This window comes from Streptomyces sp. SID13031 (genome assembly GCF_010548305.1).
In the GTDB taxonomy this organism is placed as follows: domain Bacteria; phylum Actinomycetota; class Actinomycetes; order Propionibacteriales; family Kribbellaceae; genus Kribbella.
The window spans coordinates 1-43,421 of sequence record NZ_JAAGLV010000032.1 but is presented as its reverse complement, the minus strand read 5'-3'; the positions used below and the strand labels follow the sequence as shown (position 1 = coordinate 43,421).

Here is a 43,421-nt window from a genome sequence, read left to right as displayed (position 1 = left end):
AGCGGAGCCTCTTCTGGTAGCTGGTTGTCTCGCGAGGACAAACCTGTCTACCTAAGGAGCTCCGCTGCTCCACGTTCAACACGCCCTTGACACCACACCAACTCCCCTAACTAACCGGCCTTGGGGTTAACCCCTGAAACGGCGGGTTGCCCCCTCAGAATCTGGACGGGCAACCCACCGTCTCAGGGGTTATCCCCTGAGACGGCGCCGAGCCGAGGCTGGGTCAGCGGAGCTTCTCGACGGTGTAGTCGATGGCCTGGGTGAGCTTCTCGACGTCGTCGGGGTCGACGGCCGGGAACATCGCGACCCGGAGCTGGTTGCGGCCGAGCTTGCGGTAGGGCTCGGTGTCGACGATGCCGTTGGCGCGCAGCACCTTGGCGACGGCCGCGGCGTCGATCGAGTCGTCCAGGTCGATGGTGCCGATCACCAGGGACCGGGCGTCGGCGTCCTCGACGTACGGCGTCGCGTAGTCGGACTTCTCGGCCCAGGTGTAGAGCCGGTTGCTGGAGTCGGTGGTGCGGCCGACGCTCCACTCCAGGCCGCCCTGGCTGTTGATCCAGTCGGTCTGCTCGGCCATCAGGAACAGCGTCGCCAGCGACGGGGTGTTGTACGTCTGGTTCTTGCTCGAGTTGTCCACCGCCGTGGCCAGATCCAGGAACGCGGGGATCCAGCGCCCGGAGGCGGTGATCTCCTCGACCCGGGCCAGCGCGGCCGGCGACATCAGCGCGATCCACAGGCCGCCGTCGGAGGCGAAGCATTTCTGCGGTGCGAAGTAGTAGACGTCGACCTCGTTGATGTCGACAGGCAGGCCGCCGGCGCCCGAGGTGGCGTCGATCGCGACCAGCGCGCCCTCGTCGGCGCCTGCGACGCGCTTGATCGGCGCCATCACACCGGTGGAGGTCTCGTTGTGCGGCCAGGCGTACAGATCCACGCCGGCCTCGGCGACCGCGGCCGGGCGGCTGCCCGGGTCGGCCTTGATCACGGTCGGGTCGCCCAGGTGCGGGGCGAGCTGGGCGGCCTTGGCGAACTTGGACGAGAACTCGCCGAAGCTCAGGTGCTGGCTCTTCTCCCGGATCAGGCCGAAGGTCGCGATGTCCCAGAACGCGGTCGAGCCGCCGTTGCCGAGCACGACCTGGTAGCCGTCGGGCAGCTGGAAGAGATCGGAGACACCCTGCTGCACGCGGGCCACCAGGTTCTTCACCGGGGCCTGACGGTGCGAGGTGCCGAGCAGCTTGATGCCCTCGGTCGCCAGGGCCTGGACGGCCTCCGGGCGCACCTTGGACGGACCGGCGCCGAAGCGGCCGTCAACAGGCTTGAGCTCTGCGGGGATAGTGATGTCGCTGGTCACCAGCGGTTCCCTTCGTCGTCTGCTAGAAGATCCCGCCGACGACGCTGTCAGCACTCAACAGTCTTCCACATCCCCCCACGCCGTCCGCCGCGGGTCTCAGCCCGCCTACTCGTGCTTGCGGGTGGTGACTTCCTGGCCGGTCATCACGGCGACCGGCCCGTCCTCGCCGGGCACCCACTCGCCACAGGCACCGCCGCCTTCAGAGGTCCCCAACGACAGCGGCGTGCCGTCCATCCGCAGCGCCGGGTGGTAATACTCGGCCACCAGTTCAGCCTCGCCCTGGATGTAATGGCCGATCAGCGCCCGCCGGAACCGGTCGGAGCTGACGTTTGGCGCACTGCCATGCACCAGCGCTCCGTGGAAGAACAACACGTCACCAGGCGCCATCTCAACCGGTACTGCCGCGCCCGGCTCCGGCAGCGGCACTGTCACGTCGGTGAAGCTCACCTTGGTATCGGCCTTCTCGGTACACAGGATCGGCCAGCGGTGACTGCCCGGCACCACCTCGAGGCAGCCGTTCTCCACATCCACAGTGTCGAGCGCCATCCAGGCCGCCACACACGTCCCCGGCTCGGCCTTCAGATAGAAGTTGTCCTGGTGCAGCGCCTGCCCCCGCGACCCCGGCGGCTTGAAATAGATCATCGTCTGTACTGCGTACGGCGACCGCCCGAGCAACCCCGTCATCACCTCGTCGAGCCGGCCGTCGACCATCCACTGCAGCGACAACTCGTCCCACCGGTGCATCTGCGCCATCCGCGGATACCGCCGCAGCGGATCACGGCTCCCAGCCTGTACGCCGACCACGTCGCCCGAGTACGAGCCCCGGCCGCGCAACTCCATGTAGTGGTCCCGCAGCCGCTCGACCTCGTCCGCCCCGAACAGCCCACGGACCAACGTGTACCCCGCGGTGTCGAACTCCTGCTTGAACGAAACGCTCACGGCTAGCTCCCAACTGGATAGGCTGACCCTCAGATTCTCCGCTTGGATGGCCATCCACAGCGACGGGTGATCCACTCAAGGAGTTGACCTTTTGACGCATCACCCGGTTCTCGCCGGCCCGGTCGAGCTCGAGTTGCACTCGCCACCCACCTTCTGGCGATGCGAGCCGGCCTGGTCCTGGGTGTCTCCGCCGCAACAGGATCACCTGCTCTGGTGCGTGCTCGACGGCATCGGCCGCCTGGAACTCAACGGCAGCACCCGCGAGCTGGGTCCCGGCGTCTGCGCCGTCTTCGCGCCGGGGGACGCCCCCACGGCCAGCCACGATCCACGCCGGCGGTTGCTGGTCTTCGGGATGCACTTCGCCGTCAGCCCGGAGGGCGTAGTACCGGGGGAGCGTTGGGCAGAAGTCCAAGACCGGGTACTGCTCGGAGCGCTCGCCCGTAGCTCGGACACGGCGTACCGGCGGGGTGACGCGCTAGGGCGTAGGCAGGCCGAGCTGTGTCTGGAGCAGTTGCTCGGGCTCATCTGGGACGCAGCGCACAGCCCGCAGCCGAGTGCCACCGACACTGCGATCCAGGAGGTCGCCCAAGCCATCAGGCAGGACCCCAGTCGCGACTGGAGCGTCACCGAGATGGCTGCGCAGGCAGTGCTCTCCAGGGCGCAGTTCACCCGGAGGTTCGTCGCACAGCACGGTACTTCGCCCGCGCAGTACGTGATCCAGGCGAGGGTGGAGCGAGCGCATCAGCTCCTGACGGAGACCGGGATGACGGTCACCCAGGTCGCCGCTGCGCTCGGCTACACCGACATCGCGTACTTCAGCCGCCAGTACAAATACCGCACTGGCATATCCCCGGGCCAAGTCCGCAAATGAATCTCAGGCCCCCCGCTCCTTGGCCCACAGTTCGTTCCAGCCCTCGATCGAGGTGGCGGGGCGGGTTGCTGGGCCTGAGTAGATGGCGGACGGGCGGATCAGGCGGCCGGTGCGCTTCTGCTCCAGGACGTGGGCGCTCCAGCCCGCAGTACGGGCGCAGGTGAACATCGACGTGAACATGGGCGGCGGCACCTCGGCGAAGTCGAGCACGATCGCGGCCCAGAACTCGACGTTGGTCTCCAGCACCCGGTCCGGCCGGCGCTCGCGCAGCTCGGCCAGCGCGGCCTGCTCCAGCGCCTGGGCGACCTCGTAGCGCGGCGCGTCCAGCTCCTGCGCCGTACGCCGAAGTACGCGCGCGCGGGGGTCCTCGGCCCGGTACACGCGGTGGCCGAAGCCCATCAGGCGTTCGCCGGCGTCCAGCAGACCCCGCACGTACGAGCGGGCGTCGCCACTCTTCTCGACGCCCTCGATCATCGTCAGCACCCGGGCCGGCGCGCCACCGTGCAGCGGGCCGGACATCGCGCCCACAGCACCCGAGAGGGCTGCAGCGACGTCCGCGCCGGTGGAGGCGATCACTCGGGCGGTGAAGGTGGAGGCGTTCATGCCGTGCTCGGCGGCGGAGGTCCAGTACGCGTCGACCGCCTTGACGTGCTTGGGATCGGGCTCGCCACGCCAGCGGATCATGAACCGCTCGGTGATCGTGCTCGCCCTGTCCACCTCGCGCTGCGGCACCATCGGTTGCCCGATGCCACGAGCGGCCTGAGCGACGTAGGACAGCGCCATCACGGCCGCGCGGGACAGGTCGTCGCGAGCCTGTACGTCGTCGATGTCGTAGAGCTGGCGCAGGCCCCAGGCCGGGGCGAGCATCGCCAGCGCGGATTGGACGTCGACCCGGACATCACCAGTGTGCACGGGCAGCGGGAAGGGCTCCGCGGGCGGCAGCCCGGGCGTGAAGGCGCCGTCGACGAGCAGGCCCCAGACGTTCTCGAACGGCACCCGGCCGACCAGATCCTCGATGTCCACCCCGCGATAGCGAAGCGCCGAACCTTCTTTGTCCGGCTCAGCGATCTGGGTGTCGAAAGCGACCACACCCTCGAGACCGTGCTGGACGTCGACCTTTGGATCTGACATTCCGTGAGACTCCTTTGTCCGATCTTGTCCGATTTAGGCGCTCAGGCAGCATAGTTCTCCGCCTGACCGCACGGACAGATCTGTGACCGGTTCGGCGGGATCCTGCTGTTGTGCGAGACGGGCCGGGGGACAACTAGGCTCGGCCACGTGGATCTTGGAGAGATGCGGGAGACGTACGGCCTGGGTGAGCTGCTCGAGGAGCAGGTGGATGCCGACCCGGTGAAGCAGTTCGGGGTGTGGCTGGCGCAGGCGGCCGAGGCGGGGGTGCACGAGCCGAACGCGATGGTGCTCGCCACGGCCGACCAGGACGGGAAGCCGTCGGCGCGGACCGTACTGCTGAAGGGGCTCGACGAGCGCGGGCTGGTCTTCTACACCAACCAGCAGTCGCGCAAGGCCGACGACCTCGCCGCCAACCCGGCCTGCGCGCTCGTCTTCCCCTGGCTCGCGATGGAACGCCAGGTCCGGGTCGAGGGCACCGCGAGCAAGCTTCCGGCAGACGAGGTCGACGCGTACTTCGCCAGCAGGCCGCGCGGCTCCCAACTGGGTGCCTGGTCGTCCCAGCAGAGCCAGCCGGTGGACTCGCGTGAAGAGCTCGACCTGCAGTACGAGTCGTACGAGCGGCAGTGGCCCGAGGGCACCGAGATCTCCACCCCGTACTTCTGGGGTGGCTACCGAATCGAGCCCGTGGTGTTCGAGTTCTGGCAGGGCCGCACCGGCCGCCTCCACGACCGCCTGCAGTACCAGCGCACCGGCGACTCCTGGCAACTGCGACGACTCCAGCCCTAAGCCCTGGACAGCTCGCGTTCCTCAGCAGGCTCTTCCAAGGCAGGCCCCGTCTCCCGGAACCCGTACCGCTTCCACCACCGCGCCAGCGGCGCCGGCGCCCACCAGTTGGCGCGACCGAGCAGCCGCATCGTCGCCGGTACCAGCAGCGCGCGGACCACGGTCGCGTCGATGGCGATCGCGATCACCAGCCCGATGCCGATCATCTTGACGAAGACGATGCCCGAGGTGGCGAACGCGCCCACCACGATGATCAGCAGCAACGCAGCGCTGGTGATGATGCCGCCGGTGCGTTGCAGGCCGAGCGCGACGGCCTGGCTGTTGTCGCCGGTCCGGTCGTACTCCTCCCGGATCCGGCTGAGCAGGAACACCTCGTAGTCCATCGACAGCCCGAACAGGACGGCGAACAGCAGCACCGGGTTGGTCGCGTCGAGGAAGCCGGCCGGAGTGAAGTCGAGGAACCCGGACAGGTTGCCGTCCTGGAAGATCCACACCATCGCGCCGAACGACGCCGACAGCGACAACACGTTCATCAGCAACGCCTTGGCCGGCAACACGATGGAGCCGAAGGCAACGAACAGCAGGATGAACGTCACCAGCACGATGAACCCGGCCATCCACGGCAACCGCTCCCGCAGCACGTGCAGCAGGTCGACGAGGGCAGCGGTATCGCCACCGGCCTCGACCGTGACTCCCGCCGGCGGCTGGACCGCCCGAACCCCGGCGACCACGTCACGAGCCGGAAGCTCTTGCGACGTGTAGTGCGTGTGCACGACAACAGAAGCCACGCCATCCTTGAAGCCGCCCAGCTGTACCCCGGCGACGTCCTTCACGCGCCGAAGCTCAGCAATATAAGGCGCCAAGGAGTCGGGCGACGACGTTCGGGCAGACACCAGAACGTCGGACCCGCCCGCGCCGGCGAAGTCGCTCTGCAGCACCTCGGTCACCGTGCGACTGTCAGACCCAGCGGGCAGCGCGCGATGATCCACCCCACCCAATTGCGCTTGCAGGAAAGGGATCCCGAGGACGAGGAGCAGCGGGACGAGCACGACGACGTACCGGACCGGGCGGCGCATCACGCTGTGGGCCAGCCGGTACCAGGCGCCGTGCTCGCTCGAGCCGAGGCCGCCACCCCGTCGCAAGAACGGAAGTCGGAGGCTGTTCACCCGATGACCGAGCACGGCCAACAGTGCCGGCAAGGCGGTCAGGGCCGCGACCATGGCGACCAGGACCGCGGCAGCACCGCCGTACGCCATCGAGCGCAGGAACATCACCGGGAACAGCGCCAGGCTGGAGATCGCCACCCCGACGGTGACGCCGGAGAAGGCGACCGTCCGGCCGGCCGTGCGCATCGTCACCGACAGGGCCGTTTCGACATCGTTGCCGAGCGCAAGTTGTTCGCGGAACCTGGTGACGATGAACAACGCGTAGTCGATCGCGAGGCCGAGGCCGATCATCGTGACGATGTTGATCGAGAAGACCGAGACGTCGGTGAAGGTAGTCAGCGCGCGCAACACCACGAAGGCGCCGAGGATCGCCAGTCCGCCGACGAACAGCGGCAGGCTGGCCGCGACCAGGCCACCGAAGACCACCACGAGCAGGATCAGCACGATCGGCAGCGAGATCGACTCGGCCTGGACGATGTCGTGCTCGGCCTGGCTGTTCACCTCGTCGAACACGGCGACCTCGCCGCCCACCTTGACGTCCAGCCCCGCAGGCGCCGTCCTGACCTGCGACGCGATCTTGCGGAAGGTGGCCAGCCGCTCCTCGGGATCGGCGCCGGCCAGCGTCAGCACGGCGTACGTCGAGTGCTGGTCCTTCGACACGAAGGCGGGCGACTTGCTGCCCCAGAAGGTCGTCGTGCGGAGCACCTCGGCGGCAGGGAGCTGGGCGAGGTGGCTCTCGACGGTCTGCCGGAAAGCAGGGTCGGCGACGGTCTGCGAGTCGCTGCGGTAGAGCACGATCACGTCGGTACCGGTCCGGCCGACGGTCTGCTCGATCGTCCGGACGGCCCGGTACGCCTCGGTGTCGGGCGCCTCGAAACCACCGTTCGCGAGCGAGCCGAAGACGCCGGTGCCCCAGGCGATCGCGGCGACCACGAAGGCGCCGGTCAGCGCCAGCACCAGGCGGCGGCGCCGGTAGGTGAACCTGCCGAGTGTCTCGAACACGAAAGCCCTCCCGGGGCGTAAATTGAACAGTGATCGCCTAGGTGAACACCGTTAACAGTTAACGGTGTAAACTGTAAGCGGCACTAGGGTCTGCCTGTCAAGGGAGAGGACGGACGTGGACCTCAGCACACCGACGACCAGGCGCGACCGGCAACGGGCCGCGACGGTCGCCGAGATCAAGGCCGCGGCGCGCAAGCTGCTCGTCGAGGGCGGCGCGTCGGCCGTCGGCCTGCGCGCGGTCGCCCGCGAGCTCGGCCTCAGCGCCCCCGCCCTCTACCGGTACTTCGGCAGCCACGAGGACCTGATCTCCGCGCTGATCGCCGACCTGTACGACGAACTCACCGACGCGCTGATCGAGTTGCGCGACGGCGACCCGGAGGCCGATCTCGGCGGCAAGCTGTTCCTGGTCGCCGGGGGACTGCGCGACTGGGCGCTGGCGCATCCGGCCGAGTTCGGGCTGCTCTTCGGAGCCCCGGTGCCGAATCCGCACGCCGACGACCACGATCTGACCGCCGGTCATCTCGCGGCGATGCGGTTCGGCGCGGTCTTCAAGGACCTGGTCGCGCAGATCTACCGCCAGAAGCCGTTCCCGCACCCGGCGGAGGAACAGTTCGGAGCGGAGCTGGTCGCGCAGCTAAAGCAGAATTCGGAGTTCTTCGACGGGATGCCGGCCGGCGCGGTCTACCTGTCACTGACCTACTGGACCAGGCTCTACGGCCTGATCTGCATGGAGGTCTTCGGTCAGCTGCACTGGGCGCTCGAGGACGCCGGCGCCTACTTCGAGGCCCAGCTCTTCGAGATCGGCGAGGCCCTCGGCCTGGACTGCCCGCCCCCGGAGTCCGGAGTCCCCGCGGGCGGGCAGTGAGATCAGAACGGGCAGGTCGAGCGGTACTCCTCAACCGTCGTGCCGGCCCCCGGCCCCGGGCAGATGAACTGCTCGTAGCGGGTGTCGTCGTCGATGAAGCGCTTCAGCCAGGAAATGCTGTACTTCGCGACTGTCGTGTTCGGCGACGTGGGCGCTGAGTGGCTGGCGTTGTTCAGCTCCAGATAGGCCTTGTCGAGTGTGCCGGGCAGGCTGGTGTAGAACGGCTCGGAGTGGCTGCTGACCGGGGCGACGGTATCGCTCTCGGCGCCGACCACCAGGGTCGGCACGGATACTTGGGACCAGTTCTTGGTGGTGTTGTAGCCCGCCAACGGGATGGCTGCCTGCAGTGCCGGCCGGTCTTTGGCGGCCTCGAGCGAACCGCCACCGCCCATTGAGTGCCCCATCACGCCGAGTCGGGTGGCGTCGATTCGGCTGCGGACCGAGCTGGTGGAGGTCAGGTAGTCGAGTGCGGCCAGTAGCTGGTCACCGCGGCTGGCCGGCGAGTCGTAGCGGGACAGTGTGTCGATGGTGATGATGACGAAGCCCTGCGAGGCCAGCCGTGGTCCCAGCCAGGCGACGCTCGACTGGGTCGCCGTGAAACCGGGGGAGATGGCCACCGCGCCGAAAGTGCCTTCGCTGGTGCTGGTCGGGTAGTAGATGGTGCCGCCGCCGAAGCCCCGCACGCTGGAGGACGCGACTCCTACTTGGGCGGTGGCGAAAGGCCCCTGGGCGGCTTCGATGCTGGCGGTGGTCGGGGCAGGGCCACGCTCGTACGGGTTGTCGGCGGCTTGGGCGGCCTGACCGGTTGCCGGGGCCAGGAGGGTGGCGGCCAGCAGTGTTGCCACGAAGATCTGCGTCGGACGACGGCGGAGTTTGCTCACGGATACTCCTTCAGAAACGGAGGGGGCGGGCCGTCAAAGTAATCGCCTCGCTACCGTGCGTCAACGCCGAAAGAGTGAACCGGGCATGAAGAAGCCCGCGGGCGCTTCCTGGGACACGACCGGGTGGTCGAACCAAGGGTCAGGCGGACTTTCCTGACTACCCGCGGGCCCGGTGACTGGCGTAGTACTGGCTAGCCACATGCCCACCAAACAGAGTGGTTGACGGGGTTAGCCCGCCATCACCTCACGAGTCCGATTGCAATTCATGCGGTGGACCACCTCCCTTCGCGTGTACTCAGAACCTACGTCGCGGCCCGAGCGCGTTCAACCGGTTTTCGCCGACAGCGTGAGTGGGGCAAAATCCAGGGCATGGCCCTCCCCTCCCACCTCGAACTGGTGCAGGGCATCGTGCTGCCCAGGCCGGTCGGCGCCGACCCGGTGCTGGACTTCCTCAACACGCGCTCCGACTTCGCCGGCCGCGGTCCGGCGGCGAGCGAGTGGCTCACGTCGTACGAGGCCTTCGTGATCTGGAACGGGTACGTCGGGCTGCTGTCCGACGCGAGTGTTTTCCGGCTGATCGAGCAGTCCTCGCTCAAACCGACGGACGCGACGCGGCGACTGGACGCGGTTCGCGAGTTCAGGGCCGACCTGTACGACGTACTGACGGAAGAGGCGGCAGCCGGATCGTTCGAGGCAGTGGCGCGCGCGGTCGACCGGGCCACCGCGCGCCGTCACCTGAGCGCGGTACCGGCGGACGGGCTTGGTGTGCGGGCGTCCTGGGAGCTACCGGAAGACCTGGGGCTCCCGCTGGATCAGCTGGCCCTGCTTGCGTCCGAGCTGCTCACTGGCGCATCCAGGGACCACATCCACCTGTGCCCTGGCGACAACTGCGGCTGGCTGTTCCTGGACCCCAACGGCCGCCGCCGCTGGTGCTCCATGGCAACCTGCGGCAACCGCGCCAAGGTCCGCGCCCACGCAGCCAGAACCCGTTGAGTTGCGTCGTTCCTGACATTTGCAAGTAGTTGCAAATGGCGAGACCGAGGCATCAGAACCAGGTGCCCACGGTGTGTCATAGGTATGGAGAACTGGGGCGGGGTATCTCGGCGGGTCTTGCTCACGGGGGCAGTCGCGGTGGTTGCGGTGGGGGTCACGCCCACGACTTCCCCCAGAACGACCACTGCCTCCAAGCCGACCGCGCCCATGACAACCACACCGGCGCCGGCGCCGGCGCCGGGGAAGTTCGGTTCCGGGGTGCTGATGCCTTGGCAGAAGATGAGCCGGTTGATCTCCGATCCGCAGGACATCGAGTGTGCGGTCCGCACCGATGGCGTGTTCATGTTCGCGGACAGCATCGGGGTGGCAGGTGGCGCGGCGCTGGCGCAGCGGCTCGCTGGCCGCACGCAAGATGCGCTCGCCCTGCACAACTGGTCGGGCCGGCCGACAGGACCCGCGGCCGACGCCCTCGCGGCCTGGGCGCGGACCTACGGGCTGCCGGGCCGGATCCTGATGGCGACCGGCAGCAACGACATCTTCAACCCGCCGGTGGTCGCCGGGCAGATCGACCGGGTGATGAGCTTGGTCGGCAAGACGCGGACCGTCGTCTGGGTGAATGTGCTGGTCTCACGGCGCCAGTCGCGCGCCGCGGACCGGTCCAACAGTGCCTGGGTCAATCGGCAACTAACCGCGGCCACCCGCCGGCACCCGAATCTGCGGATCGTCCACTGGGCGGAGTTCATCGACGCCGAACCCAAGCGCCAGAACCGGTACCTCCGCGACGGCGTGCACACAACCCGGCTCGGCCAGGACGCCCGCAACGAGCTGATCGTCCGAGCCCTCGAAGCCGCCAAGGCCGTCTAGGCGAAGGGCCTGGCGCCAGGCTCAGTTGAAAAGCGCCGGGTCGACCAGGATCCAGGTGTGGCGGGCGCGGGCGAGGACGCGGCCGTCGGAGTCGTACAGGGTGCTTGCGGTGTGGGTCTTGCGGCCGTCTTCGCCGAGGATCCGGCCCATCAGGACGCAGGGCTCGTCTGCTTGCGGCCGGGCGTCGATACAGGCGGTCATCTGACCGAGCACCGACGGGCGCCCCTCCAGATCGATCGCCCAGCCGCCCGGACAGTCGAGTGCCGACCAGAGGAAGACCGGGTCGACCAGCCCGTCCGAGCCGGCCAGGTCAGCGGCGGGGTGCCAGGTGCACGCCGTCCGGCCGTCACCCAGCGGCCCAGGCTTCAACTGCAACCCCTCGCGATTCTCGGGACCGCAGACGAAGCACCCGGGGAAAGGATGGTCGACCAGCCCCTTGTACTGCGCTTCCGCCGCCAGCGCCTCGTCCGGATCGACCGGATCGACCGTCGCGTCGGCCAGAGTGTCCGCATCCACCGCAACAGCCTCGGCAACGGCGACAGCCCCGGTCAGCTGGGCCCGGGCCGGTTCGACCGTGAGCTCCAGGTCGGTCTCCATCGGCGGGGGTACCAGCAGGCGCACCCGGGGTGCCGTGTCCGCGGCGGCGACGGCCGCCAGCGCAGTACCGACCAGACCTGCGACATAGCCCCCGTTGCCCGACTGAGCAGGGCCTCTGAAGCGCGGCGCGATCCGCATCGTGGTCATGCCTGGAGACCTTACGGCCCGCCCGCGCAGCGCCGGAGCGCGGGGATTCCCGTGTTTTCTGAGCTTCTTTCCAGATTTACGGGTCTGACCACTCTCATTCAAACGTCCGTTTGAACTATGCTGTGGCCAGGCTACGGCGCGTGAGCAGGTGGGGTGCCTGAGCGAGCGGTGGCCGGGGGGAAGGAGAACTCTGTGGAAACACCCGTGGAATCAACCCGGGAGAGACTGCTCAACATCGCCGAGCAGAGGTTCGGCGAGGGGGGTTATGAGGGGACCTCGCTGCGCGCCATCACGGTCGCGGCGGCCGCCAACATCGCGGCGGTGAACTACCACTTCGGCTCGAAGGAAGCGCTGCTGCGCGCGGCGGTGGCGCGGGCAATGGCGCCGGTCAACACCGAGCGGCGGCGCCGGCTGGATCAACTGGAGGCGAAGGGGGAACCGAGCGCCGAGCAACTGATCCGCGCCTTCATCGAGCCGGGACTGGATCTCGTACTACGCCGCGGCGAGCGCGGGCCGGTGGTGGCCCGGTTCATCGGGCGGGTCGCGTTCGACCCGAGTCAGCGGATTCGCGAGTTGTATGCGGCCGAGTCGGATCCGGTCGAGGCGCGCTACCTGACCGCCTTGCAGGTGGCGCTGCCGACAGCGGCGCCGGAGTCGGTCGCCTTCGGATACCTGAACATGCTCGGCCTACTGGCTCTGCATCAGTCGCAAGCCTTGACCAGACCGCCGGGCGCCGAGCCCGGTCTCGACGGACAGGAGGATCCCGGCAGGCTCGCGGACAACCTGATCGCTTTCCTGGTGGCAGCTTTCGACCGCGGCCTGCGGCCCTGAACCCACCTGGTGCCCTGACGCCAGGGCACCAGGTGGTCTGCTCCAGGTTGTCCAGAAAATGCTCACGGATGTTCGAACCGGCAGGTAACGCTGCATAATGGCGCTCCGTGGATCCCTGTGAAGTCGTGGTTGCCGTCGATCTCGGTGGAACCCGGATGAAATGCGGCCTGGTCGCCGCCGACGGCGCCGTGCTGCACCGGGAGACCAGGCCGACGCCGCGCGAGGCCGGGGGCCGCGCCGTGCTCGACGCCCTGCTCGAAACCGTCGTCGAGCTGGGCCAGAAGGCCGCCGCCGACGGCCACCGCGTGCGCGCGGTCGGCGTCGTCGTACCGGGCATCATCAACGCCGAGAACGGGACGGTCAGCGCGGAGAACCTGGCTTGGTCCAACCTGCCGGTGCTCGCCGCGCTGAAGGCAGCGATCGGATCCGACCAGCAGGTCCTGCTTGCACACGACGTACGCGCCGGCGGTTACGCAGAGCTCCGCCAAGGAGCACTCACCGGTACGACGAACTCGCTGTTCCTCCCACTCGGTACCGGGATCGCCGCCGCGATGGTGGTCGACGGATCGCTGGTCAGCGGCGACGGGTACGCCGGGGAGCTCGGCCACACCCGCTTCGTCCACGGCCCGTCCGCCGAGCAGTGCGCGTGCGGCCAGTGGGGCTGCCTGGAGACGATCGCCTCCGCGGCCGCACTCGCCCGCCGGTACGCCGTCCGGACCGGCCGGGTGGTCGACGGAGCGCGTGAGGTGCTCGAGTTGCTGGCGCAGGGCGACGCCGACGCCGCGGTGGTGTGGCGTGAGGCGCTGGCCGCGTTGACCGACGCGCTGGTGCTCTACACGACCCTGGTCGCGCCGACGCGGATCGCTCTCGGCGGTGGCCTGGTCGGAGCCGGTGAGACCTTGCTGGCCCCGCTGCGCGAAGGTGTTCACGCGCGACTGACGTTCCAGCGCGAGCCGGAGATCGTGGCCGCGGTACTGGGTGAAGAGGCCGGCTGCCTGGGCGCCGCTTGGATGGCCTGGGACCGGGTGGCTGCCGACGAGAGCGGAGAAGAGACGCAATGACGACGTATCGGGTGGGGCGACTCGTCACCCCGGACGATGTCCTCGAGAACGCCTGGCTGCAGGTGTCGGACGGCGACATCCACTCCTTCGGGCGACGCTCCGAGGGGATGCCGGCCGATGGTCAGCGGCCGGAGGACCTCGGCGATGTGACCGTGGTACCGGGCTTCGTCGACATCCACACGCACGGCGGTGGCGGGTCGACGTACTCGACCACCGATCCCGAGGAGGCACGCAAGGTCGCGGCCTTCCATGCCAAGCACGGCACCACGACGACGATGGCCAGCCTGGTCACCGGGCCGCTCGACGAGCTCGTCTCCCAGACCGCCTGCCTGGCCGATCTGGTCACCGACGGTGTGATCGCCGGCGTGCACCTGGAAGGGCCGTTCCTGTCGGCCGCCCGGTGTGGGGCGCACGAGCCCACGCTGCTGCGCGACCCGGTCGAGGGTGACGTGGCCAAGGTGCTCAGCGACGCGGTGAAGATGGTGACGATCGCGCCGGAGCTGCCGAGCGGGCTGAACGCGATCCGGCAGGTCGTCGACGCCGGCGTGGTCGCGGCGCTCGGGCACACGGATGCGACGTACGAGCAGATGATCGCGGGCGCCGACGCGGGCGCGACGGTGGCGACCCACTTGTTCAACGGGATGCGGCCGTTCCATCACCGCGATCCCGGCCCGGTCGGTGCCGCGCTGAACGATCCCCGGCTGCTGCTCGAGGTGATCAACGACGGGATGCACCTCGACCCGCAGGTCGTTCGCGTCGCGCTCGCCGCGGCCGGTGTGGATCGCATCGCGCTGATCACCGACGCGATGGTCGCCACCGGGATGCCCAATGGACGCTACATGTTGGGCAGTCTCGAAGTGGACGTCAAGGACGGCCTCGCAACGCTTGCCCACGGCTCCCATTCGATTGCCGGCAGCACCTTGACGATGGACGTTGCCTACCGCAACGCGGTCCTGGCCGGAGTGTCCCTGGTCGATGCGTCGCGGATGGCGTCGACGACGCCGGCTGGGGCGTTCGGCTGGTACAACGTCGGCGGGATCGAGACCGGTAAGCGGGCCGATCTGGTCGTGCTGGACGAGGACTACCAAGTCCAGAAGGTGATGCGGGCCGGTTCGTGGCTGGACTGATCGGGACCGTCACCCTCAACCTGGCGCTCGACGTCACGTACCGCGTCGACGAGCTCGTGGTCGGCGGCAGCCATCGCGTCGCCTCGCCGCAGCAGCGGGCCGGTGGCAAGGGCGTGAACGTCGCCCGGGTGGCCGCGACGCTGGGGCACCAGGTGCTCGCGCTCGGGCTCGTCGGCGGGCTGACCGGCGAGATCGTCGCCGAGGAGCTGTTCGACGCCGGGCTGACCGCGTTGCTGACGCCGATCCTGGCGGAGACGCGCCGGACTGTTGCCATCGTCAACGGTGTCGACGGGGACGCGACCATCTTCAACGAGGCCGGGCCTTCGGTGACGGAGGACGAGTGGCGCGCCTTCTACGAACGGATGCCATGGGCGAGGCTGGACGTGCTCGCGTGCTCGGGGAGTCTGCCGCCGGGTCTGCCCGCTGATGCCTACGCGGAGCTCGCCGTCCGTGCCCGGCACCACGACGTACTGACGGTGATCGACGTCGGCGGCGCTGCCTTGGTGGCGGCCGCGAAGGCCGGTGCCGTGGTTCGCTCGAATGCCGCCGAGCTTCGCGAAGCGCTGGGTGACCTCAGCGTCGAGGAGGGTGCACGGCAACTGGTGAGCGCCGGCGCGACCGCCGCGGTGATCACGGACGGCGCCCGCGGAATGGTTGCTGCTAGCAAGCAAGGCGCCTGGCGCGCCCTGCCCGTCGAGCGGGTCGCGGGCAACCCGACCGGCGCAGGAGATGCCTGTACTGCGGTGGTCGCGGCCGCCGTTGCGAGTTCCCCTGAGCCCGACTGGCCTTTGGTGCTCAAGTCGGCCGTGGCCGCCTCGGCCGCCGCCGTGCTGACCCCCGTCGCCGGGGACATCGATCTCGAGGCCTACCGGCGGTGGCAGCCGCTGGTGGCCGTCCAAAGTCTTTAAAGGCTTTTAAAAAAAGGGAGTAAGTCATGCCGCTGGTTTCCGGGGCCGAGGTTGTGCTGGGTGCCGCCAAGGACGGACGCGGGGTCGGCGCGTTCAACGTGATCCAGCTGGAGCACGCGACCGCGCTGATCGCCGGCGCCGAGCAGCTCGGCGCGCCCGTCATCCTGCAGATCAGCGAGAACGCGGTGAAGTACCACGGCTCGCTGAAGCCGATCGCCGTCGCCACGCTGGCCGCCGCGGCCGCCGCCGAGGTCCCGGTCGTCGTGCACCTGGACCACGCGATGGACCGCGACCTCGTCACCGAGGCGGTCTCGCTCGGCTTCACGTCGGTGATGTACGACGCATCGAAGCTCGACTACGCCGACAATGTCGCGGCCACCACCGAGGTGACCAACTTCTGCCACGACCACGGCGTCTTCGTCGAGGCGGAGATCGGCGAGGTCGGCGGCAAGGACGGAGTACACGCGCCCGGAGCACGCACCAAGCCGGCCGAGGCGCTCGCCTTCGCCGAGGCGACCGGCGTCGACGCGCTGGCCGTGGCCGTCGGCTCGTCCCACGCGATGACGGAGCGGAACGCCGAGCTCGACTTCGAGTTGATCGCCGCGCTGCGCGCCGCAGTACCGGTTCCTCTTGTTCTGCACGGTTCTTCCGGTGTCGCGGACGCCGATCTGACCCGCGCGGTCGAGGCCGGGATGACGAAGGTCAACATCGCGACCCACCTCAACAACGTCTTCACGGCAACGGTCCGCCAGGTCCTGGCCGACCAGCCGAACCTGGTCGACACCCGCAAGTACCTCGGCCCCGCCCGTACTGCGGTCGCGGCCGAGGTAGCTCGCCTGCTGGGCCTGCTGAAAGCCGTTTGATCAGGTCAGGTCGCGCTTGACCCGCCAGAAGGAGAAGCCGGTCAGAAGTGCTGCCAGTAAGAGGAACAGGCTGGTCTCACGCCACTGCAGATCCCAGAACCTGTTGGCCGGCTGGTACTTGATCACTTGCCGATAGCCATCGTCCGCGAGCCGCTGGAAGCAGGAACTCAGCGGCGGGCGGGTGCCCCGCTCCTCGCCAGGTGGTGGCGGGCCGCACTCCGCGACGTAGCTCGGCAGGGTCTTCTGGGCCTGGCCGGCCGAGTTCACGGTCTGCTCGGACAGCTTCCAGTTGCCTTCGCCCTCGAGTTTCGCCTCGATCCGCATCACCGTCGGATTCTCGTCCGGCCCGGACAGCTGCAAGCCCCGCATGTTCTCGATTGTCACGATCACGTTCGCCTCGACCGGCGTCATCAGGTGCGGCCGGAGCAACAGCGGCGACAGCACCTGGACGGCGATCACGGCCGCGAGGGTGACGGCGATCGAGACCACACTGCGCCGGATGACCAGACCCACGGCGACCCCCAGTGCGAACGCGAAGGCCGCGTAGCCGATCGGCACCACACCGCGAGCGCCGAAGACCGGGGGCAACAGCCGCGGCACGTTGAAGATGCCGGCTGCCTGGCCGGTGCCGATCGCGTCGTCGATCGGGTCGGACCACCACGTCACCGCGAGGCTGAGCAGGCCGGTGACGGCGATCGCGCCGAGACCGGTGACCGCGAGCTTGGTGACCAGCCAGCGGGTCCGGGTGATGCTCTGGTTCCAGACCAGCCGATGGGTGCCGGCCTCCAGCTCCCGAGCGATCAACGGTGCGCCCCAGAACGCGCCGATCACCGGCGGAGCGGCGTACACGAGGACTTGGCCGACGGTGTAGAGGTAGGTGTTGATCCGGTCGAACTGGATCTGCTTGAGGAAGCCGCCGGCGTACTGCTGGTAGTCGTCGGCCAGGCCGGGGCCGGTCACTGTCAGGAAGATGGCGAGGACTGCGACGGCGACGATCACCACCAACGCCTGCAGCCGGAACTGCCGCCAGGTGAGCCAGATCATCGCTGTACCTCCAGCAGGGGGCGGTTGTTCTGCGGCGCCGAGGTCGAGCGGCCCATGTAGGCGAGCACGATGTCCTCGAGCGTGAGCTGGGAGACCGTCCAAGCCGGATCGAGGATCGGCTCGTCGGTGCGGACCAGGTAGGTCGACTGGCGATCGGTGTGGCTGGAAGAGACGATGTGCTGGCTGTCCGGCATCGATTTCTCGTCCCGCCGCGGGCCGACCAGGCGGTAGTGGGTGGCGAGCAGGGCGTCGATGTCGCCGCTGATCTGGACGCGCGAGTCGACCAGGACGACGAGGTAGTCGCAGGACCGCTCGACATCGGAGACCAGGTGCGAGGAGAGGATGACGCTCAACTCCTGCTCGGTGACGGCCTCCATCAGGTCCTGCAGGAACTCACGCCGGGCCAGCGGATCGAGCGCGGCCACGGGCTCGTCGAGGATGAGCAGCTCGGGTCGCTTGGCGATGCCGAGAGTCAGTGCGAGCTGGGCGCGCTGACCACCGGACAGCTTGCCCGCCCGCTGCTTCGGGTCCAGCCCGAGGCGCTGGATCCTCGCCTGGGCGAGCGAATCGTCCCATCCGGGATTGAGCCGGGCGCCGAGTTTCAGGTGATCGGCGATGCTCAGCCGCGCGTACGTCGGAGTGTCCTGCGCGACGAACCCGACCTTCGCGAGCTGCGGTCCGCCGACCGGGGCGTCGAGGACTTCGATGCTCCCGGCGGTCGGTGTCAGCATGCCGACGGCCAGGTTCAGCAGGGTGCTCTTGCCGGCGCCGTTCGGGCCGACCAGGCCGACCACGCGGCCGGCCGGAAGGTCCAGAGTGCAATCGGTCAGCGCCCAGCGACGGCCGTACTTCTTGCCCAGACCCTGGGCCCGCAGTGCGGCGGTCATGCTATGTCCGCCTGAGCGCTGGACCGAAAGGTGGTCTGGAACAACGCCTCGATGCTCTCGTCATCCAGGCCGGCTTTCCTTGCCTTGGACAGCCAGAGCTGCAGGTCCCGCCGCAGCGGTCCGTGGGCGGCCAGGCTGTGGTCGGTCAACGTCCGGGTGACGAACGTGCCGCGCCCCGGCCGGGCCGCGACCAGATCCTCGTGCTCCAGCTCGCGATACGCCTTCAGCACGGTGTTCGGGTTGATCGCCAGTTGCCCGACCACGTCTTTCACGGTCGGCAGCTGGTCACCCTCCCGCAACAACCCCAGCCGCAGCGCGTTCTTCACCTGCTGAACGATCTGCTGGTACGGCGACACCCCCGAGCGCCCGTCCAGATGGAATTCGATCATCCTTAGCCCCATTCATCTAGTTAACTAGTACAATACCTAGATGAGGCAAGACGTCAAGGGGATCAGCGGATCGCGTCGTACCGTCGCAGGGCTTCGAGCCGGGCCTCGGCGTGGTCCACGATCGGCTTGGGATAGTCGGAGGTGCCGAGTTCGGGGATCCAGCGGCGCTGGTACTCGCCGTCCGGGTCGAACTTCTTCGCCTGCGTGCTCGGGTTGAAGACCCGGAAGTACGGCGAGGCGTCGGCGCCGCAGCCGGCCACCCATTGCCAGTTCAGCGAGTTCGACGCCAGATCGCCGTCCACCAGGTGCTGCATGAACCAGCGCGCCCCGAACCTCCAGTGCACCTGAAGGTCCTTCACCAGGAACGACGCCACCACCATCCGCACCCGGTTGTGCATGAACCCGGTCTCCGCCAGCTCCCGCATGCCCGCGTCCACGATCGGATACCCGGTCAGCCCGCGGCACCAGGCGTCGAAGCCCGCGCCCGGCTCGTCGTACTCCAGCTTCTCGAACTCCGCCCGCAGCGGCTTCCAGGCCGCGTCCGGGTTGTTCGTCAGCAGATCGGCGCAGAACTCGCGCCAGGCCAGCTCCCGCCGGTACGCCTCGGCCCCGGCGCTCCGCTTCTGCGCCAGGTCGGCGAGCATCGTTCGCGGATGGATCTCCCCGTACTTCAGCGGCACCGACATCCGCGAGGTCGCATCGAGATCCGGCCGGTCCCGGACGTCCCGGTACTCCGCGACTTCGTCGAGGTACGCCTCCCAGTGCTTCCGGGCGAGCGCCTCCCCGGCAACCACCTCGACCTCGGGCAACTCCTCACCCTGGAGCTCGACCCACTCGACCGACGCCGGCGCGTCGACGGGCTGTCGCCAGCCATGTTCGAGCCAGCTGCGGAAGTACGGCGTGAACACGAGGTACGACGACCCCTGTTGCGTCAGCACCCGCCCCGGCGCAACGGCGTACGGGGATCCGGTCCTGACGAGCGGGCAGCCAAGCGCTTCCTCGACCGCGCTGTCACGCCGTTGCCCGTATGGCCCGTAGTCGGCCGAGATGTGCACGCTGGCCGCCTCGACCTCACCGGCGACGGCCGGAACCACGGTCGCCGGATCACCTCGCCGGACGACGAGCCTGCCGTCGAGCGCGCCGGACAGACTCCGCAACGACGCGATGAGGTGATCCCGCCGCGGCGTACCTGCCTGATCCCACAACAAAGGGTCGACCACGAAAAGCCCGACCACCCTGCCCCCGCCTGCCGAGACCGCATCGAGCAACGCGGGGTGGTCCGCCAACCGCAGATCCCGCCGGAACCACATCACCGCTGTAGCCATCCCCAGATCGTCGCCGATGAACAACTTTGAGCGACACTCCGCAGAAATCGAACACACGATTGGGTAAGGCTTGCCTCAGTAGGTGAGAATGGATGTCGTGAGCGAGCTGATCGATACCACCGAGATGTACCTGCGGACCGTCTATGAGCTGGAAGAAGAAGGCATCCTGCCGCTGCGCGCGCGGATCGCCGAACGGCTCCACCAATCCGGACCGACGGTCAGCCAGACGGTGGCCCGGATGGAGCGCGACGGACTCGTCACGGTCGAGGGTGACCGTCACCTCGAGCTCACCGCGGTCGGCCGGATGCAGGCCACCCGGGTGATGCGCAAGCACCGGCTGGCCGAGCGGCTGCTGGTCGACGTGATCGGGCTCGAGTGGGAGGACGTGCACGCCGAGGCCTGCCGCTGGGAGCACGTGATGAGCGACGCGGTCGAGCTGCGCCTGCTGAAGATCCTCGACAACCCGACCGAGTCGCCGTACGGCAACCCGATCCCGGGCCTGGAGGAGCTCCAGAAGGAGAGCCTCGCGACCCCGATCGGCGAGTTCCGGATCGGCGTCGAGCCGCTCGACAAGGTGCTCGACCAGGCCACCGGCGACAGTGTGCGGGTGCTCGTCCGGCGGATCGCCGAGCCGGTGCAGAGCGACGACGACGCGATGTCGGTGCTGCGCCGCGCGGGCGCGCTGCCCGGTCGCGAGGTCGACTCGATGCTGGACGCGGAGGGTGTCCTGGTGGGCAGCCGTGAGGCGGGCGGCGTGATCAGCGACGAGACCGCCGGTCACATCTTCGTCAGCCTCGCTTAAGACTGCACCAAGAATCCGCACCCAAAGCTCTCGATGCTGTACTGAGAGTGCGCAGGCAGTAACGTCTGTCCGCGATGCCTGAGAACGATATCGACTGGCCGGGATACCTGCGGGAGTTCCACACCGCGGCCCCGGGCAGCACTGAAGCCCTGTTGTCCCGTGCGGTGGCCGGGGACCACACGCCCTACCGCTGGCTGGTCCGCGCGGTCTCCGGCGAGGCGCGACGCGTCCTCGACCTGGCCTGCGGCAACGGCCCGGTCGCCCGCGAGCTGTACGGCCGGTGGGTGGTCGGCGTCGACAACAACGCCGCCCAGCTCGCCGGCGCCCCCGGCCCGAAGGTCCAGGCGGACGCGCTCCACCTGCCGTTCGCCAACGAGGCCTTCGACGTCGTCACCTGCTCGATGGGCCTCGCGGTACTGCAGCCGCTGCCCGAAGTACTGGCCGAAGCCGCTCGCGTACTGCGCCGCGGCGGCGTGCTGGCCGCGACGGTCCCGGCGGTCCGGCCGCTGCGCCGGGGCGACATCCGCACGCTCACCAGCCTGACGACGCGGCTGCGCTCGACGCCGCAGTTCCCGGGTGGCGGTGAGATCAAGGACCTGAAGGATCAGCTGCGCGCGGCCGGTTTCGACGTGATGGAGTCTCAGCGCGAGCGGTACGCGTACACGGTCCGCTCCCTCGACGACGCCCGCCGCCTGGTCGGCGCCTTCTATCTGCCCGGTACGTCGGACTCCCGCCGCGAGGCCGCCGCCGTCTGGCTGGCCGAACGCGCCGAGACCAAGGACGGCCTCCAGGTCGCCATCCCGGTCCGCCGCATCACGGCCATGCGCACGAAGGTCGCCCTCGCCTGATCCGTCATCCAGACCAGTGCAGGGCACAGGGCGACTAGCTGACCGGTCATGGGTACCGTTCATGCTGTGTCTGCTCTGACTTGGTCCATTCGTGCGCTCGATCGCGCGCTGGACGGTGAGCGGATCTACCGCGAGCTGCTCGCGGACGAGCCGGCAGCCTTCTGGCTCGACGGCAGTCTGACCGACCGGGACGCCCGCCGCGTCTCGGTCCTCGGTACGTCGACGGGCCACGGCGCGGACGTCGTCGTCCGGGATGTCGCCGACGGTGACGTCTTCGCCGAGCTGCAGCAGCTGTTGAGCGCGCGATCAGCCGAGCTGGACGAAGTACCGGCTGAGCTACGGGACGTCTTCAGCGGCGGCTACGTCGGGTACTTCGGCTACGAGCTCAAGGCGCTCACCGGTGGTGCCCCGGCGCACGAAGCGCCGACTCCGGATGCCTTGTGGATCTGGGCCAACCGCTTCCTCGTGCTCGACCACGAGGAGAACCGCACCCTGCTCGTCGCCGTCCACGCCCCCGGCGACGCCTCGGCAAGCGCTTGGCTCGACCGTGCCGAGTCCGCGGCCGCGAGCTGGTACCTGGGCTGGCGGGAGCCGCCCCCGATCGCCAGGCTCGACCTCGAAGCGCACCTCGAGCAGGACCGCGCCACCTACCTGGCCGGGATCGACGCCTGCATGGCCGCCCTCGAAGCCGGCCAGACCTACGAGGTCTGCCTGACGAACCGCGTCCGCCTGCCCGCCATCGACGACCCCTTCGAGTTCTACCTCTGGCAACGCCAGAGCAACCCCGCGCCGTACTCCGCCTTCCTCCGGTACGGCGAACTGGCGGTGGCGAGCTCCTCACCCGAGCGGTTCCTGACCGTGGACGGCGACGGCTGGGCCGAATGCCGCCCGATCAAGGGGACCGCGCCACGCTCGCCCGACCCCGCCCAGGACCAGCTGGTCGCGAAGGCGCTCGCCGAGGACGAGAAGACGCGCGCCGAGAACCTGATGATCGTCGACCTGATCCGCAACGACCTCGGCCGGGTCAGCCGGCCGGGCACCGTGCAGGTCCCGCAGCTGATGGCGGTGGAGAGTTTCCAGACCGTGCATCAACTCGTCTCGACGGTTCGCGGGCAGCTGCGGGCGGGGGTGGACGCGATCGACGCGGTCCGGGCGTGCTTCCCGCCGGGGTCGATGACGGGGGCGCCGAAGATCCGCACGATGGAGCTGCTCGACGAGCTCGAGTGGTCGGCGCGAGGGGTGTACGCGGGGGCGCTCGGCTACCTGACCGTGGACGGCCGGGCCGATCTGAGCGTGGTGATCCGGACCGCGGTGATGACTCCGGGGGAGACCGTGGTCGGGGCGGGTGGGGCGATCGTGCTCGATTCGGACCCGGTCGCGGAGTACGACGAAATGGTGCTCAAGGCAACAGCGACGATCCAGGGGCGGACAGGATGACAGGGGTGGCAGGATGACAGGGGTGGCAGGATGACTTCCTTGCAGGTGGCGGATTCCTTCTTGGTTGCCAACGGCAAAGTCCGTGGTCTCGACCTGCACCGGCGCCGCTTCACCGCGTCGTGCGCGGCGCTCGGCGTCGAGGCGGGCGAGTACTTCGACGACCAGGTGAAACGCCTGCCCGCCTTCGGCCGCTGGTTCCCCCGCTTCGAACTGGATGCCGACGACAACCTCTCCGTCCACCTCCGCCCGGCCCTACCCCAAGGCGGCCGGATCCGCGTCGTAGTCCACGACGGCCCCGATCCCCGCACGAGACCACTGGTCAAAGGCCCCGACCTGGAGGCCTTGGGTGCCCTGAAATCCCAAGCCACCAAGGCTTTCGGTGCCGATGAGGTCCTCTTGACCGATCCTGACGGCGTGGTAGTCGAAGCGGCCTACTCAGCCGTCCTCTGGTGGGAAGACGACACCCTCTGCATCCCACCCACCACCCGCGCCTACCTCCCTTCAGTCACCTCCGAACTGGTCCGCCGAATCGCCGCTGCCGAAGACATCGAAGTAGCCGAACGCGCTCGCACTGCAGCAGACCTGGCGACCACGGAAGTCTGGCTGCTCAACGCCCTCCACGGCATCCGCCCGGTGGAAGCCTGGAACCACGACCCGATCGACCCGTTGCCCTTCACCCGCTCCAAGCCCTGGCAACAAACCCTCCTCGGACTCGCCACCGGCATCTGACCTCTCGCCCCACCCCGACCGGCGTTCGACCGGGTCGGCGACCCCGACTCCTCAGCCACTAGCGCGTTATCCGACCGCTAGCGTGCTGCAGAGCCTGTTGCGATTTGGGGTTTGGGGGCAAGAAGCGGTGAGCGGTGGCGATCGGGGACCCGTGGGGCGGTTGATGCCAGGTTGGCTTACGGCGGGATGCTCTGGTGCGAAACAATTCGGCGCCGGGCGGAGTGGCTGTACACAAGGGCAGGAAGTAGTCGGGCGTTCGGCCGGGCGCCACGCTCACGGAGGCGGCGCCCGGCCGCAGTACGGGCACTACTTCCTGCCGTTATGCACACTTTCCCATTCCGCAACAGGCTCCACAGGACGCCATTGGTCGGATAAACCGCCAGCCCGTGGATCGAGCTGTTCGTGTGCTATCTAAAACTGATATCACTATGATACCGTTGAGATAACAGTGGTTCTCGTGGGAAGTAGGGGATTGTGATGAGTTCGGATAGCGACGTGATGGTGGAGATGCCGAAGCCGAAGGTGAGTGAGCGGCCGGCCGGGGATCTGGGTGGCTGGCCGATGGCCGGGCTGGCCTTCGTGCTGGGGGTCGCCGGGATCGTGCTGTTCGTGCTGGGGGCGAGTGGTGATCAGATCGCGCTCGTCATCGTGGGCATCGTCGCCTTCGTCGTCGCGCTGATCATCGCCGCCGGCCTCACCCCGGTATCACCCGGCCGCGCCCGCGTCCTGCAGATCCTCGGCCGGTACGCCGGGACGATCCGTACCGACGGCCTGCGCTGGGTCAACCCGATCACCGCCCGCAAGGAGGTCTCGACCCGGATCCGCAACCACGAAACGGCCGTTGCCAAGGTCAACGATGCCGACGGTAACCCGATCGAGATCGCCGCGGTGGTGGTCTGGCAGGTGGAGGACACCGCGCAGGCGATGTTCGAGGTGGACGACTTCGTCCGGTTCGTCGCGATCCAGACCGAGACCGCCGTCCGGCACATCGCGAACAGCTACCCGTACGACGTGCACGACCAGACCGACCGGATGTCGTTGCGCGACAGTACAAACGAGATCACCGAGAAGCTGTCGACCGAGATCGGCGCCCGGGTGCGCGCGGCCGGCGTGCACGTGATCGAGTCGCGGATCACCCACCTGGCCTACGCGCCGGAGATCGCCCAGGCGATGCTGCGTCGCCAGCAGGCGGGTGCGGTGGTGGCCGCTCGGCAGCAGATCGTCGAGGGTGCGGTCGGCATGGTCGAGCTCGCGCTGGCCCGGTTGTCCGAGCGTCAGGTCGTCGAGCTGGACGAGGAGCGCAAGGCGACGATGGTCAGCAACCTGCTCGTGGTGCTCTGCGGTGATCGGGACGCCCAGCCCGTGGTCAACGCCGGTTCGCTCTACCAGTAGGGCTTGCTCGTGGCTGCTGAACGCAAGAAGATCCTGCTCCGGCTGGATCCCGTGGTGCACGACGCGCTGGCCCGGTGGGCGGCCGACGATCTGCGCAGCACCAACGCCCAGATCGAGTTCCTGCTCCGCCGCGCCCTCGCCGACGCCGGCCGCCTCCCCGGCGACGTCGGCAAGATGCGCGGCCCGGGCCGCCCGTCCAAAGAAGAGTCCTAGCCCTCGCCGCGTTGCCGACTGCCCCGAACTGGTGCTACGGTTCATTAGTCAAGTAATGAACCTATGAACCGAAGAACCATCAGGGGCGGGAGGGGGTCACGGTGTTCGACGATCGCAGCCCGATCTACCTCCAGATCGCGGACCAGATCAAGAACGACATCGTCACCGGCGCCCTCGGCGAGGACGAGCAGGTGATGTCGACGAACCAGTACGCGGCGTTCTACCGGATCAACCCCGCCACCGCCGCCAAGGGTTTCGCCCAGCTGGTCGACGAGGGCGTGCTCTACAAGAAGCGCGGTATCGGCATGTTCGTCAGCAAGGACGCCCGCGACCTCCTCCGCACCGGCCGGCGCGACTCGTTCTTCGCCGATGTGGTCGACCCGATGATCCGTGAGGCCAAGGCGATCGGCGTACCGCTGACCGACGTCGTCCAGCACATCCAGAAGGATGGTGAGCACCAGTGACTTCCATCGGCCTGGGAGTAAGGACGGAGAACCTGACTGTCAGGTTCTCCGGCTTGCCGGCCCTGGACGGGCTCGACCTGCGGCTCGCGCCGGGCAAGATCCATGGCCTGCTGGGCCGCAACGGCTCCGGCAAGAGCACGCTGGCTGCCGTCCTGGCCGGCTTCCGGAAGCCCGATGACGGCCGGGTGCTGATCGAAGGCGACGAGCTGGGTGGCGGCCTCGAGCCGTACGAGGACGCCGTCGTGACGAGCCGGATCTGCTTGATCCGCGAGTCGGGCGACCTGGTCGGCTCCGCGGCGGTCAAGCACGTGCTCGGGCTGGCGCGCGACCTGCGGCCGTACTGGAACGACGAGTTGGCCGGCGAGCTGCTCGACAAGTTCGAAGTACCGCTGAAGAAGAAGGTGCAGAAGCTCTCGCGGGGCAAGAAGTCGGCGCTCGGCGTCGTGCTGGGGCTGGCCAGCCGCGCGCCGCTGACGATCTTCGACGAGAGCTATCTGGGCATGGACGTGCCGTCGCGCAACCTCTTCTACGACGCGCTGCTCGCCGAATACACCGAGGTTCCACGGACGATCATCTTGTCCACCCACCTGGTCAGCGAGGTCAGCGCGCTGCTCGAAGAGGTCGTCATCCTCGACAACGGCCGGCTCGTCACCCAGTCGCCGGTGGATGCCCTGCGCGGTCGCGGCGCCTCGATCGTCGGCCCCGCCGCGGCGGTCGACGAGCTCACCGCGGACCTCACGGTGCTCGCCGAGCAACGCCTCGGTGGTACCAAGTCCGCCACGGTGCTCGGCGATCTGGACGACGCGCTGCTCGCCAAGGCGCAGTCGGCCGGCCTCGAGATCGGCCCGGTCGGCCTGCAGGAACTGTTCGTCCACCTGACCGGTACGACGCGCGCAAAGGAGGCCTCCGAATGACCACTCAGTCCATGGCCCGTACTGCGGTCCTGCCGGGCGGGATCACCTCGATCGGCCGGCTCAAGCGCGTGCTCGTCTCGATGGCGGTCGGCCTGCGCCCGATGATCGTCGGCTACTGGCTCGTGATGACCGTGACGTTCCTGATCGGCGGGCTGATCACGCAGTGGATCGGTGGCGGTCTCGACCACAGCATGTGGGACTACGGCACCCAGTCGCCGAAGTACTTCTCCTCGGCGATCGGTATCACCCTGGCGCCGGCACTGTTCACTCTGCTCATCGCGCACGGCGTCACCCGGCGAATGTTCGCCCTGGCCGGCAGCATCCTGCTGGTCGGCGCCGCGGCCGCGACCGCGCTGCTCTGGGTGTTCTCCTACCAGGTGGAGCGCGTCATCTACGACTGGGCGGGGCTGACCCAGGCGCTGGACAACCCGCATCTGTTCACCAAGACGACCCAGGTCGGGCTCATCTTCACCGAGTTCTTCCTGCTGATCATCGCGCACGAGGCCGCCGGCTGGCTGATCGGCATCAGCTTCTACCGGTTCGGTTTCTGGAAGGGTCTCCTGCTGCTGCCGCTGGGTCTGGTGCCGGCCGCCGCCGCGGAACTCCTGCTGGTCGCCCAGTGGCTCGCCGACGCCCTGCGCAACACCGGCTACCACCGTCCACCACTGGCGATCGGCGTACCGGGAGTGCTCGCGGTCAGCGCACTCGGCCTGTACTTCGGTTACCTGCTGCTCCGCCCGATGGCGCTCAAACCCGCCAAGAGCTGACACCCCGTAAACCCTGTAGCAGTTAGGGAGGCTCCGCCATGCCCGAAAACACTTTGGTTGACGACCTTGTGGTGGTCAATCACCTCCGCAAGACCTACGGCGCGACCGTCGCCGTCGACGACGTCTCGCTGACCGTCCGCGAGGGCGAGATCTTCGGCATCCTCGGCCCGAACGGCGCCGGCAAGACCACCACGGTCGAGTCGATCGCCGGGCTGCGTACGCCGGACGCCGGTACGGTCCGGGTCGCCGGTCTCAAGCCGAGCAAGCGGCGTACCGAGATCACCTCGCTGGTCGGCGTCCAGTTGCAAGCCAGCGAGTTGCCCGAGCGGATCAAGACCCGCGAGGCGCTGGAGCTGTACGCGTCGTTCTACCCGGACCCGGTCGACCCGGCGGAGCTGCTCGAGCGGCTCGGGCTGACCAAGGTGCGCGACACCGCCTTCGCCAAGCTGTCCGGTGGGCAGAAGCAGCGGCTGTCGATCGCGCTAGCGTTGATCGGCAAGCCGAAGATCGCGATCCTCGACGAGCTGACCACGGGCCTCGATCCGCAGGCGCGGCGCGACACCTGGGAGCTGGTCAAGCAGATCCGCGACTCGGGCGTGACGATCATCCTGGTCACCCACTTCATGGAGGAGGCCGAGTACCTCTGTGACCGGATCGCCATCATCGACGGCGGCAAGGTCGTCGCCCTGGACACCCCGGCCGGCCTGGTCGACGCCGCCCGCACCGACCAGCGGATCAGCTTCCGGGTGCCCGGCTCTTTGGACGACGCGATCTTGAAAGCCCTGCCCGCGGTCAACTCCGTACTACGCGACGGCGACCGGATCGTTGTCACCGGCAACGATGACCTGCTCGTCGCGGTCGTCACCGAACTCGCCGGCCGAGGACAGGCGCCGCTCGACCTGCACACCGAACAGACCACCCTCGACGACGCCTTCCTCGCGTTGGCGGGCCGGAACTTCGAAGGAGCGGAACGATGAGCCAGACCCTGACCCTCACCCGGATCGAGAGCAAGCTGTTCCTGCGCGAGTGGACCGGGCTGTTCTTCGTCTTCGTGCTGCCCGTCGGCCTGCTGACGATCTTCTCGCTGCTGGACGACGGCAGCGCGCCGACCGACGGCATTCCGGCCAGCTTCCTGCCCACGATGGCGATCGGGATCGGGATCGGCATCCTCGGGATGGCGACCCTGCCGATGATCCTGGCCGGCTACCGCGAGAAGGGTGTCCTCCGCCGGATGTCGACGACCCCGGTCCGCCCGGTCAAACTCCTGATCGCCCAGCTGCTCCTGCACCTGGCCGCGGGAATCCTCGTGATCGCCCTCATCCTCGGCCTGGGCACCCTCGTCTTCGGCGCCGAGCTGCCGAGCTCCCCGCTACCCTTCGTCATCTCGGCCTTGCTCTACACCGTCGCCGAACTCTCGATCGGCGTCCTGATCGCCGGCCTCGTCTCCACCGCGAAGGGCGCCAGTATCGTCGGCAACCTGCTCTTCTTCCCGAGTATGTTCTTCGCGGGCGTCTGGACCCCCGGCGACCTGATGCCGCACGCCCTCCGCTGGGTCCGCGACATCACCCCGATGGGCGCCGGTATGACCAGCATGCAAGACGCCTGGTCGGGCCACTGGCCGGGTCTCGAACACCTCGTCGCTCTCCTCGCCGTCACCGTCGCCTGTATCGGCCTGGCGGCGCGTTTCTTCCGCTGGGAATGAGGTTCCTTCCGGCCGGGAAAGAACTGGGTTATGCACAGGGGGTGTGCATAACATCGGCCGTTTCTGTGGATGGTTGCGTACTCACTGTGGACGACACGCGGCGGCTCGCGGAATCTCCGAACCTCTTTGTGGGAAAGGGTTGTGCGCGCACCGGCCCGGGGGGTAGAAATGTCGACACGCTGTTCCTCCGGGAGCGGCGGGTCGGACGGATACCGAGGACCCTCGCAGTGGGGATCCCCACTGAAGTAGACCGGTGACGGGGTCTGCTGGACCCGACGGACCCGTTCGGGAGGCTGGAGACGTCACCTTCCTTCAGCTGTACGGGGGCCCCTCCGACTCATACTCGGAGGGGCCCGCTTTTCGGGCACATAACGGAACCGGCCGGTGCACCAAGTGCACCGGCCGGCCTGTTCGGTAGAGCGTTCAGCGGAGAGTGATCCGCACCGTCGAGTGCGACCCGCGAGCGGTCACGCGCACCTCGGTGCCCCGAGCCGTCGTCACCAGCTTGTACTGCGCTGCGCGCCCGTCGAGCGTCACCGTACGAACCTTCGCTCCCGCGGGCAGGACGGCACCGACCGTAACGGTTGCCGCCAGCCCCTTAGTGTGGACCTCGGTCCGAAGTTCCTTGCCGACAAGGGATGCGGACACATCCACGGATCCGCGACCCAGCCGGATGTTGCTACCGGCCACCTTCTGCTGGCCGCCTGGAATCTGCGGGACGATGGCCACCTTCCCGTGCCCCAGATTTGGGTCGACACCCAACTGCTGGTGCACGACCGGCCACAGCACGCCGTACGTGCCCCACGCCTGCATCGTCATCGAGCGGTCGGTGAACGCCCGGTCGATGTTCGCCGGCGAGTCCGGAGACGGCGCGATCTCCGGCATGCCGCCGGGCGTCTCCCAGACCTCGAGGTCGAGCTGGATCCGGGCATTGCCGGTCGTGTAGGCCTGCTGCTGGTTCTGGCCGAGCCGACCGAAGTTGCCCTCGGCAACCGCCATGATCGACGTGTTCAGCGAGAAGATGCTGCGCTCGCTCTTCACGCCAGAGATCACGTCGTCGCACGTCGCGCCCGGGTTTCCGGCAGGGTCCGAGGTCGGCCCGGTACCGGTGTGGAAGAGTCCGAATTCCCCGGTGTAGCAGGGCTTCTCGCGTTGGTCGAGTGCCGTCTTGGCGTGCTCGATCGACGCCAGGGGAGTGGTCGGCTGACCTGGGCGGACCAGCTCGGCCTCCATCGGGGTGACGCCGGTCCAGTGCCGCTGGAAGATCGGCGTGTTGTCGTTCGCCGGGTTGGCCGGGTCGTCGACCGAGTCGGCGTACCCGAAGGCCTTGCCGACCCACCACTGCGTCTCGAACCGCTGCTCGAGATCATCAGCCTTGCCGGCCGCCCACTGCTGCGTCGCCCGGTCGTGCCTGGACGCCGCCAGATCGGCGAGGTCGCGCAGGCCGCGGGCGAGGTACACGGTGCTGTCGAGCTTCTCCGAGCCCATCCCGCTGCGCTCGACGTTCGCGAGTCCCTCGAGCCAGCCGTCGCCGTCCTTGTCCAGCTCCCGGTAGACGTACTTGAGGTTGCGCACGCTGAAGTCGTACATCTCGTCGCGGAACCGGTCGTCACCCGTCCACCGCCACAACAGCGCGACGATGCTGGGGAACTTGACCGTCTCGTCGGTGTTGCCCGCGCTCGTGTTCGAGCCGAAGTACACGTCACCGGTCGGCGTCACCTCGTGGGCGACCTTGCCGCTGCGGTCGTTGAGCAGGTCGCTCACGTCGCGCAGCGCCCGCAGATGCGCCTTCACCGTGTCGAACTGGCCGGCCGCCACAGCGGCGTACGAGGTGTACTCGCCGTCGGTCGCGAACAGCCACGGATAGTCGGGGAAGCCGGCGCCGAACCAGCGGGCGACGTCGACCGTGCCGCTGGGTGCGGGGTACGACTTGCCCTCGTTGACGTCGCGGATCTGCAGGTTGTGCGCCTCCTGGACCGAGTCGGCCAGGTTCTGCTTGCTCCACTCGACACTCTGCTGCAGCAGCCGGTCACCAGGCAGGTCCACTGCGGACATCTCGTCGATCGCGGCACGACTCTCTTTCTTTGCCTGCAGCAACTTCTCGGGGTTGCCGATGGCGCGCTTGTACTCGCGCTGCGCCGCGGCCTGGCCCTCGTCCGAGCCGGCGACGGCGAACCACACCGTCGTCGTCCGGCCGGGCTTGAGGTCGACGCTGTAGGTCAGCCGCCCGCCGGTGCCCTTGCCGAAGGCGGTGTCGTCGCAGTGTTTCGGTGCATCGCCGTCGGCTGGGCAGATGACGGCTGGGTCTTGCGGGCCGCGGTTGTTCGCGCTGAGCGCATGAGTCGTCGGCCGCAGGGACGAGCCGACGATCGCGTTGTAGTCGTGCTTGGCGGCGTTGGGCACTGGCGGGGTGCCCTGGTCGCGGAACTGCAGCGTGCCATCGGCGTACGAGCCGCTGTCGGGAAGGTTCGTCTGGCCGGCGTTGGGAGTGGTGCCGCCCCACGGGTACGTCGGCATGAGCTCTGAATGCGCGTCGACGTCGAGCTTGACCGTCCTCGCCTTGGTGGACTTGAGCGTCAACCCGACGACCGTCGCGCGAACACCGTCGGGCACGAAGTCGGTGCGCTCGACGCTGACGTCACTCGGGTAGCTGATCCGCTGGTAGCCATGACCACTCGTGTACTTCGCGGCCGCGACATCCTTGCCGAGCCAGGCCCCGTCGACCCCGAACCAGATCCCGTCGAGCAACTTCAGCGGGGGAGTCCAGATCCCACCCATCTCACCCCGCGTATGCCACCCGGTTGCCGGATAGAGCCCGGTCTCATCACCCATCGCATAGGCCCGATCACCCACCACCAGCGACCGTCGATCCGCCAACCGCCTGGCCTCGGACAACTCACCGTCCGCCTGCGCTGCGGCGGTCGCGTTCTCGTCTGCGCTTGGCCGGAGAGCGGGTTGTCCAGCGGCTGCGATGGAGGGGATCCCGCTGAGCGCGAGGACCGTGGCTGAGGCGACCAGGCCGGCCGCACCGGCGTACCGGCGTCTGGTCGGTCTTCTGGTTCTTCCAGTTGGTGCGGTTCGTGCGGTTCGTCCGACAGGGCGGGGTGTCATGACGCTTCCTCCTTCTGGCGGTGGCTTTGCACCGCCTGCATCAGCCCGGGGCTGAGCTGCCCCTGACTACTAGCTCGGGTTGCAGGAGTCGTTCGGTGGAGCGGTTCGGGGCCGGGGTGGTGAGGATGTCGATCAGCTCGGTGGCGATCTGGTCCATCGGCTGCCGGATGCTCGTGAGTGCGGGGGAGACGACCGACGCGAGCGGCGAGTCGTCGAAACCGGTGACCGCGACGTCGACTCCGGCGGTAAGGCCGCGACGAGCGAGTTCGCGGAGGGCGCCGAGCGCGAGAATGTCGCTGATGGCAACGATCGCGTCGATGGCGGGGTCGGCGTCGAGCAGTTCCGCAGTACCGCGAGCGCCTTCGTCGATGGAGTCCTCCTGGCAGCGGAAGGCGAGCTCGCTCGAGCTGGGCAGCCCGAGCTCGCGGCAGCTCACCTGCCAGCCGCTCAACCGATCCTCTGCGAGTCCGGACGTCTTCGGCCAGCTGAGAAAGGCGATCCGCCGGCGACCGGTCTCGTGCAGATGCCGAACCGCGGCCGCGCACCCGCCGGCGCCGTCGACATCAACCCAAGGCCCCGGCTGCGTGGACTCCTTCCAGACCCGCCCGAACGACACGAACGGAATCTGCTGCTCCTTCAACCACCCATGCCGCGGATCATGCGTCTCGGTCTGCGAAAGCACGAACCCATCCACCAGCCGGCGCGCATGCAGGTCCTCGTACACCGGCATTCCCACCACCCCGACAGGGGCCGTGAACAACAAGATATGCCGCCCACTGCTCTCCGCCGAAGCACACAGCGCGTGCAGGAACTGGTCCATCACCAGATGCGCCTGCCCGCCGGGCCAGCTCGGAACGCAGTACCCGATCAGCTCGACAGCGCTCGTCCGGAGACTTCGCGCGTTACGATTGGGGCGGTAGTTGAGCAACTGGATCGATCGAGTCACCCGCTGCAAGGTGTCCGGCCGCAGTCGATGAGGCGCATTCAAGGCGTTGGAAACGGTCTGCACCGACACCTCAGCATGAGCGGCAACCTGCTTCAGCGTAGCCACGAACTACCTCCCGCCTCCCCCGAGGACAGTCGTTTTAACGTTCAAATGCACTCGCAGTCTCACCGCCGAACCCCTGCCGTGTCAACGGTCAGTTGATCCGGGGTGGGCCGGCGCGCAGGATCTCGTGGGCTTCAGCGGGCGGACCGGGCGCGATCCAGCGCCCCTGCCAAGTGGCCCCCGCTTCGGTGAACGCGCGCGGATCGCCATCGCTGAGCCTCACCTTCACCTCGAAGCCGTCCGTCTCGCCACGCTCGGCGAGCAGTTCGCGGACGTCCTCCGGGGTGATCTGCTGGGGGCTGTCCGTCGCCCCCTTGTAGGCCGCGCTGCCGTCCCAGCGCAGGATTCGCCGTCGCACGGACGGGACGAGGAAGTTGCCGCCGACCCAGATCGGGATCCTCGGCTCCTGCACCGGGACCGCGCTGAGTTGAGCGCCGTCGAGCCGGTAGTGCTTGCCGGCGTAGTGCACCGGCTCACCCGTCCACAGGGCGGCGATGATCTCCAGGGACTCGTCCAGCATCTCCGCCAGGACGCGCGGCTCGCCGGACAGGAACGGGTCGCCCGGATCCCCGATCCCCACCCCGAGGATCATCCGCCCGCCCGACAAGTGGTCGAGGGCAACGGCTTCGGCGGCCAGCTTCCACGGATGGCGACGGGGCACCGGCGTGACCGTAGTACCGAGTTTGATCGTCGACGTCGCACAAGCCATCGCCGCCAGACAGATCCACGGATCGTACGTCGGCAGCGAGGCCTCGCCCTGGTAGACGAGATAGTCCTCCAGGAACACCCCGTCCCACCCGCAGTCCTCCGCGATCCGCGCAAGCTCGGCCAGCCCGCGCGGATCGCGCCCCGCCCCTACCGCTCCGAACGTCACCGAAAATCGCATGCCCTCAAACTAGCCACCCCCACCGACAAGTTATGTCAGGCCGCGTGGCCGCCGTCGACGCTCAGTTCGGTGCCGGTCACATACGAGCCACCCGGCCCGGCCAGGTAGAGCACCGCGGCTGCGACGTCCTCCACCGTCCCGAAGCGGTCGAGCGCAAGATAGGACCGCTGCGTCGCCGCGAACGGGCCGTCGGCCGGGTTCATCGAGGTGTCGATCGGCCCCGGCTGGACGACGTTCGAGGTGATCCCGCGCGCGCCGAGATCGCGCGCCAGCCCCTTGTTCATCCCGACCACCGCCGCCTTGCTCATCGCATACAGGCTCATCCCCGGCCCGGTGTTCCGATCCGCGATGCAACTCCCGATGTGGATCATCCGCCCGCCGTCAGCCAGCAGACCCGCCGCAGCCTGCGCCGCGACGTACAGGCCCCGGACATTCACCGCCAGCACCCGATCGAGCTCCTCGACCGTCACGTCGCCGATCATCCCCACCGCCCCGACCCCGGCGTTGTTGACGAGAACATCAAGCCCACCTAGTACTTCGTACGCCCGCGCGACCGCCGCCGTGACCGCCCCCGCATCCGCGGCGTCCGCCTCGATCGCGAAGCCACGCCGCCCGGCAACCTCGATCTGCTTGACCACCCCGGCGGCATCCTCAGGCGAGCTGTTGTACGTGATCGCAACATCGGCCCCACGCGAAGCCAGCGCGATCGCCACCGCCGCCCCGATCCCACGGCTCCCGCCCGTCACCAGCGCCAGTTTCCCCATCAGCTCAGTCATCGTTTCACTTTCTCGTTGTCCTACAGGGCTTCTACTCCTCCTAGTTCAGCCGCCCCGCCCCCGCCGAGCTGGCGGAAATACGACCCGGGCTCCTGATGTCGCCTTTCCGCTACTGCGCTGCCCACCTCGATGTCGTGAACTCGCTAGAAAGTGTCGGCGGGGGCGGGGATGCTGGGGGAGTGTATGAATGCGTCGAGCGGTGCGTGCGAGCGGTCCAGTCGAAGGACGCCCGGTTCGACGGCTGGTTCTTCACCGCGGTACTGACCACCAAGATCTACTGCCGGCCGAGTTGCCCGGTGGTTCCGCCCAAGGTCAAGAACATGCGGTTCTACCCGAGCGCCGCCGCGGCCCAGCAGGCCGGTTTCCGCGCCTGCAAGCGCTGCCGCCCGGACGCGAGCCCGGGGTCGCCGGAGTGGAACGATCGCGCCGACCTGGTCGCCCGCGCGATGCGACTCATCGGCGACGGCGTGGTCGACCGCGACGGCGTACCAGGCCTCGCGGCCCACCTCGGTTACAGCGTTCGCCAGGTGCAGCGGCAGTTGCAGGCCGAGCTCGGCGCCGGGCCGCTGGCTCTCGCCCGGGCCCAGCGCGCCCAGACCGCGCGGCTCCTGATCGAGACCAGCTCGCTGCAGATGGCCGATGTCGCTTTCGCAGCAGGGTTCTCCAGCGTGCGGACGTTCAACGAGACGGTCCAGGAGGTCTTCGCCCTCTCGCCGAGCGAGCTCCGCACCCGGGCCAAACGCGGCGATGCGTCCACCGCGCCAGGCACGATCTCGCTGCGCCTCCCGTTCCGCCAGCCGTTGACGCCCGACAACCTCTTCGGCCACCTGATCGCCACCGGCGTACCGGGGGTCGAGGAGTGGTCCGGCGGCGCCTACCGGCGAACTCTGCGCCTCCCGCACGGTCACGGCGTGGTGGCCCTCCGCCCGATGCCCGACCACATCGCCTGCCAGCTCTCGCTCACCGACCAGCGCGACCTGTCGATCGCGATCAGCCGCTGCCGCCGGATGCTCGACCTCGACGCCGACCCGGTCGCCGTCGACGACCTGCTCCGTACCGACCCCGTCCTCGCGCCGCTGATCGAGAAGGCGCCAGGCAGACGGGTTCCACATACGGTCGACGGCGCCGAGTTCGCAGTACGGGCCGTGCTCGGGCAGCAGGTGTCGACGGCTGCCGCGCGGACTCACGCGAGCCGGCTCGTTCGGGCGTACGGCGAACCGATCGACGATCCGCTCGGCGGATTGACCCACCTCTTCCCGACGATGCAAGCGCTCGCCGGGCTCGATCCCGAGGCGCTAGCCTTCCCGAAGTCCCGGCGGACGACGCTGACCACGTTGATCGCGACGCTCGCGGCCGGTGAGATCGACCTGGGCGCCGGCAGCGACTGGGACAAGGCGCGCGAGCAGCTCGCGGCGCTGCCCGGGATCGGTCCGTGGACCGTCGAGTCGATCGCGATGCGCGCGCTGGGCGACCCTGACGCCTTCGTGGCCAGCGATCTGGGTATCAAGTACGCCGCCCGCGACCTCGGGTTGCCCGAGGCTCCCAAAGCGCTGATCGGGCATGCGCGGGCCTGGCGGCCCTGGCGGGCGTACGCGGTGCAGTATCTCTGGGCGACCGGAGACCACGCCATCAACAAGATCCCAGTAGTAGAGAGTGCGGAGTGAGATGAGCGACCTGACCACCGAACGCCTGCTGCTCAGACAATGGAAGGACAGTGACTACGAACCGTTCGCGGCGCTGAACTCCGACCCTGCTGTGGTGGAGCATTTCGCGCGCTCGTTGACACGGGCGGAGAGCGACGAGCTGATCGACCGGGTCAAGGTGTCGATCGAGAAGCGTGGCTTCGGATTCTGGGCGGTCGAAGTCCGGGAGACCGGGCGGTTCATCGGCTTCACCGGATTGTCGGTGCCGATCCTCGATGCGCCGTTCGTGCCCTGTGTGGAGATCGGCTGGCGCCTCGCGAAGGATGCCTGGGGCAACGGCTACGCCACCGAGGCGGCGCGCGCCTCGCTGGCGTACGGGTTCGGGGAAGCCGGGCTGGACGAGGTGGTGTCGTTCACGGCGACGACGAACAAGCCGTCCCAGCGGGTGATGGAAAGGCTCGGTATGACGCACGACGAGGCCGACGACTTCGACCACCCGCGGCTGCCTGCCGGGCATCGGTTGCAGCGGCACGTGCTCTACCGGATCACCCGCGCGCAGTGGGAGGCGTGACGATGGCCTACGCAGTGATCGACAGCCCGCTCGGCCCGCTCACGCTGGTCGCGGCCGACACCGGCGAGCTGGCCGGCCTCTACATGGAGCAACACCGGCACCGCCCGGCGATGGAGACGTTCGGATTGCGCGACGACTCCATCCTGCCGGAGGTCCAGCAGCAGCTGAAGCAGTACTTCGCCGGCGAGCGCACCACCTTCGACGTACCGCTGAAGCTGGCCGGGACGCCTTTCCAGCAACGCGTCTGGGAGGCGTTGCAGGACATCCCGTACGGCGAGATCACGACGTACGGGCAACTCGCCGCCACCCTCGGGCTGGTGCCGGGCGCCTCGCGAGCCGTCGGCCTCGCCAACGGCAAGAACCCGGTCAGCATCATCGTGCCGTGCCATCGCGTGATCGGCTCGACCGGCAGCCTGACCGGCTATGGCGGCGGCCTGGACCGCAAACAACGCCTGCTGGACCACGAACGAGCCGACGTACTCTTCTGAGCCCTCCCTCAACCGGCGAACAAAGTCCCGGTCCGGCGGACATAGTCCGTGTCCCGCCGCAGCATCGCGCACCGAAGATCCCGCAGGTCTGCCGACAGGTCGATGCCCAGTTCGCAGCGCAGTACCTTCTCGGCCCGGGCGCAGGTCCGCAGCGCGCCGTCGACGTCGCCACCCAGATAGCGGGCCCGCATCAGGTTGGCGTAGGACAGCTCGCGAAACGGCGCGCCGCGGAGCAGATCGTGGATCTCCGGGACGAGATCGGTGGTGTGCCCCAGCGTGAGCCGGACCGCGGACAGTCGCTCCCGCACGGTCAGCCGGAGTTCCTCGAGCGTCTCGGCCTGACGCCGTAGCTCCTCCGAGGCGGTGCAGTTCTGGCAGATCGGCCCGCGCCAGAGCGCCAGGGCTTGTGCGAGCGTCACCTCTGCCTCCTGTGGACGGTTCGCCTGCCGTTCGGCTTCGCCGCGCAGCGACAGCCGGCGGAAGATCGAGACGTCCAGCTCTTCCGGCTCGGCTCTGAGCCGGTAGCTCGCGCCACCATCGCCGGGCTCCATCGCCAGCCGGTCCTTGAGCAGCGGAGACGTCGCGTAGAGCTGGCGGCGCAACCGGGCCACGTGCAGCCGCAGGTTGTTGCGGGCCGAGCGAGGAGGCTTGTCCCACAGGGAGTTCAGCAGCTGATGCATCGGGATACACCGTCCCTCCGCGAGCATCAGAGCAACCAGCAAACCGCGGACAGGCGCCGAAGAGACGTCCGTCACGCCGCCGGCGGCTTCCACTTCGATCCGGCCGAGCATCCTGAACTGCATACGGTGGCATCCCCCAGGTCGTGTCTCGGTCACCGGACAACTAGCCACTCTGCGGAGCCGCGGGGTCACCGCGCCAACCTTTCGATCAGGACAAAGAGGGTTCCGCCGTGACCCGCAAGTACTGGCCATGCAGCGCGCATGCCGGGCTGATGCCCGGCCCGCCTACGTTCTGCCGCAGTGGCAATCGCCGCTGATCACCGACAGCTCGAAATGGAGGCAACAGATGCGAACCGTCCTCACCGGACTCAGCGACAAGCTGGTCGGATTCGTCGTGCCGGGCGTCACCGCCCACGCGCAGACCCAGGGTTGTGTCGAACTTCGCTCCTACTGCAACGGGGCGTGCCCGTTCTGGTGGTGGCGCCGGGCCCACGTCTGGGACTGCAACGGCATTCAGCACACCGACTACGAATGCTGTGGCTGCGGCTGCTGATTCGTCAGCCGATGAACTGAGCGGGTGCCGCGCCCTACGGAACAGGGCGCGGCACCCGTACTCGAAAGCCTAGACCTTTGCGAGGTGCCGGGGATGTCCGGATATGCGGTGATCTGTTGTCGATTGGTGTTCGGCGTCGTCTTCGCGGTCTCGCTGCTGAGCAAGACCCGCAGCCGCGGCCGGTACGCCGATTTCGTGGCGGCCGTGCCCGGCCTGGCGCCCGGAATCCCGGTCCGGCTGGCCGCGCCCGCCGTGATCGCGGGCGAGGCGGCCGTGATCGTCGCGATGGTGCTCCCCGGGACCGCCCCCCTCGGGTTCGCCGTGGCGGTGCTCCTGCTGATCGCTTTCACGGCCGGGATCGTGCACGCGATCCGGCAGCAGCAGAGCGTCAGCTGCCAATGCTTCGGGGCCTCCAAGGTTCCCGTCGGGCCGGCCCACGTGGTCCGCAACGGGTTCCTGTTGCTGGTCGCCGCGGTCGGCCTGATCGCGGCGCTCGGGCCTGGCTACGCGCAGCCCAGCGTCGGCGTGCTGACCAGTGCTGTTCTCACCGGCGCGGTCGCGGCCGCCGCCGTCCTGCTCACCGACGAGATCGCCGATCTCTTCCGCTCGAACCACTAGGAGGCTTCAGATGTCACCTGCAATCGCAGTAGGGATTCTTGTCGGTCTGCTGACCGTGCTCAACCTCGCTCTCACCATCGGCGTGATCCGCCGGCTGCGGGAACACACCGAACTGCTGGCGAACCGGCCCAGACAGGTCACGGTCAAGGTGATGGCCGGACCGGGGGAGCGGTCCAAGCCCTTCGACGCCGTCACCGTCGACGGCGACCTGATCAGCGACGCCGACCTCACCGGCGGCCGGACACTGGTCGGCATCCTCGCCAACGGTTGTACGTCGTGTGAGGAACGGCGGCCGGAGTTCGTCGAGCTGGCCAGCAGGTTCCCCGGCGGACGCGACCGGGTGCTGGCCGTGCTGGTCAGCGGGAGCGAGGACGCCGACCTGTCCGTCGAACGCGCGATGATCGAGCCCGTCGCCCGGCTGGCGCTGCAGGAACGCCCGGGCATCGGCATCACCGAGGCGCTCGGCGTCACCGGCTACCCGGCCTTCGCGCTCTTCGACGCCGACGGCACCGTACTGTCGTCCGGTACTGCGCTCGAGGATCTCGACCTGAGCCTGGTCGGGGTCTGACCCGTGCGCGGCATCGCCCAAGCGCTCAAGCTGACCTGGCAGACCAGCCGGCCGCTGACCAGCCTGTACGTCGTACTGACGATCGCCGGGGCGATACCGGCCCTGGCCACGGCCTGGCTGACCAAGAGCCTGCTCGACCTGCTCACCAGTGGCCAGGCGCCACTCGGCCAGGTGTTGTGGATCGGCCTCGCGCTGGGCGGTGCCGGTCTGCTCACCACCCTGGTGCCTTTCTCCACGCAGTACGCACAGAAAGAGACTGAGCGCAGGATCGGTCTGGTGGCGCAGGACCGGCTGTTCGGCGCCACCGAGCGGTACACCGGGATGGCCCGCTTCGAGGATCCGGAGTTCCTCGACAAGCTCCGGCTCGCCCAGCAGTACGGCGGTGCCACGCCGGGGATCCTGGTCGGGACGGCACTGTCGACGACCCGTACCGTGCTGATGGCCGCCGGGTTCCTGGGCTCACTGCTGATCTTGTCGCCCTGGCTCCCGCTGGTGGTGCTCGCGTCGTCGATCCCGGTCCTGCTCGCGGAGCTCTGGGTCGCCAAGGGCCGGGCGACCGTTCAGTACGAGCTTGGCCCGATCGAGCGGCGCGAGTTCTTCTACCGCGAGCTGCTCACCAACGTGCAAGCGGCCAAGGAGATCCGGTTGTTCGGGATCGGCGCCTTCCTGCGGGACCGGATGTCGGGCGAGCGCCGGGACGCGAACGGCCGGCAGACCAGGATCGACCTGCGGGATCTGGCGATCCAGAGCGGTACCGGACTACTGACCGCGACCCTGGCCGGTTCGGCCCTGGTCTGGGCCGTGCTGGCGGCGCGGAGCGGCCGGATCAGCATCGGCGACATCTCGCTACTGGTGGCCGCGATCGCCGGGGTGCAGACGGCGGTGGTCGGGCTGATGCGGGATATCGGCAATGCGCATCGGCAGCTGCTGATGTTCCGCAGCTATCTCGAGGTGATGGACGGTGAACCGGATCTGCCGGTGCGTGCGGACCCGCGCCCGGTCCCGCCGCTGACCGACACGATCGAGTTCCGTGACGTCTGGTTCCGCTACGGCCCGGACCGTCCGTGGGTGCTCTGCGGGATCAACCTCACCATCGGCGCCGGCCAGACCGTCGGCGTGGTCGGCCGGAACGGGGCCGGCAAGAGCACGCTGATCAAACTGCTCTGCCGGATGTACGACCCGGTTCGCGGCACGATCCACTGGAACGGCGTCGATCTGCGCGAGGTCGACCCGGCCGAGCTGCGGGACCGGATCGGGGCGGTTTTCCAGGACTACATGAACTACGACCTGACCGCCGCGGAGAACATCGGGCTCGGCGACCTGGACCGCTCCTTCGAGCCGGCCATGATCGAGTCGGCCGCGCGCCGGTCGGGCGCGCACGACTTCGTCTCGGCGTTGCCGCAGTCCTACGGGACGCTGCTGTCGCGGGTCTTCTTCCAGGACCTGTCCGGCCGCCGGACCGCTGGAGTGACCTTGTCGGGTGGCCAGTGGCAACGGATCGCGATCGCCCGCGCCTATGCCCGCGGCGACCGGGACCTGGTGATCCTCGACGAGCCGAGCTCCGGTCTCGACGCGGAGGCCGAGGCCGAGGTGCATCGTGGTCTGGCCGAGCACCGCAACGGCCGGACGAGTCTGCTGATCTCCCATCGGCTCGGGGCGCTGCGTGGCGCCGACCGGCTGGTGGTTCTCGACGACGGGCGGATCGTCGAACAAGGCGGTCACGACGAGCTGCTCGGCCGGCGCGGCTTGTACGCCAGGCTTTTCGAGCTGCAGGCCGAGGGGTACCAGGCATTGGTACCGGAGCCGTCGTGAGCGGCTGGCACGCGCTGCTGTTCGTAGTACTGGCGGCCGTGATCGCTGGTTCGGGGCTGTGGTGGGCGCGGCGGGTCTGGCTGCGGGTGGAGATCTCCGGGGCCAGTATGAGTCCGACCTTCGAGTCAGGGGACCGGGTGCTGGCTCGCCGGGTCGACCCGGGCCGGCTGGCGACCGGGGATGTGATCGTCTTCGAGGGACCGAACGCGGATGCGGAGGCGGCGGCGGAGTTGATCGGACGGCTGCGGACGTATGTGGCGGTCGCGCAGGATCCACCGGCGTTCACCGGGAGCGGCGGTTCCGGGCACCGGGTGATCAAGAGGGTGGCGGCGGTCGCGGGGGAGCGCCTGCCGTTCGCGATCCCGGGGCATGCCGAGGGTTCGGTCGTACCGGCTGGGAGCTTGGTGGTCGTCGGCGACAACCCGCGTTCGAGTGTCGACTCGCGTCAGCACGGCTACATCTCGGCGGATCAGGTGCTCGGGAGGGTCAGAATCTAAGTGCTCACTAGGTGAGCACTTATCGAGTGCATGCTGTTCCCATGAGCACAGAGGCCAAGGTCAAGCAGGTAGTCACCGACGACGAGGCGTTCGCCCCGGCCACGGTCGAGGAGTGGCGCGAGTGGTTGGCGCAGTACGGCCGCATCCAGCGCTCCGTCTGGCTCGTCGTCCACCGCAAGGGCGGCCCGGGGATCGACATCGCGGAGGCGGTCGAGCATGCGCTCTGCTTCGGCTGGATCGACAGCAAGACGCTGCCCCGCGACGCCTCCAGCACCTACCAGACCTTCACGCCGCGAAACCCCCGCAGCACCTGGAGCCAGGTCAACCGAGACCGCGTCAACCGCCTCCTCGCCGAAGGCCTGATGACCGCCCCCGGCCAGGAACTGATCGACCTCGCCAAGAAGACCGGCACCTGGGACTGCCTGGCCGAAGCCCAGAACGGCGTGATCCCCGCCGACCTCCAGTCAGAGCTCGACCACAACGAGAAGGCAGCCACCCACTTCGCCGCCTTCCCGCCCTCCTCCAAACGCCGGATCCTCGAATGGATCGCCCTGGCCAAACGCCCCGAAACCCGAGCCCGCCGCATCACCCAAACAGTCACCCTCGCCACCCAGAACCAACGCGCCAACCACCCACCCCGCTAGCGAGACGTCTCAGGGGTTAACCCCCGAGAGTGTGGGTTGCCCCGCCGGAATCTGGAGGGGCAACCCACCCTCTGGGGGGTTAACCCCAACGCCGTTCGGTTAGGTGTCTGCTTCGGGGGTCAAGTTGTGGATCTGGATGTTGATGGTGGCGTCGCGGGTGCGGCGGTCGGGGGTGCGGGTGGCGGCGCGGTATTTGGAGATCGCGCGTTTGATGACGCGGGCGCGGATGCGTGGTC

At 68.5% G+C, this 43,421-nt stretch carries 45 protein-coding genes; 30 read left to right on the top strand and 15 right to left on the bottom strand.

The window, feature by feature from the left end:
* Positions 1-223: 223 nt before the first annotated feature.
* Together serC and G3I17_RS38075 are read right to left on the bottom strand one after the other, a co-directional pair.
* A complete protein-coding gene (serC, locus tag G3I17_RS38080) occupies positions 224-1,351 on the bottom strand; it encodes a phosphoserine transaminase (protein ID WP_203591321.1) in 1,128 nt (375 codons plus the stop codon).
* A 102-nt stretch (positions 1,352-1,453) separates the two neighbouring features.
* Positions 1,454-2,287, bottom strand: coding sequence for a phytanoyl-CoA dioxygenase family protein (locus tag G3I17_RS38075; RefSeq protein WP_164604071.1), 834 nt, complete (start codon positions 2,285-2,287; stop codon positions 1,454-1,456).
* A gap of 91 nt (positions 2,288-2,378) precedes the next feature.
* Here G3I17_RS38075 and G3I17_RS38070 point away from each other — a divergent pair, with 91 nt between their 5' ends.
* Complete coding sequence (locus G3I17_RS38070) at positions 2,379-3,158, top strand: AraC family transcriptional regulator (protein ID WP_164604069.1); 780 nt, start codon at positions 2,379-2,381, stop codon at positions 3,156-3,158.
* A 3-nt stretch (positions 3,159-3,161) separates the two neighbouring features.
* On the opposite strand, the gene G3I17_RS38065 is transcribed toward G3I17_RS38070, so the two are convergent.
* Entirely contained in the window at positions 3,162-4,289 is a 1,128-nt protein-coding gene (locus G3I17_RS38065; protein WP_164604067.1) for a citrate synthase 2, read from the bottom strand.
* Positions 4,290-4,436: 147 nt separating this feature from the next.
* On the opposite strand from G3I17_RS38065, the gene pdxH reads away from it, so the two are divergent.
* Complete coding sequence (gene pdxH / locus G3I17_RS38060; protein WP_343238552.1) at positions 4,437-5,075, top strand: pyridoxamine 5'-phosphate oxidase; 639 nt, start codon at positions 4,437-4,439, stop codon at positions 5,073-5,075.
* Here the strand turns inward: pdxH and G3I17_RS38055 are convergent.
* Positions 5,072-7,240 carry an MMPL family transporter gene (locus tag G3I17_RS38055; RefSeq protein WP_164604065.1) on the bottom strand — a complete coding sequence of 723 codons (2,169 nt, stop codon included), beginning with the start codon at positions 7,238-7,240 and terminating at the stop codon, positions 5,072-5,074. The two genes, pdxH and G3I17_RS38055, sit on opposite strands and share 4 nt — an antisense overlap.
* A gap of 115 nt (positions 7,241-7,355) precedes the next feature.
* On the opposite strand from G3I17_RS38055, the gene G3I17_RS38050 reads away from it, so the two are divergent.
* Complete coding sequence (locus G3I17_RS38050) at positions 7,356-8,105, top strand: TetR/AcrR family transcriptional regulator (RefSeq protein WP_164604063.1); 750 nt, start codon at positions 7,356-7,358, stop codon at positions 8,103-8,105.
* 2 nt (positions 8,106-8,107) lie between these two features.
* Here the strand turns inward: G3I17_RS38050 and G3I17_RS38045 are convergent, their stop codons facing one another.
* The gene (locus G3I17_RS38045; RefSeq protein WP_343238553.1) at positions 8,108-8,956 is read right to left on the bottom strand and encodes a dienelactone hydrolase family protein; all 849 of its coding nucleotides are present in this window, start codon (positions 8,954-8,956) and stop codon (positions 8,108-8,110) included.
* Between the two features lie 399 nt (positions 8,957-9,355).
* Between G3I17_RS38045 and G3I17_RS38040 the strand changes: the two genes are divergently transcribed.
* Positions 9,356-9,979 (top strand): CGNR zinc finger domain-containing protein, encoded by a 624-nt coding sequence (locus G3I17_RS38040; RefSeq protein WP_164604059.1) that lies wholly within the window; start codon positions 9,356-9,358, stop codon positions 9,977-9,979.
* 207 nt (positions 9,980-10,186) lie between these two features.
* Positions 10,187-10,843, top strand: coding sequence for a hypothetical protein (locus G3I17_RS38035; RefSeq protein WP_164604057.1), 657 nt, complete (start codon positions 10,187-10,189; stop codon positions 10,841-10,843).
* Between the two features lie 21 nt (positions 10,844-10,864).
* Here the strand turns inward: G3I17_RS38035 and G3I17_RS38030 are convergent, their stop codons facing one another.
* On the bottom strand, positions 10,865-11,587 hold the full coding sequence (locus G3I17_RS38030; protein ID WP_164604055.1) for a hypothetical protein: 723 nt from the start codon (positions 11,585-11,587) through the stop codon (positions 10,865-10,867).
* A 192-nt stretch (positions 11,588-11,779) separates the two neighbouring features.
* Between G3I17_RS38030 and G3I17_RS38025 the strand changes: the two genes are divergently transcribed.
* The 5 genes from G3I17_RS38025 to G3I17_RS38005 all read left to right on the top strand — a co-directional run bounded on the left by G3I17_RS38025 (position 11,780) and on the right by G3I17_RS38005 (position 16,377).
* Positions 11,780-12,418 (top strand): TetR family transcriptional regulator, encoded by a 639-nt coding sequence (locus G3I17_RS38025; RefSeq protein ID WP_164604053.1) that lies wholly within the window; start codon positions 11,780-11,782, stop codon positions 12,416-12,418.
* A 107-nt stretch (positions 12,419-12,525) separates the two neighbouring features.
* Positions 12,526-13,479 (top strand): ROK family protein, encoded by a 954-nt coding sequence (locus G3I17_RS38020; RefSeq protein WP_343238551.1) that lies wholly within the window; start codon positions 12,526-12,528, stop codon positions 13,477-13,479.
* Positions 13,476-14,606: an N-acetylglucosamine-6-phosphate deacetylase gene (nagA, locus tag G3I17_RS38015; RefSeq protein ID WP_164604050.1), complete on the top strand. Its 1,131-nt coding sequence runs from the start codon at positions 13,476-13,478 to the stop codon at positions 14,604-14,606. Before G3I17_RS38020 ends, nagA begins: the two co-directional genes overlap by 4 nt.
* On the top strand, positions 14,594-15,514 hold the full coding sequence (locus G3I17_RS38010) for a hexose kinase (protein WP_164604048.1): 921 nt from the start codon (positions 14,594-14,596) through the stop codon (positions 15,512-15,514). Before nagA ends, G3I17_RS38010 begins: the two co-directional genes overlap by 13 nt.
* Positions 15,515-15,540: 26 nt before the next feature.
* Complete coding sequence (locus G3I17_RS38005; protein WP_164604046.1) at positions 15,541-16,377, top strand: class II fructose-bisphosphate aldolase; 837 nt, start codon at positions 15,541-15,543, stop codon at positions 16,375-16,377.
* Here the strand turns inward: G3I17_RS38005 and G3I17_RS38000 are convergent, their stop codons facing one another.
* The 4 genes from G3I17_RS38000 to G3I17_RS37985 form a co-directional block, all read right to left on the bottom strand.
* Entirely contained in the window at positions 16,378-17,421 is a 1,044-nt protein-coding gene (locus G3I17_RS38000) for an ABC transporter permease (protein WP_164604044.1), read from the bottom strand.
* The gene (locus G3I17_RS37995) at positions 17,418-18,308 is read right to left on the bottom strand and encodes an ABC transporter ATP-binding protein (protein WP_164604041.1); all 891 of its coding nucleotides are present in this window, start codon (positions 18,306-18,308) and stop codon (positions 17,418-17,420) included. Before G3I17_RS37995 ends, G3I17_RS38000 begins: the two co-directional genes overlap by 4 nt.
* The gene (locus G3I17_RS37990) at positions 18,305-18,697 is read right to left on the bottom strand and encodes a GntR family transcriptional regulator (protein WP_164604039.1); all 393 of its coding nucleotides are present in this window, start codon (positions 18,695-18,697) and stop codon (positions 18,305-18,307) included. The genes G3I17_RS37995 and G3I17_RS37990 overlap by 4 nt, the downstream gene beginning before the upstream one ends.
* 62 nt (positions 18,698-18,759) lie before the next feature.
* The gene (locus tag G3I17_RS37985) at positions 18,760-20,022 is read right to left on the bottom strand and encodes a deoxyribodipyrimidine photo-lyase (protein ID WP_164604038.1); all 1,263 of its coding nucleotides are present in this window, start codon (positions 20,020-20,022) and stop codon (positions 18,760-18,762) included.
* Between the two features lie 97 nt (positions 20,023-20,119).
* Between G3I17_RS37985 and G3I17_RS37980 the strand changes: the two genes are divergently transcribed.
* The 11 genes from G3I17_RS37980 to G3I17_RS37930 all read left to right on the top strand — a co-directional run bounded on the left by G3I17_RS37980 (position 20,120) and on the right by G3I17_RS37930 (position 29,290).
* On the top strand, positions 20,120-20,824 hold the full coding sequence (locus tag G3I17_RS37980) for a metal-dependent transcriptional regulator (RefSeq protein WP_343238550.1): 705 nt from the start codon (positions 20,120-20,122) through the stop codon (positions 20,822-20,824).
* Between the two features lie 74 nt (positions 20,825-20,898).
* A complete protein-coding gene (locus G3I17_RS37975) occupies positions 20,899-21,672 on the top strand; it encodes a methyltransferase domain-containing protein (RefSeq protein WP_164604034.1) in 774 nt (257 codons plus the stop codon).
* Between the two features lie 66 nt (positions 21,673-21,738).
* A complete protein-coding gene (gene pabB, locus G3I17_RS37970) occupies positions 21,739-23,109 on the top strand; it encodes an aminodeoxychorismate synthase component I (RefSeq protein WP_164604032.1) in 1,371 nt (456 codons plus the stop codon).
* Between the two features lie 30 nt (positions 23,110-23,139).
* Positions 23,140-23,838, top strand: coding sequence for an aminotransferase class IV (locus G3I17_RS37965; RefSeq protein ID WP_164604030.1), 699 nt, complete (start codon positions 23,140-23,142; stop codon positions 23,836-23,838).
* 477 nt (positions 23,839-24,315) lie between these two features.
* A complete protein-coding gene (locus G3I17_RS37960) occupies positions 24,316-25,230 on the top strand; it encodes an SPFH domain-containing protein (protein WP_164604028.1) in 915 nt (304 codons plus the stop codon).
* A gap of 3 nt (positions 25,231-25,233) precedes the next feature.
* The gene (locus G3I17_RS37955; RefSeq protein WP_203591314.1) at positions 25,234-25,443 is read left to right on the top strand and encodes a hypothetical protein; all 210 of its coding nucleotides are present in this window, start codon (positions 25,234-25,236) and stop codon (positions 25,441-25,443) included.
* A 101-nt stretch (positions 25,444-25,544) separates the two neighbouring features.
* Positions 25,545-25,907, top strand: coding sequence for a GntR family transcriptional regulator (locus G3I17_RS37950; RefSeq protein WP_164604024.1), 363 nt, complete (start codon positions 25,545-25,547; stop codon positions 25,905-25,907).
* Positions 25,904-26,821 (top strand): ABC transporter ATP-binding protein, encoded by a 918-nt coding sequence (locus G3I17_RS37945; RefSeq protein ID WP_203591313.1) that lies wholly within the window; start codon positions 25,904-25,906, stop codon positions 26,819-26,821. The genes G3I17_RS37950 and G3I17_RS37945 overlap by 4 nt, the downstream gene beginning before the upstream one ends.
* On the top strand, positions 26,818-27,588 hold the full coding sequence (locus G3I17_RS37940; RefSeq protein WP_203591312.1) for a hypothetical protein: 771 nt from the start codon (positions 26,818-26,820) through the stop codon (positions 27,586-27,588). Before G3I17_RS37945 ends, G3I17_RS37940 begins: the two co-directional genes overlap by 4 nt.
* A gap of 38 nt (positions 27,589-27,626) precedes the next feature.
* Positions 27,627-28,565, top strand: coding sequence for an ABC transporter ATP-binding protein (locus G3I17_RS37935; RefSeq protein WP_164604022.1), 939 nt, complete (start codon positions 27,627-27,629; stop codon positions 28,563-28,565).
* Complete coding sequence (locus tag G3I17_RS37930) at positions 28,562-29,290, top strand: ABC transporter permease (RefSeq protein WP_164604020.1); 729 nt, start codon at positions 28,562-28,564, stop codon at positions 29,288-29,290. Before G3I17_RS37935 ends, G3I17_RS37930 begins: the two co-directional genes overlap by 4 nt.
* Before the next feature lie 423 nt (positions 29,291-29,713).
* On the opposite strand, the gene G3I17_RS37925 is transcribed toward G3I17_RS37930, so the two are convergent.
* The 4 genes from G3I17_RS37925 to G3I17_RS37910 all read right to left on the bottom strand — a co-directional run bounded on the left by G3I17_RS37925 (position 29,714) and on the right by G3I17_RS37910 (position 35,111).
* Complete coding sequence (locus tag G3I17_RS37925) at positions 29,714-32,401, bottom strand: hypothetical protein (protein WP_203591311.1); 2,688 nt, start codon at positions 32,399-32,401, stop codon at positions 29,714-29,716.
* A gap of 40 nt (positions 32,402-32,441) precedes the next feature.
* Positions 32,442-33,452, bottom strand: a complete 1,011-nt coding sequence (locus tag G3I17_RS37920) for a LacI family DNA-binding transcriptional regulator (protein WP_164604018.1) — start codon at positions 33,450-33,452, stop codon at positions 32,442-32,444.
* An 88-nt stretch (positions 33,453-33,540) separates the two neighbouring features.
* A complete protein-coding gene (locus G3I17_RS37915) occupies positions 33,541-34,335 on the bottom strand; it encodes an LLM class flavin-dependent oxidoreductase (protein WP_164604016.1) in 795 nt (264 codons plus the stop codon).
* Positions 34,336-34,370: 35 nt separating this feature from the next.
* Complete coding sequence (locus tag G3I17_RS37910; protein WP_164604014.1) at positions 34,371-35,111, bottom strand: SDR family oxidoreductase; 741 nt, start codon at positions 35,109-35,111, stop codon at positions 34,371-34,373.
* 179 nt (positions 35,112-35,290) lie between these two features.
* Between G3I17_RS37910 and G3I17_RS37905 the strand changes: the two genes are divergently transcribed.
* From G3I17_RS37905 to G3I17_RS37895, 3 genes are read left to right on the top strand one after another with little or no spacing between them, the layout of a single operon-like run.
* Entirely contained in the window at positions 35,291-36,775 is a 1,485-nt protein-coding gene (locus G3I17_RS37905) for an AlkA N-terminal domain-containing protein (protein WP_164604012.1), read from the top strand.
* A gap of 1 nt (position 36,776) precedes the next feature.
* Entirely contained in the window at positions 36,777-37,325 is a 549-nt protein-coding gene (locus G3I17_RS37900; protein WP_164604010.1) for a GNAT family N-acetyltransferase, read from the top strand.
* 2 nt (positions 37,326-37,327) lie between these two features.
* On the top strand, positions 37,328-37,813 hold the full coding sequence (locus G3I17_RS37895; RefSeq protein WP_164604008.1) for a methylated-DNA--[protein]-cysteine S-methyltransferase: 486 nt from the start codon (positions 37,328-37,330) through the stop codon (positions 37,811-37,813).
* Between the two features lie 8 nt (positions 37,814-37,821).
* Here the strand turns inward: G3I17_RS37895 and G3I17_RS37890 are convergent, their stop codons facing one another.
* On the bottom strand, positions 37,822-38,616 hold the full coding sequence (locus G3I17_RS37890; RefSeq protein ID WP_164604006.1) for a BTAD domain-containing putative transcriptional regulator: 795 nt from the start codon (positions 38,614-38,616) through the stop codon (positions 37,822-37,824).
* Between the two features lie 223 nt (positions 38,617-38,839).
* On the opposite strand from G3I17_RS37890, the gene G3I17_RS37885 reads away from it, so the two are divergent.
* The 6 genes from G3I17_RS37885 (at position 38,840) to G3I17_RS37860 (ending at position 43,185) form a co-directional block, all read left to right on the top strand.
* Positions 38,840-39,046, top strand: a complete 207-nt coding sequence (locus tag G3I17_RS37885; RefSeq protein WP_164604003.1) for a hypothetical protein — start codon at positions 38,840-38,842, stop codon at positions 39,044-39,046.
* A gap of 93 nt (positions 39,047-39,139) precedes the next feature.
* A complete protein-coding gene (locus tag G3I17_RS37880; protein ID WP_164604002.1) occupies positions 39,140-39,664 on the top strand; it encodes a MauE/DoxX family redox-associated membrane protein in 525 nt (174 codons plus the stop codon).
* 10 nt (positions 39,665-39,674) lie between these two features.
* Positions 39,675-40,232, top strand: coding sequence for a hypothetical protein (locus G3I17_RS37875; RefSeq protein ID WP_164604000.1), 558 nt, complete (start codon positions 39,675-39,677; stop codon positions 40,230-40,232).
* 3 nt (positions 40,233-40,235) lie between these two features.
* A complete protein-coding gene (locus G3I17_RS37870) occupies positions 40,236-42,044 on the top strand; it encodes an ABC transporter ATP-binding protein (RefSeq protein WP_164603998.1) in 1,809 nt (602 codons plus the stop codon).
* Positions 42,041-42,541, top strand: coding sequence for a S26 family signal peptidase (locus G3I17_RS37865; protein WP_203591309.1), 501 nt, complete (start codon positions 42,041-42,043; stop codon positions 42,539-42,541). Before G3I17_RS37870 ends, G3I17_RS37865 begins: the two co-directional genes overlap by 4 nt.
* A gap of 41 nt (positions 42,542-42,582) precedes the next feature.
* Positions 42,583-43,185: a YdeI/OmpD-associated family protein gene (locus G3I17_RS37860; RefSeq protein WP_164603996.1), complete on the top strand. Its 603-nt coding sequence runs from the start codon at positions 42,583-42,585 to the stop codon at positions 43,183-43,185.
* Positions 43,186-43,421 lie beyond the last annotated feature (236 nt).

What these genes read in the sequence shown, in the direction of transcription:
- G3I17_RS38065 (WP_164604067.1), bottom strand. Translation starts at nt 4,289, where the DNA reads ATGTCAGATCCAAAGGTCGACGTCCAGCACGGTCTCGAGGGTGTGGTC.
- G3I17_RS38040 (WP_164604059.1), top strand. Translation starts at nt 9,356, where the DNA reads ATGGCCCTCCCCTCCCACCTCGAACTGGTGCAGGGCATCGTGCTGCCC.
- G3I17_RS38035 (WP_164604057.1), top strand. Translation starts at nt 10,187, where the DNA reads ATGACAACCACACCGGCGCCGGCGCCGGCGCCGGGGAAGTTCGGTTCC.
- G3I17_RS38030 (WP_164604055.1), bottom strand. Translation starts at nt 11,587, where the DNA reads ATGACCACGATGCGGATCGCGCCGCGCTTCAGAGGCCCTGCTCAGTCG.
- nagA (WP_164604050.1), top strand. Translation starts at nt 13,476, where the DNA reads ATGACGACGTATCGGGTGGGGCGACTCGTCACCCCGGACGATGTCCTC.
- G3I17_RS38005 (WP_164604046.1), top strand. Translation starts at nt 15,541, where the DNA reads ATGCCGCTGGTTTCCGGGGCCGAGGTTGTGCTGGGTGCCGCCAAGGAC.
- G3I17_RS38000 (WP_164604044.1), bottom strand. Translation starts at nt 17,421, where the DNA reads ATGATCTGGCTCACCTGGCGGCAGTTCCGGCTGCAGGCGTTGGTGGTG.
- G3I17_RS37995 (WP_164604041.1), bottom strand. Translation starts at nt 18,308, where the DNA reads ATGACCGCCGCACTGCGGGCCCAGGGTCTGGGCAAGAAGTACGGCCGT.
- G3I17_RS37990 (WP_164604039.1), bottom strand. Translation starts at nt 18,697, where the DNA reads ATGATCGAATTCCATCTGGACGGGCGCTCGGGGGTGTCGCCGTACCAG.
- G3I17_RS37985 (WP_164604038.1), bottom strand. Translation starts at nt 20,022, where the DNA reads ATGGCTACAGCGGTGATGTGGTTCCGGCGGGATCTGCGGTTGGCGGAC.
- G3I17_RS37975 (WP_164604034.1), top strand. Translation starts at nt 20,899, where the DNA reads ATGCCTGAGAACGATATCGACTGGCCGGGATACCTGCGGGAGTTCCAC.
- G3I17_RS37965 (WP_164604030.1), top strand. Translation starts at nt 23,140, where the DNA reads ATGACTTCCTTGCAGGTGGCGGATTCCTTCTTGGTTGCCAACGGCAAA.
- G3I17_RS37960 (WP_164604028.1), top strand. Translation starts at nt 24,316, where the DNA reads ATGAGTTCGGATAGCGACGTGATGGTGGAGATGCCGAAGCCGAAGGTG.
- G3I17_RS37940 (WP_203591312.1), top strand. Translation starts at nt 26,818, where the DNA reads ATGACCACTCAGTCCATGGCCCGTACTGCGGTCCTGCCGGGCGGGATC.
- G3I17_RS37935 (WP_164604022.1), top strand. Translation starts at nt 27,627, where the DNA reads ATGCCCGAAAACACTTTGGTTGACGACCTTGTGGTGGTCAATCACCTC.
- G3I17_RS37930 (WP_164604020.1), top strand. Translation starts at nt 28,562, where the DNA reads ATGAGCCAGACCCTGACCCTCACCCGGATCGAGAGCAAGCTGTTCCTG.
- G3I17_RS37925 (WP_203591311.1), bottom strand. Translation starts at nt 32,401, where the DNA reads ATGACACCCCGCCCTGTCGGACGAACCGCACGAACCGCACCAACTGGA.
- G3I17_RS37915 (WP_164604016.1), bottom strand. Translation starts at nt 34,335, where the DNA reads ATGCGATTTTCGGTGACGTTCGGAGCGGTAGGGGCGGGGCGCGATCCG.
- G3I17_RS37910 (WP_164604014.1), bottom strand. Translation starts at nt 35,111, where the DNA reads ATGACTGAGCTGATGGGGAAACTGGCGCTGGTGACGGGCGGGAGCCGT.
- G3I17_RS37900 (WP_164604010.1), top strand. Translation starts at nt 36,777, where the DNA reads ATGAGCGACCTGACCACCGAACGCCTGCTGCTCAGACAATGGAAGGAC.
- G3I17_RS37895 (WP_164604008.1), top strand. Translation starts at nt 37,328, where the DNA reads ATGGCCTACGCAGTGATCGACAGCCCGCTCGGCCCGCTCACGCTGGTC.
- G3I17_RS37890 (WP_164604006.1), bottom strand. Translation starts at nt 38,616, where the DNA reads ATGCAGTTCAGGATGCTCGGCCGGATCGAAGTGGAAGCCGCCGGCGGC.
- G3I17_RS37885 (WP_164604003.1), top strand. Translation starts at nt 38,840, where the DNA reads ATGCGAACCGTCCTCACCGGACTCAGCGACAAGCTGGTCGGATTCGTC.
- G3I17_RS37880 (WP_164604002.1), top strand. Translation starts at nt 39,140, where the DNA reads ATGTCCGGATATGCGGTGATCTGTTGTCGATTGGTGTTCGGCGTCGTC.
- G3I17_RS37875 (WP_164604000.1), top strand. Translation starts at nt 39,675, where the DNA reads ATGTCACCTGCAATCGCAGTAGGGATTCTTGTCGGTCTGCTGACCGTG.
- G3I17_RS37860 (WP_164603996.1), top strand. Translation starts at nt 42,583, where the DNA reads ATGAGCACAGAGGCCAAGGTCAAGCAGGTAGTCACCGACGACGAGGCG.